The organism is Streptomyces sp. AM 2-1-1 (genome assembly GCF_029167645.1).
In the GTDB taxonomy this organism is placed as follows: domain Bacteria; phylum Actinomycetota; class Actinomycetes; order Streptomycetales; family Streptomycetaceae; genus Streptomyces.
The window spans coordinates 1-56,123 of sequence record NZ_CP119148.1; the positions used below are offsets into that span (position 1 = coordinate 1).

General features: G+C 70.8%; 56 protein-coding genes and 2 pseudogenes (1 of these 58 running past the window's edge). 16 read left to right on the forward strand and 42 right to left on the reverse strand.

Annotation, left to right across the window (positions count from 1 at the left end):
* Positions 1–700: 700 nt before the first annotated feature.
* From PZB77_RS30760 to PZB77_RS30770, 3 genes are read left to right on the forward strand one after another with little or no spacing between them, the layout of a single operon-like run.
* Positions 701–3,226, forward strand: a complete 2,526-nt coding sequence (locus PZB77_RS30760; protein WP_275496300.1) for a DEAD/DEAH box helicase — start codon at positions 701–703, stop codon at positions 3,224–3,226.
* Positions 3,226–3,522 (forward strand): hypothetical protein, encoded by a 297-nt coding sequence (locus tag PZB77_RS30765; RefSeq protein ID WP_275496301.1) that lies wholly within the window; start codon positions 3,226–3,228, stop codon positions 3,520–3,522. The genes PZB77_RS30760 and PZB77_RS30765 overlap by 1 nt, the downstream gene beginning before the upstream one ends.
* On the forward strand, positions 3,519–4,325 hold the full coding sequence (locus tag PZB77_RS30770; protein WP_275496302.1) for a hypothetical protein: 807 nt from the start codon (positions 3,519–3,521) through the stop codon (positions 4,323–4,325). Before PZB77_RS30765 ends, PZB77_RS30770 begins: the two co-directional genes overlap by 4 nt.
* A gap of 145 nt (positions 4,326–4,470) precedes the next feature.
* Here PZB77_RS30770 and PZB77_RS30775 read toward each other — a convergent pair whose 3' ends face one another.
* The 3 genes from PZB77_RS30775 to PZB77_RS30785 all read right to left on the reverse strand — a co-directional run bounded on the left by PZB77_RS30775 (position 4,471) and on the right by PZB77_RS30785 (position 7,619).
* Positions 4,471–5,679, reverse strand: a complete 1,209-nt coding sequence (locus PZB77_RS30775; protein WP_275496303.1) for a hypothetical protein — start codon at positions 5,677–5,679, stop codon at positions 4,471–4,473.
* Between the two features lie 250 nt (positions 5,680–5,929).
* The gene (locus PZB77_RS30780) at positions 5,930–6,097 is read right to left on the reverse strand and encodes a hypothetical protein (protein ID WP_275496304.1); all 168 of its coding nucleotides are present in this window, start codon (positions 6,095–6,097) and stop codon (positions 5,930–5,932) included.
* 130 nt (positions 6,098–6,227) lie between these two features.
* The gene (locus PZB77_RS30785) at positions 6,228–7,619 is read right to left on the reverse strand and encodes a replication-relaxation family protein (protein ID WP_275496305.1); all 1,392 of its coding nucleotides are present in this window, start codon (positions 7,617–7,619) and stop codon (positions 6,228–6,230) included.
* A gap of 675 nt (positions 7,620–8,294) precedes the next feature.
* Between PZB77_RS30785 and PZB77_RS30790 the strand changes: the two genes are divergently transcribed.
* The gene (locus PZB77_RS30790) at positions 8,295–8,738 is read left to right on the forward strand and encodes a hypothetical protein (RefSeq protein WP_275496306.1); all 444 of its coding nucleotides are present in this window, start codon (positions 8,295–8,297) and stop codon (positions 8,736–8,738) included.
* 311 nt (positions 8,739–9,049) lie between these two features.
* On the opposite strand, the gene mobF is transcribed toward PZB77_RS30790, so the two are convergent.
* The 33 genes and pseudogenes from mobF to PZB77_RS30960 form a co-directional block, all read right to left on the reverse strand.
* Positions 9,050–11,002 (reverse strand): MobF family relaxase, encoded by a 1,953-nt coding sequence (gene mobF, locus PZB77_RS30795; protein ID WP_275496307.1) that lies wholly within the window; start codon positions 11,000–11,002, stop codon positions 9,050–9,052.
* A 1,191-nt stretch (positions 11,003–12,193) separates the two neighbouring features.
* Positions 12,194–13,099 (reverse strand): ParB/RepB/Spo0J family partition protein, encoded by a 906-nt coding sequence (locus PZB77_RS30805; protein WP_275496308.1) that lies wholly within the window; start codon positions 13,097–13,099, stop codon positions 12,194–12,196.
* Complete coding sequence (locus tag PZB77_RS30810; protein ID WP_275496309.1) at positions 13,096–14,346, reverse strand: ParA family protein; 1,251 nt, start codon at positions 14,344–14,346, stop codon at positions 13,096–13,098. The genes PZB77_RS30805 and PZB77_RS30810 overlap by 4 nt, the downstream gene beginning before the upstream one ends.
* Positions 14,347–14,577: 231 nt before the next feature.
* The gene (locus tag PZB77_RS30815) at positions 14,578–15,051 is read right to left on the reverse strand and encodes a hypothetical protein (RefSeq protein WP_275496310.1); all 474 of its coding nucleotides are present in this window, start codon (positions 15,049–15,051) and stop codon (positions 14,578–14,580) included.
* A gap of 4 nt (positions 15,052–15,055) precedes the next feature.
* Positions 15,056–15,532 (reverse strand): hypothetical protein, encoded by a 477-nt coding sequence (locus PZB77_RS30820; protein ID WP_275496311.1) that lies wholly within the window; start codon positions 15,530–15,532, stop codon positions 15,056–15,058.
* On the reverse strand, positions 15,529–16,017 hold the full coding sequence (locus tag PZB77_RS30825) for a hypothetical protein (protein ID WP_275496312.1): 489 nt from the start codon (positions 16,015–16,017) through the stop codon (positions 15,529–15,531). The genes PZB77_RS30820 and PZB77_RS30825 overlap by 4 nt, the downstream gene beginning before the upstream one ends.
* 5 nt (positions 16,018–16,022) lie before the next feature.
* Positions 16,023–16,514, reverse strand: a complete 492-nt coding sequence (locus PZB77_RS30830; RefSeq protein WP_275496313.1) for a hypothetical protein — start codon at positions 16,512–16,514, stop codon at positions 16,023–16,025.
* A gap of 3 nt (positions 16,515–16,517) precedes the next feature.
* The gene (locus PZB77_RS30835; protein ID WP_275496314.1) at positions 16,518–17,333 is read right to left on the reverse strand and encodes a histone-like nucleoid-structuring protein Lsr2; all 816 of its coding nucleotides are present in this window, start codon (positions 17,331–17,333) and stop codon (positions 16,518–16,520) included.
* Positions 17,333–17,890 (reverse strand): WhiB family transcriptional regulator, encoded by a 558-nt coding sequence (locus PZB77_RS30840; RefSeq protein ID WP_275496315.1) that lies wholly within the window; start codon positions 17,888–17,890, stop codon positions 17,333–17,335. Before PZB77_RS30840 ends, PZB77_RS30835 begins: the two co-directional genes overlap by 1 nt.
* Positions 17,887–18,348 carry a hypothetical protein gene (locus tag PZB77_RS30845; RefSeq protein WP_275496316.1) on the reverse strand — a complete coding sequence of 154 codons (462 nt, stop codon included), beginning with the start codon at positions 18,346–18,348 and terminating at the stop codon, positions 17,887–17,889. The genes PZB77_RS30840 and PZB77_RS30845 overlap by 4 nt, the downstream gene beginning before the upstream one ends.
* Positions 18,345–19,007 carry a GGDEF domain-containing protein gene (locus PZB77_RS30850; RefSeq protein ID WP_275496317.1) on the reverse strand — a complete coding sequence of 221 codons (663 nt, stop codon included), beginning with the start codon at positions 19,005–19,007 and terminating at the stop codon, positions 18,345–18,347. The genes PZB77_RS30845 and PZB77_RS30850 overlap by 4 nt, the downstream gene beginning before the upstream one ends.
* Before the next feature lie 394 nt (positions 19,008–19,401).
* Entirely contained in the window at positions 19,402–19,752 is a 351-nt protein-coding gene (locus PZB77_RS30855) for a hypothetical protein (RefSeq protein WP_275496318.1), read from the reverse strand.
* Positions 19,749–20,270, reverse strand: a complete 522-nt coding sequence (locus PZB77_RS30860) for a hypothetical protein (protein WP_275496319.1) — start codon at positions 20,268–20,270, stop codon at positions 19,749–19,751. Before PZB77_RS30860 ends, PZB77_RS30855 begins: the two co-directional genes overlap by 4 nt.
* Positions 20,271–20,575: 305 nt before the next feature.
* Positions 20,576–21,343: a hypothetical protein gene (locus PZB77_RS30865; RefSeq protein ID WP_275496320.1), complete on the reverse strand. Its 768-nt coding sequence runs from the start codon at positions 21,341–21,343 to the stop codon at positions 20,576–20,578.
* Positions 21,344–21,474: 131 nt separating this feature from the next.
* Positions 21,475–21,723, reverse strand: a pseudogene (locus tag PZB77_RS30870) (hypothetical protein); the annotation flags it as partial.
* Positions 21,720–22,208 carry an RRQRL motif-containing zinc-binding protein gene (locus PZB77_RS30875; protein ID WP_275496321.1) on the reverse strand — a complete coding sequence of 163 codons (489 nt, stop codon included), beginning with the start codon at positions 22,206–22,208 and terminating at the stop codon, positions 21,720–21,722. The pseudogene PZB77_RS30870 and the gene PZB77_RS30875, both read right to left, overlap by 4 nt.
* A gap of 269 nt (positions 22,209–22,477) precedes the next feature.
* Positions 22,478–22,891 (reverse strand): NUDIX hydrolase, encoded by a 414-nt coding sequence (locus tag PZB77_RS30880; RefSeq protein ID WP_275496322.1) that lies wholly within the window; start codon positions 22,889–22,891, stop codon positions 22,478–22,480.
* 105 nt (positions 22,892–22,996) lie between these two features.
* A complete protein-coding gene (locus PZB77_RS30885; RefSeq protein WP_275496323.1) occupies positions 22,997–23,680 on the reverse strand; it encodes a hypothetical protein in 684 nt (227 codons plus the stop codon).
* Between the two features lie 262 nt (positions 23,681–23,942).
* A complete protein-coding gene (locus tag PZB77_RS30890; protein ID WP_275496324.1) occupies positions 23,943–24,218 on the reverse strand; it encodes a hypothetical protein in 276 nt (91 codons plus the stop codon).
* Positions 24,219–24,353: 135 nt separating this feature from the next.
* On the reverse strand, positions 24,354–24,932 hold the full coding sequence (locus PZB77_RS30895) for a hypothetical protein (protein WP_275496325.1): 579 nt from the start codon (positions 24,930–24,932) through the stop codon (positions 24,354–24,356).
* Positions 24,933–25,025: 93 nt separating this feature from the next.
* Positions 25,026–27,137, reverse strand: a complete 2,112-nt coding sequence (locus PZB77_RS30900; protein ID WP_275496326.1) for a hypothetical protein — start codon at positions 27,135–27,137, stop codon at positions 25,026–25,028.
* A gap of 197 nt (positions 27,138–27,334) precedes the next feature.
* A complete protein-coding gene (locus tag PZB77_RS30905; protein ID WP_275496327.1) occupies positions 27,335–27,721 on the reverse strand; it encodes a hypothetical protein in 387 nt (128 codons plus the stop codon).
* A gap of 14 nt (positions 27,722–27,735) precedes the next feature.
* Positions 27,736–28,947 (reverse strand): hypothetical protein, encoded by a 1,212-nt coding sequence (locus tag PZB77_RS30910; RefSeq protein ID WP_275496328.1) that lies wholly within the window; start codon positions 28,945–28,947, stop codon positions 27,736–27,738.
* Positions 28,948–28,970: 23 nt separating this feature from the next.
* Positions 28,971–29,438, reverse strand: coding sequence for a hypothetical protein (locus tag PZB77_RS30915; protein WP_275496329.1), 468 nt, complete (start codon positions 29,436–29,438; stop codon positions 28,971–28,973).
* 184 nt (positions 29,439–29,622) lie between these two features.
* Positions 29,623–29,892, reverse strand: coding sequence for a hypothetical protein (locus PZB77_RS30920; RefSeq protein WP_275496330.1), 270 nt, complete (start codon positions 29,890–29,892; stop codon positions 29,623–29,625).
* Positions 29,893–30,185: 293 nt separating this feature from the next.
* Positions 30,186–32,180, reverse strand: a complete 1,995-nt coding sequence (locus PZB77_RS30925) for a DUF2637 domain-containing protein (RefSeq protein ID WP_275496331.1) — start codon at positions 32,178–32,180, stop codon at positions 30,186–30,188.
* 344 nt (positions 32,181–32,524) lie between these two features.
* Positions 32,525–32,911: a hypothetical protein gene (locus PZB77_RS30930; RefSeq protein WP_275496332.1), complete on the reverse strand. Its 387-nt coding sequence runs from the start codon at positions 32,909–32,911 to the stop codon at positions 32,525–32,527.
* Positions 32,912–33,030: 119 nt separating this feature from the next.
* Complete coding sequence (locus PZB77_RS30935) at positions 33,031–33,357, reverse strand: hypothetical protein (RefSeq protein ID WP_275496333.1); 327 nt, start codon at positions 33,355–33,357, stop codon at positions 33,031–33,033.
* Entirely contained in the window at positions 33,342–33,545 is a 204-nt protein-coding gene (locus PZB77_RS30940; RefSeq protein ID WP_275496334.1) for a hypothetical protein, read from the reverse strand. The genes PZB77_RS30935 and PZB77_RS30940 overlap by 16 nt, the downstream gene beginning before the upstream one ends.
* A 28-nt stretch (positions 33,546–33,573) precedes the next feature.
* Positions 33,574–33,732, reverse strand: coding sequence for a hypothetical protein (locus tag PZB77_RS30945; protein WP_275496335.1), 159 nt, complete (start codon positions 33,730–33,732; stop codon positions 33,574–33,576).
* A 2-nt stretch (positions 33,733–33,734) separates the two neighbouring features.
* Positions 33,735–34,211, reverse strand: coding sequence for a hypothetical protein (locus tag PZB77_RS30950; RefSeq protein WP_275496336.1), 477 nt, complete (start codon positions 34,209–34,211; stop codon positions 33,735–33,737).
* Positions 34,208–34,750: a WhiB family transcriptional regulator gene (locus PZB77_RS30955; protein WP_275496337.1), complete on the reverse strand. Its 543-nt coding sequence runs from the start codon at positions 34,748–34,750 to the stop codon at positions 34,208–34,210. Before PZB77_RS30955 ends, PZB77_RS30950 begins: the two co-directional genes overlap by 4 nt.
* 180 nt (positions 34,751–34,930) lie before the next feature.
* On the reverse strand, positions 34,931–35,662 hold the full coding sequence (locus tag PZB77_RS30960; protein WP_275496338.1) for a hypothetical protein: 732 nt from the start codon (positions 35,660–35,662) through the stop codon (positions 34,931–34,933).
* 392 nt (positions 35,663–36,054) lie between these two features.
* Here PZB77_RS30960 and PZB77_RS30965 point away from each other — a divergent pair, with 392 nt between their 5' ends.
* The 8 genes from PZB77_RS30965 to PZB77_RS31000 all read left to right on the forward strand — a co-directional run bounded on the left by PZB77_RS30965 (position 36,055) and on the right by PZB77_RS31000 (position 48,539).
* Positions 36,055–36,849: a GntR family transcriptional regulator gene (locus PZB77_RS30965; RefSeq protein WP_275496339.1), complete on the forward strand. Its 795-nt coding sequence runs from the start codon at positions 36,055–36,057 to the stop codon at positions 36,847–36,849.
* A complete protein-coding gene (locus PZB77_RS30970) occupies positions 36,846–37,613 on the forward strand; it encodes a glycosyltransferase (RefSeq protein ID WP_275496340.1) in 768 nt (255 codons plus the stop codon). Before PZB77_RS30965 ends, PZB77_RS30970 begins: the two co-directional genes overlap by 4 nt.
* A gap of 1,340 nt (positions 37,614–38,953) precedes the next feature.
* Complete coding sequence (locus PZB77_RS30975) at positions 38,954–41,404, forward strand: hypothetical protein (RefSeq protein ID WP_275496341.1); 2,451 nt, start codon at positions 38,954–38,956, stop codon at positions 41,402–41,404.
* The gene (locus tag PZB77_RS30980) at positions 41,401–42,234 is read left to right on the forward strand and encodes a DciA family protein (RefSeq protein ID WP_275496342.1); all 834 of its coding nucleotides are present in this window, start codon (positions 41,401–41,403) and stop codon (positions 42,232–42,234) included. The genes PZB77_RS30975 and PZB77_RS30980 overlap by 4 nt, the downstream gene beginning before the upstream one ends.
* Before the next feature lie 31 nt (positions 42,235–42,265).
* On the forward strand, positions 42,266–44,044 hold the full coding sequence (locus PZB77_RS30985) for a hypothetical protein (RefSeq protein ID WP_275496343.1): 1,779 nt from the start codon (positions 42,266–42,268) through the stop codon (positions 44,042–44,044).
* Positions 44,045–44,705: 661 nt separating this feature from the next.
* Complete coding sequence (locus PZB77_RS30990; RefSeq protein ID WP_275496344.1) at positions 44,706–45,917, forward strand: hypothetical protein; 1,212 nt, start codon at positions 44,706–44,708, stop codon at positions 45,915–45,917.
* Positions 45,914–46,747 carry a DciA family protein gene (locus tag PZB77_RS30995; protein ID WP_275496345.1) on the forward strand — a complete coding sequence of 278 codons (834 nt, stop codon included), beginning with the start codon at positions 45,914–45,916 and terminating at the stop codon, positions 46,745–46,747. The genes PZB77_RS30990 and PZB77_RS30995 overlap by 4 nt, the downstream gene beginning before the upstream one ends.
* A 94-nt stretch (positions 46,748–46,841) precedes the next feature.
* A complete protein-coding gene (locus PZB77_RS31000) occupies positions 46,842–48,539 on the forward strand; it encodes a hypothetical protein (protein WP_275496346.1) in 1,698 nt (565 codons plus the stop codon).
* A gap of 35 nt (positions 48,540–48,574) precedes the next feature.
* Here the strand turns inward: PZB77_RS31000 and PZB77_RS31005 are convergent, their stop codons facing one another.
* From PZB77_RS31005 to PZB77_RS31015, 3 genes are all read right to left on the reverse strand, one after another.
* Positions 48,575–49,408 carry a hypothetical protein gene (locus tag PZB77_RS31005; RefSeq protein ID WP_275496347.1) on the reverse strand — a complete coding sequence of 278 codons (834 nt, stop codon included), beginning with the start codon at positions 49,406–49,408 and terminating at the stop codon, positions 48,575–48,577.
* 230 nt (positions 49,409–49,638) lie between these two features.
* Positions 49,639–49,992 (reverse strand): STAS domain-containing protein, encoded by a 354-nt coding sequence (locus PZB77_RS31010; RefSeq protein WP_275496348.1) that lies wholly within the window; start codon positions 49,990–49,992, stop codon positions 49,639–49,641.
* A gap of 205 nt (positions 49,993–50,197) precedes the next feature.
* A complete protein-coding gene (locus tag PZB77_RS31015; RefSeq protein WP_275496349.1) occupies positions 50,198–51,157 on the reverse strand; it encodes a hypothetical protein in 960 nt (319 codons plus the stop codon).
* A gap of 232 nt (positions 51,158–51,389) precedes the next feature.
* Between PZB77_RS31015 and PZB77_RS31020 the strand changes: the two genes are divergently transcribed.
* On the forward strand, positions 51,390–51,902 hold the full coding sequence (locus PZB77_RS31020; protein ID WP_275496350.1) for a hypothetical protein: 513 nt from the start codon (positions 51,390–51,392) through the stop codon (positions 51,900–51,902).
* Between the two features lie 171 nt (positions 51,903–52,073).
* Here the strand turns inward: PZB77_RS31020 and PZB77_RS31025 are convergent, their stop codons facing one another.
* Positions 52,074–52,271, reverse strand: a complete 198-nt coding sequence (locus PZB77_RS31025) for a hypothetical protein (RefSeq protein WP_275496383.1) — start codon at positions 52,269–52,271, stop codon at positions 52,074–52,076.
* Positions 52,272–52,375: 104 nt separating this feature from the next.
* On the opposite strand from PZB77_RS31025, the gene PZB77_RS31030 reads away from it, so the two are divergent.
* Both PZB77_RS31030 and PZB77_RS31035 read left to right on the forward strand, forming a co-directional pair.
* Complete coding sequence (locus PZB77_RS31030) at positions 52,376–52,999, forward strand: hypothetical protein (RefSeq protein WP_275496351.1); 624 nt, start codon at positions 52,376–52,378, stop codon at positions 52,997–52,999.
* Positions 52,996–53,283 carry a hypothetical protein gene (locus PZB77_RS31035; RefSeq protein ID WP_275496352.1) on the forward strand — a complete coding sequence of 96 codons (288 nt, stop codon included), beginning with the start codon at positions 52,996–52,998 and terminating at the stop codon, positions 53,281–53,283. The genes PZB77_RS31030 and PZB77_RS31035 overlap by 4 nt, the downstream gene beginning before the upstream one ends.
* Before the next feature lie 65 nt (positions 53,284–53,348).
* Here PZB77_RS31035 and PZB77_RS31040 read toward each other — a convergent pair whose 3' ends face one another.
* Together PZB77_RS31040 and PZB77_RS31045 are read right to left on the reverse strand one after the other, a co-directional pair.
* A complete protein-coding gene (locus PZB77_RS31040; protein ID WP_275496353.1) occupies positions 53,349–53,789 on the reverse strand; it encodes a hypothetical protein in 441 nt (146 codons plus the stop codon).
* Between the two features lie 232 nt (positions 53,790–54,021).
* Positions 54,022–54,450: pseudogene (locus PZB77_RS31045) on the reverse strand (Imm21 family immunity protein); the annotation flags it as partial.
* Between the two features lie 337 nt (positions 54,451–54,787).
* Between PZB77_RS31045 and PZB77_RS31050 the strand changes: the two are divergent.
* Positions 54,788–56,123 carry the 5' portion of an alkyl sulfatase dimerization domain-containing protein gene (locus PZB77_RS31050; RefSeq protein ID WP_275496381.1) on the forward strand. The gene runs 551 nt beyond the window's last position, so only the first 1,336 of its 1,887 coding nucleotides appear in the window; it begins with the start codon at positions 54,788–54,790; its stop codon lies off the right edge, out of view.

Genomic DNA, 56,123 nt, shown 5'->3' on the forward strand with positions numbered 1-56,123 from the left:
CCCGCGGAGCGGGTCCCTCCGGGCTGCGCCCGTCACAGCGAGCCGGGTCGCTGCGCTCCCCGGCCGCTCCCGCTCCGCGTGAGCGGATGCGGCTCGCTCCGCTCACCACCAGGCGGCACGCGCTCCGCGCCCGCCACCCAACCGCAGGGCATCCGGCCCGCGTTGCGGGCCGGGGCCGGCCTCCGGCCGACCCGTGGCCTCCGCTGCGCTCCAGCCACACCGGGCGCACCCCCACTCCCCCGTGCGGGCCAGGCGTGCCACGCTCCGCGCGGCCCACCCACGGGCCTGCGGCCCGAGCAGCAGCAAGAGGAAGGGGAGGTGACAGGTGGTCGGGCGAGTGACGGGGCGCGGGGGCCGGCCCCTCTCGGAGAGGGGCCGGGACTGAGGGGCCATCAAGGCCCTGGATTCGCTTGCGATAAGGCAAGACTAGCAGCTTTCGGCCACGTTAGAGGGAATCTCGGGATTCTGTGTGCTTCATTTTGGGAGCCAAGATAAGCTATGGACTCAGAGCACACCAACCCGGACCCCTCCGGAGCGATATCGAGGTCCATCCCCCGGCCTTGCCTGTGCTCTGGCGAGGCAGAGAACCGAGCCGATCACATCCGTCCAACCGTAGCCCTCACGGTTCGTCTACGTGCAGGTTTCCCGTTTCCCGCCGCTCGAATCGAGTGGGCAGCACCCCAGGAGAAGGCAGGCGAATATGTCGAGCACAGACCACGTTGACCAGCGCGAGGCAGCCCAGCGAGAAGCCATTGACGCGGTCGTGCGCGCCCTCGAATTGCCTGCAAGATCACTTGTGCCCGAACGAGGGCTTCGAACGCAGGTGATCATGGCGACCGGGTCCGGGAAGACCCGGGTGGCGGTCCGCAGCGCGGAGGAGCTCCACGCGGGCCGTGTGCTGGTGCTCGTGCCCTCGCTGGACCTGCTCGCCCAGACCGAGTCCGCGTGGCGCGAGGGGGGCCGCAGGGGGCCGATGATCGGGGTGTCCTCGCTGCGGGGCGAGGAGGTGTCCTTCCCCAACACCACGGACGTGGACGAGCTGGTGGAGTGGACCCGGGGCCTGGACAAGGTCACCGTCTACGCCACGTACGCCAGTCTCGGACTCGGCACGCTGGAACGCGCGCACGCCGGGGGCCTCGCGGCCTGGGACCTGATCGTCGTGGACGAAGCCCACCGCGTTTCGGGCCGGATCGGGAAGCCGTGGGCGGTCGTGCACGACAACCAGAAGATCCCGTCCCTGCGCCGTCTGTACATGACGGCCACGCCCCGGCTGTGGCAGCTCGGAGACGAGAACGAGGCCGGCGCACCCGGCGAGCTGGTCGCGAGCATGGAAGACGACCCCGAAAGCCCCTTCGGCAGCCGCTGCTTCACCCTGACCCTCTCGGACGCCATCGACCGGGGAATCTGTGCCCCCTACCAGGTCGTATGCGTCGACGTCACCGACACCGCCCTCCAGGCCGCGCAGCTCCTGGGCGCCGAAAGCCGCTCGGCAGAGGTCCGCGGAGCCCGACTCGCCGCCCTGCAGACCGCCCTGGTGAAGGCGTCTGCGGAGGAGAACTTCCGGCGCACGCTCGTCTTCCACCACGTCGTGAAGGAGGCCGAAGCCTTCGCGGTCGGCCTTCCCGACGTCGCCGCGCAGCTGCACGCCAGCGACCCGGAGCTCTACCCGAAGACGATCTGGGCGGACTGGCTGTGCGGCGACCACAAGCCCCTCCACCGGCGCCGCCTGCTGGGCGAGTTCGCGGCCGGGATCGCCACGGACGGCACCGTCGTGGAGAAGTGCTTCCTGTGCTCGGTGAAGGTCCTGGGCGAGGGCGTCGACACCAAGAACTGCGACTCCGTGTACTGGGCGGACGTTCGCGGGTCGATGCCCGACCTCGTCCAAGCGGTGGGCCGGGCGCTGCGGATGCAGCCGGGCGAGGGCAAGGTGGCCTCGCTCGTGGTGCCGGTGCTGCTCGGGCCGGGCGAGACGGCGGACAACATGCTCACGAGCCGGGCGTTCGGCGGGCTGGCGAAGCTGCTGGAGGCGCTGCGGGCGCACGACGCGCGGATCGTTGAGAGCCTCGCGGAGCAGCAGGCCCCGAGCCGCTACAAGCCCGTCAGCAAGGACGACAGCGGCAAGAGCACCGACGGGAGCGGCGAGGGCGCCGGAGGCGTCAGCGGCCCCGCCAAGGCACTGCTGAAGTTCTCCACGCCCCGCGACCCGGCCGCCCTCGCCGCGTTCATCAACCTGCGGGTCCTCAACCCGGAGCACGAGCACTGGCGGCGCGGCGTGGAGGCCGCCGTCATCTACGCCCGCGAGCACGGCGACCTGCGCGTCCCGTTCACGTTCCGGGTGCCCGCCGCCGTCGACGGCCAGGAGGCCGAAGAGGCCGGGTGGCCGGCCTCGCTCGCCGGGTTCCCTCTTGGGCAGTGGACCGCCGACGCTCGCCGGTTCTACGCCCGCAGTGACATGGACGAGGACCGCGTCGCGCAGTTGGAGAAGCTCGGCATGATCTGGTCGCACTTCGACGTCGCGTGGGAGGAGGGCCTGTCTGCCGCGCGCGGGTGGGCGTCCGAACACGGGCACCTCCTGGCCCCGCTGGACGCCACCTTCCAGGGCGCGAAGGTGGGCATCTTCCTGAAGAACGCGCGGGCCGCCGCCCGCAAGGCGCAGGAGAACGAGCAGCGGCGTGCCGAGGGCCTGCCGGTGGAGTCGTCGGCCGGGGCGCTGTCGGACGAGCGGCGCGAGCAGCTGGAGGAGGTCGACGCCTCTTGGTGCCCGAGCTGGCCGGTGACGTGGCAGCGGTGCTTCCACCTGGTCCGGATGCACCTGGACGCCGGCGCGGCGCTGCCCACCGAGGCGGGCGACGTCGTGCGCCAGGGCGAGGATCTCGGGCGCTGGGTGCAGTCGGTGCGGCTCGGCTGGGACCAGCTCACGACCGTGCAGCAGTGGATGTGCGAGCAGGTCCTCGGGATCGAGCCCGCCAGCGAGGACGAGAAGCCGCCACCGCGCCGCACACAGGCCGACAAGTGGGCCATGAACTACGAAGCCGCCCGCCAGTTCTACGAGCGTGAGGGGCACCTCCAGGTCCCGAGGAAGCATGTCGAGCGGATCGGCGGCGAGGGCCAGGAGGAGCGGGAGTACAGGTTGGGCTCCTGGATCGGGAATCAGCGCAGCCGGGCGTCGACGCTGACGCCGGAGCGGATGGAGCAGCTGTCCGCGATCGGGATGCGGTGGTCCTGATGGCGGGCGTCGTCACCGCGGCCGCCGCGCTCGCGGCCGGCTATCTGCTCGGGCGGCTGCGCCCGTGGCAGCGGCTGGGCGACTGGGCGGCCGATCAGGTCCGCTTCACCGGGGCGTGGGTCCGGGGCGGCTTCGGTCGCCAGGCCGTCGTCGTCCTGGTCCACGCCGTCACCGCGCCGCGCACCAGCTGGCGCATCATGCGCGCCCCGGCCACCGACACCTCGGTGCCGGTGCCCATACGCGATCCGGACTGGGTCGCCAACCGCACCCGCCACGACAAGGGAGGCTCCGCGTGAGCACCGAGCAGCACGACGCCGACGCGTACGGCCAGGAGCTGGCCCGCATCAGCCACCACCAGCACGAGGCCACCGACGCGCGGTTCATGGTCTTCCAGGCCCTGGCCGCCGTCGGGCTCTCGAGCGAGCAGGCCGACGACGTCGTGGCGAAGCTGGAGGTTGGGGCGGTGGCCGGCGCACACACCTGGATCTCCGAGAGCAGCCCCCCGCACAAGTCCGAGCCGCGGTTCGAGGACGGCTGGTTCGCCGGTGTCCGCGACGTCGCCAGCTACCTGCTGCGCATCGCCGACACCACCGCCAACGCGGGACGTGGCCGCGCCGCCTCCAGCGCCATGCTCCTCGCCCACCTCCAGCAGCCGCACTCCCCCGCCCCGGCAGAGGCCCCGGCGGCGGTCCCGGCCGTGGAGCTGGACGCGAAGGACGTCCTGGCGGCCGCGGAGCGGTTCACGTGGGCTGTGGCCGCGCCCGGTGTCCGCCACTGGCCGGACGGCAGTGACTTCCTGGACGTCGCCCTGAGCGCGGTGAGCCCCGAGGAACGCGAGGGGTACATCGAGCACCTGGCGGTCTTCGTGGAGGGGCACCGAGACCGCCTGGAGGAGCTGCTGCGCGCGTACGGGCCGGGCAGCAGGCCCGCCTCGCACGGTCGGTACGCACTGATTGGACAACCCGAAACCCTGGTCATCGTCGAGCGCATGGAAGCCGTGCCGTTCCTCCTGCGCAGCCAGTGGGAGAAGGAGCTGGAGACCGTCTTCCTGAACGACCTCGAGTTCGCGTGGGGACCGCGCATCCGCCTGAACCGATGAAGCGAAACGTCGACGGGCCGCACGGAATCTTCCGTGCGGCCCGTCGACGTATGCGGGTCAGAGTGCATCGCCGTACCGGTTCCAGCGACGTCTGACGTACGCGCAGGGCGAGCGGCGCCACTGAGCCGAAGACGTCGGGCGCCCCCTACGCTTCGAGGTTGTCGGGGAGCTTGTCTCCCTTGATGCCGACCTGGCTGATTGAGAGGCCCAACAAGAGCGCTCCCTCCAGGCCGGCGAGCAGAGAGAACAGCTGGTCCTTCTCCTCCTGTGTTCCAGCGTCACCGTGCTTGAACCCCTGGAGACTTTTGCGGGTGGCCACGATCACGCGGGCCAGGACGTCGTGGATGAGGCTCGGTCCTTGGCCGTTGTCGTGCTCGTGTGCTTCACGCGCCGTGGGACCGCCGCGGTAGACGAAGCACAGGACCTCCGCCCGCTTGTTCGGCTGATCAACGCCGTTCTCATCCGGGTAGGTCAATCCGGGCTCGTCCGGCAGGTTGGCTTCGATCCAGGCCATGACTTGTTCCTTGGTGAACGCTTCCCGCAGGATCCGGTCAATCAGCTCGATCAGCGAGTTGGCCGCCTGAGAGATGCCGTCCTCGGAGTGAGCCAAGGCGTCCTTGGCTCCTCGGATCTTCCTGACGAGCTGGGAGTTTTCACGCTCGAGCCTCTTCACCGAGGAATCGGCCACCAAGTGCCGGATTGTGGAGACGATCTCTGTCATGTCGTCGGGCCGCCATCCGACGAGGTCGTCGGCGGTGGCGGTTGTGAGATCCATGGGGAGTGTGGAGATGAACTTGTTGCCGAACGCCTCGTCCGCCATGATGACGATCTGCACAAAATCGAGGCCGAGGATGTCGGCCTTCGAGACAGCCTTCCGCTGGTTCTCCGTCATGTTGCTGATGGCGTCGCTCCACGCCACGGCGAACGGCATCGACGCGCGGAGTCCACGTCGCACGGCCAGAGCTACGATCGCGCCGTCCTCTTTCACTGCGTCCACGAGCCGTTTGAAGTCACGGGCCCCGAGCAGGCGGAGCGCGAAGGCGTTGTAATTCACGCCCTTGAAAGAGTTCAGCCAGGATATCGCCACATCCTTGTTCTGAGTTTGCTCCAGAATGTAGTCGAGCCCCGTTTCCACGTCGGAAAGATCGAACTCCTCGAAAGTGGACTCCAACCGGTCATACCAAGGCTGGTCACTACCTGTGTCCAGGAGGGCCCTGCACATCGAGATCAGCAAGTCTGCACCAATGATCGCCGAGTCGTCGAAGTGCAGGGCCGTGCGGACATCGGGGTCGAGCTGCCGGAGAAAATCCGCAATCCGCGATCGGCGCGTACCAACAACCGCAGAGTCCTGCATGTTCGCCTCGCTTCACCACGTGCATTTGAATACCGATCAACTTACTCCGGTGAGTCGAAAACCTTCACCAATTTTCCTGCACCCCAATCCGTTGAACCACGGGCCACCGCTTCCGCAACAGGCGGCGCATCACGCGCGTCTGGCGAAGCCTCAGGATGACGTGTCATCGAACGGGGCCTTGAGGTTCCGTCGGCCGGGCCGCAGGTCTTACGAGGCACGGCCGCCGGCGTCAAACTGCCGAGCCCGGTCATCAGCGCGACACCGGTCTGGAACTCGTCCGCTGCCCCGCCGGTGATGTCGAGCCGCTGCACATCGAGCGGGCCGCCGACGAGCGCGGCGTAGCCGCGGCGTGGAGCGGGCCGCGGCGGTCGTCGTCGGTGTCGGTCCGGCCGCGCAGCGACTCTTCATCCCTGTCCATGGGATCAGCTTCCCAGCCACCACCGACAACCAGGGCCGGTACGTGCACCCAACGCCCAGCCACCGCCGACTGCACGGGCAGGCCCAGGGTCACCTTGGGCCTGCCCGCGCCCGTGGGTGGCGTGCCCGGCTCAGCGGCGCAGACGTGAGAACCAGCCGATGGCCTTCTGCTCCGGCACGGCCTGCTCCTGCTCCTGTTGGTCGGCATCGTGGGCTTCGGCGACGGCTGTGTGCTTGCAGCTGTCGCACAGGTCCGGATGGGAGTCCGTCGGGGTGCCCCAGTCCGTCGCCCGGGCCGCCTCCCACCGTGCGTCGGTGAACTTGGTCCCGCAGCCGGTACAGACGGGACGGTGCGCTTCCCGCTCGGCTGCCTTCTTCGCGGCCTGCTCCTGCGCCGCGCGCCGCACCTGGGCCTGGTACGCCGCCGTACGGGCCTTGGCTTCCTCTGCCTCGCGGGCGTCGGCGGCGTCACGGCGTGGGTTGCCGATCGCCTCGAGGAGCGGCTGCATGTGGTCGCGGCCGAAGCGGAGGAACACGGCGTCGGCCGGTCCGTACTTCTGGAGGTTGGGCAGCGTGACCGCCATGATCGGGATCTTCTGGTCGTAGAGGTGGTGACCTCCGCGTTGCCGCTCGCCCTGCCACAGGTGACGGGTCAGCTCTTGCAGGCGCGGGACGGTGCGGTCGGGGTTGCGCTCGCCGATGTGGTTGAACACGAGCAGCACGGGCGGGTGCGGTGTGTCGCCGTACCGGCCCTGGGGAACGGTCCAGCGGGTGCGCCACATCGGGCGCTCACGGCCGTCGGTGTCCTTCGCCTTCCGCCGGAAGAAGCGGGCGTACTTCTCCAACTTGGCGGCGAGCTCCTCCGGGGTCTCGTGGCAGTTGTCGACCTCGATGAACAGCAGCGGCACCTGATCCTGCGGTGCGGTGAGAACCAAGTCGGCCTGGGCGCCGCCCTTGCCGGGTGTGTTCCACGTCCCGGTGGCGGGCAGCGGGACCTCGGTCCAGAACGAGGCGATCGTGCCGATGCCGCCCGGTGAGTCGACGTCGGCCTGGGCGGCGGCCTGGACGTGCGGCGGGTCGTCGGCCAGCCGGGCCAGGTTCGGCTTCGGGCGCAGCAGCGCGATCACGGTCTCGTTGACGGCCATCGGGTGGGAGGCCCCGCTGGAGCCCGCGCCGCGCGCGGTGGAGCCCATCTCCGTCACCGGGCGCCGCAGCTCGTGGGAGGCGGCCTCCAGGCCCTTGAGGGTCAGGTTCCGCAGCGAGTCGCCGCCCCCGGTGGAGCCGCCGTTCTCGGACAGGCCGTGCTTGCGCATGTCGGAGAGCGCGCCGGTGTGCGAGGCGGTGCGGGCCTGCTTCCGCTTCGACGGCGGTTCCTTGTCGGCGTGCCGGAAGGTCAGGTGCGGGGCGCCGATCCGCTGGATCTGATCAGCCGTCGCCACCTTCAGCGCCCCGAGCACGCGCAGCACGTCGCCGCGGTAGCTGTTCGTCGACCCCGCCGGGTTGGTCTTCCGCTTCCCCGCCATCAGCTCTGCTCCCTCGTTGCTCGCGACCGGCCGCCGGCTCGCCGCCGACCGCGCCCGGCCGGGGAGGATGTCCGGGCCGCCCGCAACCCGGCAATCTCCTCCACTTCATACATATAGAGGAGATTAAAGGGTGTGACGGTTCGAAATCCGCCCCGATACCCGGCCTGACAAGGGGTTTTATCGCTCCCGTGGGTGCCGGGCACCAAAGGGGGTTCCCACGGGCCCTCCGCAGGGGCGCCCGCAGGGACCTGCCACGGCCTGCCCGCCGCAGGCAGACCTTCCGCCCCCGTCGGCCCGCGGGCTGCTCGCACCCAGTCCGTGAGTGGGTGATCGCCATCGTCCGTCTCCTTCACTGCCCCGGGTCCGGGGCCTTGATCCGAAGGAGCAGCGTGCAGGAGACCCCCTTGTCCGCGGTCTGACGGCCGCCGATAGCCGGGGTGGTCAAGGGAAAACGCGGCGCCCAGGGCAGTGCGGCCGACCTGGACAAGGGGTAGGCGGTCCGGCTCGCCACCGGGCTCGGCAGGTGGACAAGGGGGCCAGGTTCGCCCCTTGCCGCCCGATTCGCCCGACTCTGTGTGGCAGGGAGAAATCTCTGGTCTCTGTCCACAGGGCTGCCGCTGAATCCTGCTGGGGAGTCGTCGTGATCCACGCGGCGACCGCAGTTGAGGAGACGTCATGCCGTACCTGATCCCGCCCCGAACGCCGCTCACCGAGGACCAGGTGGAGCGCGCCTTCGACTACGTCATCGCGTTGCAGCTGGGCGGTGGGGGCCAAGTCGCCGGCCGCGCGGACGCCGACCCGGAGCTAGCCTTCCTGCTGCTGCGACTGGCCGAGGACATCGTCTTCCCCGCCACCACCGTCTCGGACGATGACGACCCGTGCGCGGACTCCTTCGCCCTCGACGAAGTCGGGTGCATCCTGCTGTCCGCGCTGCGGGACTGGGCGCGGGACTCCCCCTCCACCGGCGCGCTGGGCATCGCCCGCACCATCATCCGGTTCACGGTGGACGTCATCCCGGACCCCGATGACGAGGACACCGCCACCACTCTGGAGACGATGCGGGACGAGCACCGGGAACGTGCCCGCACGGTGCACCCCGCAGTCGGCGCACACCAGTAGCCGCGCCCTGGCCGCACCGAGTGGAGCCCACCCGATGCGGCCTGGGCAGGACTCGGTGGCGACCACTCTCGGTGGACTCCACTCGATGGAACCCACTGAGTGGAGCCCACTCGATGCGGTGTTCCAGGGGCGCCCGGTGGCGCGTTTCCCCTTGACACGGGCCCGTGTCAAGGGGAAACGCGACCGGGTGCGCGGGGGTGGATGCACGGCATCGTCACCACGATGCTGTGCACTACGGAGCGATGTCGTGCATCCATCCAGAGAGTGCACGGCATCGTCGGTGAGCATCGAGTGGACCACGCCGGGTCCACTCAGCGGCCGGCTTCTGGCCCGCGGTGTCGGTCCGGCTGCTGGGGGTGGTGCGCCCGCTGGTCGTCCTCCCGCACCGGGTGCGGTGCGGGAGCGTCCTGCGGGTCGGTGTACTTCTTCGTCCTGGCGGCGGCGGCGTCGCCGGCCTTCGTGATGACCTCCATCGCGCGGCGCAACTGCTCGGCGGTGAAGTCCAGAGCCTCCACGTCCGTACGCGACGCCTTCAGGGCCCGCAGCTCCTTGAAGTCGACCGCCTCCTCGACCCCAACCCCCGGCTCCTGGTCGTCGCGCTCGGGGTCGGCGGCCGCGAGCAGCTGCTCGGGCATCGCCGTCTGCTGGTGCCGGACGATGTCGTACCCCCGGCCCCGCACGACGGTGGTGTGCAGCTTCTCCCTCACGACCGCACCGGCGAGGACGGCCCGCTCGTACTGCAGCGGGATGCGGGGGATCTCCCACTCCCCCGCGTCCTGGCCCGAGGACCGGGGCGCGGCCGGCTCGCCGGGATCGGCCGGAGGTTGCCGGTCCGGATCAGGTACGGCGGATGGGCGGCGTCGGGCGGTGAGGTCGGACAGGGCCCACCGGGCTGTGTAGAGGCGGTAGCCGGCCTCCAGGCCGCGCACGGTCTTCGGCTCGCTGATGTCCAGGCAGTAGGTGGAGATGGCGGCGGCCACGATCTCCTCGTCCAGGCCCGGCTCGCGGCAGCGGCCCCGCAGGACCAGGGCGAGGTGGCGGCGGGCTTCGGCGAGCAGATGCCTCCGGTGGAACCGGCCGCCTTCGTTCATCACGAACACCGTCGCGGCGACGTCGACGGCCGCCAGGGCGACGTCGACCACGGCGACAACCCGGGCCCGGATCGCCACGGCCGCGGCGCGGGCGTACTCGAGGAGGGAGGTGATGACGTCGGCGGCGACACCGGAGGTGAGGATCGCGCTCGTCTTCCACCAGGCGCGCAGCTGCGCGAGTGGCAGCGTCTTCTGCTTGGGCGGGCGGGTCTTGCGGGCGGCTATGGCGTTCATCTTGGCGCGGGCCCGCTCGGAGACCACGGGCAGGAACTTCGGCTCGCCGTTGTCGTCGACGGCGGTGACGTACTCGTGCTCCAGCTCCTCGAGGCAGGCGGCGATCTGGTCGCTGCGCCGGGAGGTCCAGCGGATCAGCTCGTGCGGCACCCCCGCGATCTCCATCACCGGCCGGCGCCCCGGCGTGACGGTGCGCGGCTCGGTCGCCAGCCCGAGCTCCTCGCAGACCTCGGCGGCCACGAGCTCGTTGTAGAGCGCGGAGGCCGCGACGGTGTTCTCGTGCAGGGCCGTGGTGTGGATCGAGCCCCACTTCCCGTCCCGGCGCTGCCCCTTCACGGACAGCAGTACATGGTCATGGAGCAACGGGCGGCCGGAGCGCGCCTCGTAGTGGCGAAAGCGCGCGGCGACCAGACCGCCGGGCGGCCGCACCCGGTAGATGCCGTCCTTGCCGTACCGGATCACCGCGACCTCGTCCTCGATCCACTCCAGCACCCGTACGATCGCCCGCTCGTGCGCGGCCTCGATCACCCGACAGGTCTCCTCATCCCCCAGCGCCCACAGGAGGTAAATCGTCGGCTGCGGCCGGAACACGAAGTCGACCCCGGTCACCATCACCCGGCGGCCGAGGGCACCGGCCTTGAACGCCTTCGCCGGGGAGTCGCCCGCGGCGAGCCGCTCGGCCTCGATCCGGTCCGCGTACGGGTGCCAGCCCCGCTCTCCGAACAGGTTCCGCAGCTGCGCCTCGGTGACTTCCTTACCCGGCGCGAGTCCGAGCGCGGCAAGTCCGCGGCCCATCCAGCGCCCGGCCGGGACACCGGCTTGCTCCCGGGCGGCGCGCAGCGGCGTGCGGGCCGGGCGGCGGCCGTCGCCGACGACGGTCTGGCGCAGGTAGTAGCGGTACATCTGACCGGCTCGGATGACCTTGATATCCACTGTCATGGAGACCACGTCACACCGCTCTGACCTGCGAGAAAAGGCCGATCAGTCGTACGTCCCGTCAGGCGGGAGCAGCGGCCGAACTTTCTTCTCAAGTGCCCGCCAGGCGGGAAGCGGCCCCGGGCCGAACGCGAATGTCATCGCTCTCCGGCAGTCCTCACACCACGGCCCGGACAACACCGTCCAGCACCACTGAGCAGCATTCAGCGCCACGGAACGAGCACCGCCTACAGCAGCCCCTGGCAACCGGCGGGGGCTTCGTCGTGCTGCCCGGAGGAGACCCCCATCCCCACCTTCGAGGTCCTCCCCCGCTTCACCGCCGACCTCCAGCACCTCACTCCGCCCAGCGCCGGCGCTTCCGCCGCGTCGCCTAGGACGCCTTCGTGCCAGACCTGCGCACTGGCCGCCAATTCCGACCCGGCATACGAATCACGGGCGTGCGCCGCGCCCCCGGCGTCTACGAGCTCACCTGGGCACCGGACGGACGCGCGACGTGGTCATACGGCGGGGAGAAATTCGCTGGACTCCCCCACATCGTGTGGCACCCGATCGGGACGCATCCTGGGCCGGCCCCTGGCCGAAGGCTGTTCTGCGGGCGCGGGTCGCCAGTTGGTTGGCTGATCGTTCCGCGCATCAGGAAGGGGCACCGCGTGGCAGGCCTGGACGCGGGCGTTCATTCTCCGCCGCCGGTCGCTTCCTCGCCCTCGGTAGCGACTACCGCTTCGTTTTGGGTGCTGGCTCGGCGCGGGAGCTCAGGCAGCACAGGTCCGGTGGGGCACGGTACGGGCCGAAGCCCGTGCGGCCAGACGTACGTACGCGTCACGACGGCCCCGGGGGCGCCGGTCAGCGCTCCGGACACCGTGTACGTAATCTGCCCGTCCGGCCAATCGAAGCGGGCCTCCACCGAGCAGTGAACCCACGCGCTGCCGTCCCATACGTACATGCCTGGGCGCCGTCCGGCGGGGTAGGCCGTCACCCGAGGCCGCGGCCCTTGTGCCGGAGACCACGGCCGGCGCTCCTGCGGCTCCTGGCCCGGATGCCCAGGGAGGTTCCCCGGGACGGCGGCGGGCTCCTCGTTCTCCATGCTGCCGAGGGTAGACAGAAGCCCTCGTCCGAGAGGGACGAGGGCCCTGCGTGCCAGCGGACCGGTTAGGGGCCGCTTCGCGAACCTGGAAGACAGCTCGGGCCTGTTTTCTACTCGCCAAGCAGCTTGACCAGCATCCGGCGGTCTTCCTCGGTCAAGTGTTCCCGCAGGATCTTGTTGAGGGCTGCAGGGTCTTCCCAGGGCATGCGCGGCGCGGCGGCCCCGGGCGGCCTCGGTGTGGCGTGGGTGATAACTGAGTTATCACCCTTGGGGGCGGTACCCCGCCGTGAGGCAGTCCGCTGCCTCTTCTTGTCAACGTCAGCGCGTGCGCGGCGGTCTGCTTCGTCCTTCTGTTGTGCCGTGGGGATCTTTGCCATGTTCCGGAGATGTGCGACGTTCCGCCTGCCCGCCTCCAGATCTGCTTGGAGCTCAGGGGTGAGGGAGAGAAGGGAGATCTTCTGACTGATCAGGGGCTGGCTGATGCCGAGACGCTTCGCAGCTTTGTGCTGGGATCCGTAGAACTGGACGAGCTGCTGGAGTGCCTGAGCGTCCTCGAGTTCGCTGAAGTCCTTGCGCCGAGCGTTGGCGATATACGCGGCTTCCAACAGAGTTTCGTCTGTGCTGGCGAACTCGTCGCCAAGCATCACCTTGATGGCCGGCAGACCGGCTTCGCGTGCGGCTTTCAGACGGCGATGGCCGTCGATCACGACGTACGCGGCGCCAGCATCGAGTTCGTTTCGTCGTTCTGGCCGGTTGGCCAGGTACGCCTCTGTAGTGGCCACTGTGATGGCGGTGATCTGGCCGACCTCGGTCAAGGTCTCGACCAGATCGCTGACGTCCCCGATCTCCTCGCGGGGGTTGTCCGGGTTGAAACTGACGTCGGCGGGCGCCACGAGGGCGGGCTGGGGTACCACCGGCGTTCCCGTGGCAGCGGCGATGGCTCGTCCTCGGCTGCTCTGCGGGGCGCCGAACGCCGGGGCGCCTACGCGGCTTGCCGCATTCTGGCGGGTGGTCACACGATCTCCCTGACAATGCGGCGGATGACTTTTGCCTGTTGCGAGGCCGGAGCGTAGGACATGAGGGCCCGCTTGTTCCTGACGGCTTCGCGCTGGTCCTTGAGACGGCCGATGACGCCCACGACGCGGGGTTCCTTGAACTGCTTCCATGCCTCCAGCGAGGAGGTGATGACGTAGCCGTCCCGTGCGTCGTAGAGGTTGACGACGAGGCCAAGGTGGTCGACCTGGATTCCCCAGTCGGCTTGACCGGACTCGATCTGTTCCAGAAGGAGAGCGAAGGCATCGGCGGAGGAATCCTCGGCCTGTACCGGGATGAGTACACCCGAGTTGCTGGGCGCTTCATTGTCCCGTCGGCGGGCGTAGTAGATCGCCGCATCCATGCCGACGCCCAGGCTGGGCGGGCAGTCGACGACGATGACGTCGTAGTTGCCTTCTACCGGTTCCAGGGCGCGTTGGAGGGTGGCCTGCCGGTTGCGGTCGGTGGAGATCATGATGTCGAGGAGGAACGCGTCGGCGCAGGCGGGGAGGATGTCCAGTCGTCCTCCGAAGCGGTCGTCATCAATGGTGACGATGAGGTCTCTGACTGACCCTGTTCGTACGGTGCCGGCCATGTACTTGGCGAGGCTGGGGTCGTCGATACCGATGGCCTGCATGCCGAGCTGGGCGGTCAGGTGTCCCTGGGGGTCGTAGTCCACGAGAAGGACGCGCAGTCCGAGTCCAGGGTGCGCTTCGTCATTCTGGAGCAGTTCCTCGGCCTCGCCGGTAGCGGCTTCCTCGCTGGACTGGAGAGCTACTGCCTCTGTGGCTACCAAGACCTTGAGCTCGGGCCTTTCGGCGCAAGCTCCTGCAACTCCGGCGGCGACGGCGGTCTTACCGACGCCCCCTTTCTGGTTGCAGAGCACGATGCGCCGGGGGTACGGGGTGGGGGCAGGGGCAGAGCGTTCCTGGAGCCAGAGATCGACTGCTTGGGCGAGGCCTTGCACGATCGGCATCTCGCGTTGCGCGCAGGTGGCTTTGAGTTCTGACCACTGACCGGGGCGCAGCCAGCTAGACCATGCAACCCCGCCGGTGGTGTCGATGACGGGTAGATCGTCGGTGCGGGTCTGCCACATGTCGAGGGCTTCGGACACGGCGTCCTGGATGTCCACGCCGATCTGGGCAGCCCGGACTTTGAGGTCTCGTCGTAGCTGGGACGGCAGCTTGGAGACAACCTTTTCCCTGTCTCCGGTGGGGCTTGGGGTAACCATGAGGCGAGCTTACTAACCCCAACCTGAGGGCGAGTGACCCGACGTCATACAAAGTCGACCAATATGTCCGCCCTCCATCGGGTGATAACTGAGTTATCACCCCTGAGCCCGGCTGGTTCGGCACGTCTGGATGGGCTCGGGCCTCACCCCACCGAGTTTCTCGACCAGCCACGCAAAGCAAAAAGCGGCCCGCTGCTCCCCGGCGTTCGGGAGCAGCGGGCCGCGTTGTGGTCAGGGGGCCTGGGTGGCGAGGGTGTCGTCGATGAGGATCTCGGGGGCGGGGTCGGCGGTGGATCGTGCGGTGGTGGCCTTGTCGATGGCTGGGGTGAGTGCGTCGTAGACGCGGCCGGAGAGGGCTTCCTGGTCCGGGTAGTCAGCCCCGACCCAGCCGGGGTGGGCATCCCAGTCCAGCTCATCGAGGTAGGTGACGAGCTGGGCCCCGGTGAGCGTGATCCGGACCATGCCGCGCTGTCCGCGCTCTCCGCCGGCAGGGGCGGTGGTGACCTTCTTCAGTCCGTCCGGGCGGGTGCTCTCCCAGATGTCCTTGTTGCAGATGATGGTCAGGGAGCCGATTCCGGCGGCCTTCTTCATGCGGCTGTCGTGATGGGCGGGGGACTGGGGGGTCGTCGCGCCGCACGCCGTGAGTGCGAGCACTGTGATCAGGGTGGTTGCTGCCAGGGATGCGGTACGGCGGATCTGCTGCACGGGGTTATGCCTCCAGGTCGAGGTCGGGGGTGATGGTGCGTCCGGCGTGTGCGCGGGTGAGGAGTCGGTACGGCGTCCTCCAGGCGCCGTGGATCCGTGTCCTGGCGCAGTGGAGCGTGCCGGTGAGGGCGGTTTCGGTGTCGGGGTGGATGAGGACCAGGGCGACGGGGTCGGCGTCCGGCTGCTGCTCGGGAAGCGGGCGTCCGCGCTCCAGGCCGCGCTGGCCGATCCGTACGGCGACGTCGCCGCGGCCGGTCCAGGGGGTCGGCCGCTGGCGGGCGGTGAGCATGGCGGTGAACTCCGCGACCGCCTTCTGATCGCCGGGGTGCAGGGGGCCGGTGCCGTGTCCGCAGCGGCGGAAGCGGGCCGTCACGTGCGCACCGTCCGGCGGTACAGCCGCGTCCGGGTCGCGGGGCTTGCCGGAGGGCCGGGTGGCGTGGGTGCATTCGGTGCCGTCCGGGTGGAGCGGGGTGATCTTCACGGTGATGCGGCCATGGGCTTCGTCTCCTGGTCGGGTTCGGGGAAGGGCAGCTGGTGGAGCGCGGCCGCGCGGGCACGCCTGCGGGTGGGGCGTGGTGGGGTGGGCGGTTCGGTGCGGGTGAGTGCGGTGTCGGGGAGGAGTCCGAGCTGTCCGGCGGCGGCCGCGCGGGCGGCGAGGGTGAGGGAGCGGGTGACCCGGTGGTGTCCGTGGTCGATGCGCAGGTGGCAGAGCTGGCAGGCGGCGAGCAGGTTCTCGTCTCGCACGTCTTCGGGGGTGTGGTTGAGGTGGACGGTGGTGAGGTGGACCACGGACCCGGTGTCGGGGTGGGGCTCCTCGTGGACGGCGGGGCAGCGGCCGCCCGGGTGCGGCAGGCCGCAGTGGCCCGTGCACTCGCAGCGGCCGCCCGCCCGCTCGAACCGGATCCGCGCGCTGAGCTGGGGCCAGTCGCGCGGGTACCGGTGAAGGTTCTCGGGTCGGATGGGCACGGCCGTCACTCGCCCCCGGCGGCGTGGCGCTGCTCGAACTGCTCGATCAGTTCGCTCAGCGCGCTCGGGTCACCGGCGTGGCCCACCCAGACGCCGGCTTCGGTCCACACCGGTACTTCGCCGCTGTCCTCTGCGTCGAAGTAGCAGACGTAGGGTCCGTAGCGCTCGATGACGGCCGTGGAGACGGCGGCCGGGTCGGACAGCAAGGGCGCGGTCTCCAGCACGGCGAGCGTGGTGATGGCCAGCCACATCGGTTCGTCCGGCGTGCGGGGCAGCCGGAGGTAGCCGGTGACGCGGAGCTTGTCGCCGGGCACCAGGTCGTGGATGACCGCGTGCGCCAGCTCGGGGTCGGCGACGCTGCACGGCAGGATCATCTCGTCGGTGCGCTCGTCCGTGGGGGAGACGGTGAGGCGGAACCGGGCCGTGCTGTCGTGCACGTCGCCGGGCACGGTCTCCTCGTCCAGGAACCCGTCCAGGGCTATCGCTTCGGCGGCCATGGGTCAGCCGGCCTTCCGGGCCGGGGTCTGGTGGGCGGCGTCGTACGCCTCCCGGACCCGCTTGGGCACCATCCCGGCGTCAGCGACCTGGTGGCCGTTGGCGCGCGCCCACGTCCGGATGGCGGCGAGCTCCGCCCGGATGCGGCCGCTGCCCAGTCCTGCCCGCATCAAGGTGGGCACGGCGGCCGTGGTGGTGCGGGTGGCGGTCTTCACGGTGCGCAGCTCCTGCTGCGCCCGCTCGAGTTCGGCCTTGGCCCGGGCGACCTTCTCCTCCGCCTCGCGCTGTGCGGCCTCGCTGTCGCGGCGCTCGGACAGCTCGCAGAGGTCGGCGGTGATGCGGGCGGCTCGGCTGCGCATGCTGGCGGCCGGGTGGGTGGCGGCCCAGTCGAGCAGCTTCTGGACGGCGTCGGAGAGGGGCGGCGCGACGACCGGGACGTTGATGGCCGGGGCGGCGGCGGGGACTTGGCGGGTGATGAGGTCGGTGAGTTCGGTCGCGCTCAGGCCGGTGGCCTCGCGGATCGTGTGCTCGGCGTCGCCGTTGGTGTGCATGGAGAGCGCCATGGCCTCGAACGCGGTCAGGGCCGGGGCGGCGGGGGTGTTCGTCATGGGCGTGTCTCCGGTTTCCGGGAGGAGGGTGAGCAGGGCGGTGAGGGTGTCGGGGTCGGTGGGCAGCCCGAGGACGTCCAGGAGCAGCCCGAGGTCGTCCTTGTCGCGGGAGCTGCGGGCGGTGACCCGGGCTGCGGCGGCGAGCTGCTGGGCGGGGTTCGGGTCCAGAGGCAGCGATTCGGCTTCGAGGGCCTCGGACCAGTCGGTGAACATCAGGCCGCCCTGCCGCTGGCGGCCAGGGCCAGCACGTGGCGGTTGGACGCCGCCTGCTGGGGGGTGATCGGCTGTTTCCAGGGGTTGTACGGTGCGGGCCGGGTGGGGATGGACTCCAGCTCCAGTCGGGTCAGGGCCAGTTCGCGGACGGTCGGCGGGACGACGCGGGCAGTGCGGGCCCGTTCCCGTCGGCGCCGGTCCTGGTCGGCCACCACGCCGACCCAGTCCTCACCGAGCCGCGCGACGAGGTCCCTGCGCAGCTGTGTGCGGTCGCGTTTGGTGGTCGCCGCCCACACCCCGGTGTGGGTCAGGTCGGGGTTGGCGAGCGCCCACTTCAGGCAGCCCGTGACGATCGGGCAGCCGGAGCAGGCGTGCTTCGCCTTGGCGAGCGCCTTCTCACGGGCGTGGGGGTCCTGGTCGGTGCTGTGGATGTCCTCGAGCGCGAACAGGCCGGGTTCCGTGCGGCAGCGCAGGGCCTGGTCGGTGATGGGGAAGGGGATCCGGTCGTCGGCCGCGATGAACGTCGGCGGGTGCGGGATACCGGCTTTGCCGCTCATGAAGTGCCCTCCGGGGTGAGGTGGGGAAGCTGAAGGAGGACCTGGTCCACGAGGTCCTGCGGGGGGCGCCACGGTCCGAGCTGGCCGCGGGGCCACGGGATGGGGAGCGCGAGCTCCTGGACGTCGGCCAGGACGAGGTGGAACGCGTCGGGCTGCGCCCAGCGGGAGCACGGGGCGGTGCCGGCGGTGTCCTGGTGGCAGTCGGTGAGGCGGGCGACGCCGATGACGGCCCGGGTGTGCAGGGTGCGGCCGCGGATCGCGGGGGCGACCAGCGGGTCGCGCATCAGGGCCCGTTCGGTGGCCGCACCGGCGTGGAGCAGCAGCCAGCCGCGCCAGGACCAGGGGGCCGGGCGGTTCTCCACGTCCTTCCCGGCGAGGATGCAGGTCGTCCACGGCTGACGGATCGTGATGCCCCGGATCCAGGCGCCCGGGCCGGCGGTGACGGGTGTGTCGCTCATGCCGCCCGCCCCGGGGTGTGGGTGCCCGGCCGTCCGGCGCGGCGCCCGTTGACGGACGGCACGGCGGCGTGTGCGGCGGTCGCCAGGGTGACGGTGCCGGTGTGTTTGCCCTGGTACATCGCCGCGTCGGCGGCGCGCATCAGGGTCGGCAGGTCGTGGTGGGCGACGGCGTGCGGGGTGGCGGCGCCGAGCGACACGGCCAGCGGCAGCGTCCCGTCCGTGTACGGGACGGGACGGTGCATCAGCCGGACCAGGTGCTCCAGGCGCAGCGCCTGGTGGCGCGGCTCGATCCGGGTCAGGACCGCGAACTCGTCGCCGCCGAGACGCCCAGCGACGCCTCGGGGTCCGGCCCAGTCGGTGAGGCGGCGGCCGATCGCGGCGAGTGCGGTGTCACCGGCGGCGTGCCCGTGCGTGTCGTTCAGCTGTTTGAACCTGTCCGCGTCCGCGAGGACCAGGACCGTCTCGTCGGGGTGCCGCTCCAGGAGGCGCTGGGCGCGGGTGGTGAAGGTCTCGCGGCGCCAGCAGCCGGTCAGTGGATCGCGGTGGGCCTGGGTGAGGCGGCGGTGCAGGAGGGTGGTGTGGAGGGTCCATCCGGCGAGCGGGACGGCCAGTGCGGTGATGTGCAGGACCCGGGTCGGTAAGGCGGTGGCGGCGGGCATACTGGTGGCTTCCTTCTCATCTATGGCATGGGCGGGAAAGCCCGGGCCCGCCGGTGACACGGCGGCCCGGGCGCTTTTGTGTTCAGGGTGTTGCGACTGAGCAGGTGCGCCGTGGTGACGGGCTCGGCGGCCCGTCACCACGGCGCTGAGAAACGGTCAGCAGCCGCCGTCGCGTTTGGCCGCGTCGGCCATCGACTGGACGAGGCGGCGCTCGGCCTCCAGCAGCTCCTCGGCCGCCCGCTCCAGTTCCGCCATGCGTGCTTCTTCGTCGGTCATGGGATCTCCCTCCGGGCGAGCCGGCTGTTCCGGCTCCCCGCCCGTCCCCGTCTCCGATCCGGGCCGAGGCGCGGAGCGGGGACGGGGAGGGACAGGGAAACGTCCAGATGCTCTGCGGTCAGCGGGAGGGGTGGGCGCGGTCGCGGGCGGCCGCGAGAAGGGCCGCACGGTCGGGGTGCTCGTCCACGACGGCTCGCAGGGCGCGCCACCAGGTGCGGGCGTACCGGTCGCGGCGGATGAGGTCGCGGAGCTGTTGGCGGGCGCGGCGGTGGTGGGCGGTGAGGGTATCGCAGAGGCATTCGGCGTCGGGGTCCTGAATGCGGGCCATGCAGGACGGGGCGAGGCAGAGGGTGCCGTCGGGGTCGGTGAACCAGAAGCAGCCGCGCGGAACCGTGTCGGGCGTGATGGGGGTGGGGTTGGTGCGGGTTCCGCGCAGGGCGGCGGTGCGGGTCCGGGAGCGGCCGGTCACCGCGTGGTGGCCTTGGTGGTGGCCTTGGTGGTGGCGATCAGAGCGGCGACCGTTTCCCAGCCGTGGTGCCATGCGGAGTCGAGCTGGAAAGCACCATTCATTCCGTGCGAGGCCAATTGGTAGAAGCCGCCCTTTCCGGTCTTGGTGGCGATCTTCTCCAGCAAACCGTCCCCGGGGACGCGTCGGTCCGCCGCGTAGTGGGTGCCGAAGGAGAGGGCGAGCGCGGCCGCGGCGGCGGCCGGGTGGACCCGGATGCCGAGCACGCGGGCGCCGACCCCGGCCACGATCGCCTGCGTGGCCGTATAGGTCAGGCAGTGAGTCAGGCACGCCTTGCGGCCATCGGCTGTGCCGTGGGTCGTCTGCTCCTTCGTGGCCGGGTCCTCGTAGGTGACCGGGTGGTCATCCGAGGCACCCTTCACGCGGGCACAGAAATCGTCCTGGATCCAAAAATCTCCGATCGCGCTGGCGGCGCGGGTCAGTCCGAGCAGGGCGGCGAAGGTGGCGGGTCGATGCGTCATGCTGGAGTTCTCCTGATCTCGATTCGGGTGACGGGGAGCGGGACGACCGGCCTCTTTGCCGATGCTGCGGTCGCCCCCGTGCGCCTTCCGCCCCGTCCTGTGTGGCCGGGGCGGAGGTCGTTCAGAACGGCGGTTCGTCCGGCCAGGCCGGGCCTGGGACGGGCATGAGCCGGACGCGGAGCTCGCGCCGGGGCCGTCCAGCAGCCACACGCCTCCATCTCCGGGAACGGTCCCCCGGGCCACCAGCCGCCCGCGCCCCGGCAGTCGGGACGGGAGCGGCGGGCGTCAGGTGGATGCGGTGGGGGTCAGGCGCCGGCGGCGACGCTGTCCAGGCGGACCCCGCGCAGCGCGTCCAGCACGTACGCGTCGAGTCGGGCCTGGTGCTGGGCGGCGGCCGCCAGGTCGGCGGCGCGCTCGCGCGCGTAGGACGCGGCGTCCGGGCTGACGCCGGCTGCGGCCAGGGCCCGGTCGACGGCCTGGCCCGCGAGGTGTTCGGACCACCACTGGGCGGCGCACTCGCGGCGGGCGCGGGACGCCGCGCCCGCCACCGACTGCGCCCACGAGCCGCTGGCGGTGTTCCGGCTGCTGCACCGGCTCCAGGTCCGCCACCGGTCGCTCATGTGCTCGGGGTCGGTGTCCCAGTCGGCGGCCCACCGGGCGGCCCGCTCGGGGATCTCGCGGTGGATGACGTCCAGGACCTCCCGGCCGCCGGCACCCAGTGCGCGCCACGCGTCGGTCTCCTCCACCACACGGATCCGGTGGGCGAGCAGCCGGTAGGAGTAGTGGTGCTGGGACCAGTTGCCGGTCTCGCCCAGGGGCTCCACGACCCACAGGCGGACCGGCCAGGCGACGGGCCAGATGCCGGTGTCCTCCAGGACCTCACCGACGCGCTTGACCATGCGGAAGTACGAGAAGCGGCTCTCGTCGAACCACTTCTCCGTGCAGGGGCGCGGGTGGTCGATGACCTGGCCGACGTGGTCGGCGAGGCTGACCGGTGTGCCGGCCTGGCGGCTGAGCTCGATGATGCCGTCGGCCGGGGTGGCCATGTACCAGGTGACAGGCGTGCGTGCCATGCGGTCCTCCATCAAGGGGTGCTGACTACTGATCGGGTGTGCCGGTCGCCCGCGCCGGTGTGGATGGTGCGGTGGTAGCGGGATGGGGTGGTCAGAACCGGGGGTTCGTCCGGCCAGGGGTCGCGGTGCGAGAGGAGCCGGACGCGCAGCTCGGGCCGCTCGGCCCAGCAGCCACACGCCTCCATCTCCGGGTGGGCGCCGCCGACCCACCAGCCGCTGTCACCGTGGCAGCGCGGGCAGCGGGGCCGGGGTACGGCGGTGACGCGGATGCCGTGCCGGTCGGCGGACACCCGCCAGTGGCCGGCCTTGAGTACGGCGGCCGCCGCCGTCACCGCGGTGAGCGGGACGGCGGCGAGCCGCAGAGCTGCGCGTGCGCTCACGTATCCGCCCTCCAGGGCCCGGTGCGCTGCGGGGTGGCGGCGGCCAGCCGGTGTGCGGCGGGCTCGATGTAGGTGGTGGGGTCGGCGGGGGTTCCGTCGTGGCACTCCAGGCAGGAACCCAGGGTTTTGAGGGGGAGGCAGTGGCTGTAACGGCGGCCGCAGGTCGGGATGGGGCAGGTCTGCCGGGCCGCCATGGCGCGGTCGAGAGCGGCCTCCTGGGCGAGCGTCGGGGTGCGGCGTGGTAGGGCCAGGTCGATCCGGTAGAGCCATGCGAAGCGGCGCCCGCTGCGGCATTCGATCCGGGCGACCGGCGGTTGCCCTCCCGGCCGTAAGCCCATGTCGCGGAGCTGGCGGCGCGTCGCCATCTCGGCGCGTCCGGCCTGCGTCCAGCGGAAGACCGGGAGTGATCCGTCGCGGGGGTCGTTCGGGTCGACGTCGACCAGGTCCTCGCCCGCGCAGGGTCTCGTCCTGGCGAGCGTTGTCATCGCTGGTTCCAGGCGCAAGGGAGCGGTGCGGGCCGGTAGGGGTGGCGGGGGCCGGGGCGCTGCGGGTGGGGCCGGCCGGTACGACGGCGCGGGCGAGGCGTTCGGGGGGTGAGCACAGGTTCCTCCATCAGGTGCGGTGGCGGGCAGTGCTGCGCCCCGTCGACCGAAGGGCCGGCGGGGGGCGTGGTGGGACGGGTGGCCGGGCGGCCTGTCCGGTCCTCACCGCCCCGGGTGGTCCAGGAGCGGTGAGGGCCGGGCGGGCGGCCGGGTCAGCGGGTCATGGCCGCGAGGATGGTGGCGTGGTCGAACGCCAGGGGTGGAAGTGCGTTCAGGGGCCACCAGCGGGCGTCAGCCGCATCGTCCAGGGCCGTCGGGGCGGTGAGCTCGGGCAGGGTCGCGGTGTAGGCGACGGTGACGTACCGGCCTCGCGGGTCACGGCCGGGAGCGTCGAACACGCCCACCTGCACGAAGGCGTCGGCCGGGACGGTGATGCCGGTCTCCTCTTTCAGCTCGCGCACGGCAGCCTGGAGGGATGCCTCCCCGACGTCGACGTGCCCGCCGGGGAGTGCCCAGGAGCCGGCGTAGGGGTTCCAGCGGCGCTGGATGAGCAGGACATGGCCGGCGGCGAGGAGGACGACGTCCGCGGTGTAGCGGATCGTCTCGTCGCGGGTTTCAGGACTCATGAGGTGGTCCTTTCTCAGCGTGGGTCAGGCCGGTCGGCCTGCCCGGTTCTCGCCCGGCCCCCGGTGTGGTGGGGGTGGGGCGAGAACCAGGCGGAGCGACCGGTGTCAGTTGAGGGAGGGGGGCTGCTGAGGGTCGAACGGCTTGAGGACGGGCGGTGCGGGGGCCTGGTGGGGGACGTGGATGGTGGCGTGGATCTGCGGTGCGGGCGGGGCGGGCGGGGCCTGAACGTGGACGTTGATGAAAGCGGTCGGGGAGAGGCTGATGCCGCGCAGCGCGAGCAGACTCAGCGCGGCCCAGCCCAGAGCAGCGATTCCCGCGGCGATTTCCCGGCCGGGGGCGGGAGTGCCGGTGAAGACGATGGCGACGGTGAAGGCGCCCCACAGGAGCCAGAGGATCCGGCCGCCGCTGGACCGGAAGAAGCCGAGGACCAGGGCGAGTGCTCCGGTGGCCTGCCACAGGGCGTAGGCGGTGGTGGGGGTGACGGGCAGGTGGGCGGTGTGGGTGTTGAGGTAGCGCCGTACGGGCTGGTCGACCGTGGCGAGGAGCCCGGTGGGGTCGGCGACTTTCTGGGTCGGCCAGGGCAGGGCGTGGGCTGCCTGGAGGCCGAGGTGGCCGGTCCATCCGAGGAGGAGGGCGGCCGTGGCGAGGCCGCCGATGACCACGGCCGCTTTGAGCCACAGGGCGGTGTGTGACCAGCCGAGCGTGACCGCGCTGTTGATGTCGTCGGCGCGGTCCCGGAGCCAGCCGAGGACCTGGAGGCCGCAGTAGGCGAGGGTGGACGTCTTCATGGGCGGGTGCCTTCCGGGGTGGTGGGGCGGGTGTCGGGTGCGGTGTGGGCCGGGCTGGCCCGGTCCTGGCGGGCGGTGGTCTCGGTGGAGGCGTTGTGGTGGGCCGGGTGGAAGCCGGCGGCCGGGCTGGGCGACCGGAGCGCCTTGGGGCGGTGGGTGCCTGGCCGGGTGGGCGCGGTGGTGGCGGTCGGTTCGTCTGCGACGGGGTGTGTGGCTTTCCTTCGGGGTGGTGGCCGGACGGTGGGGTGAGGCTGTGCGGCGGTCAGGTGGTCGGCGGGGTGCCGGGGCGGGGGTAGCGGCTGGTGAGGGCATCCAGGCGGGCGCGGATCTGGTCGGTGTGGTTGTGGATCCAGTCGGGCACGAGGTCCTGCCGGTCGCGGGGCGTGTAGTGACTGGTGGTCTGGGCGGGGTCGGCGGCGAGGGCTTTGTCGAGGTGGGCCATCGCGGCGACGAGTTCGGTGATGGCGGGTGCCTCGATGCGGATGACGCGGGCGGCGTGCTCGCAGTACCGGATCTCGGCGGGGCTGCTGGAGGGCAAGAGGGTGGCTCCTTGGTGGCAGGCGGTGGTGGGGCCGGGCGGCCTGCCCGGTCTCCGCCCCGGCCCCGTGGTGCCGGGGTGAAGGGGGCGGGGGCCGGGCAGGGCGACGGGACCGGAGAGGCCGGTGCGCCTGGGTTACTGCTTGTTGCGGTTGCGGTCGCCGAACTGGATGTTGACGTCGCCGCTGCGGCCGAGGAGTCGGGTACCGCCGGTGTCGATCTGCGGGGCGAACACCATCGGCTGCTGTTCGGCGGCCGGGGTGGCGGTGTCCGTGCGGCGGGGTGCGGGGAGGAGGAACCGGCCGGTGAGGGAGAGGCCGAAGAGGATGACCGCGAGGGTCAGGGCGACCTTCCAGAGCATGTCCAGCAGGTCCACGAGTCCTCCGAGGGCGGGGGCGGCGATCCGCAGCGCGGTGGCGCTGCCCAGGGCCATGACGGTGAGGCTTCCAGCGATGAGAGAGACGGCCTTGGCCCAGCCCGGTGTCGCCTCGGTGGGGGCGGCCGGGGCGGGCACGGGGTCGAGGTGGTGGTCGACGGGGCGGCCCCAGGCGATACGGCCGTCGGGCAGCTGGACCTGGACGGCGCCGGGCACCGGCACCTGGTAGAGCGTCAGGGCCGGTGCTGGTGCGGCGGGCTGCCAGATCGCGGTGGGAATGGCGGGTGTGCGGGTGTGGTGGGCGGCCGCCTGGCCGACCGGGTACTGCTCGGTGTTCACGGAGGGCTCCAGGGTGGGTTGGGGGGTCACGGCGAAGGCCGGCCCCGTGTGCGGGGGCCGGCCTTCGCCGTGGTGCGGGTCGGGGCGGGTGGGTCAGGCGGCGGCCATGTAGTCGGCGGCGTGGTCCTGGTGGACCCACGCACCGTGGCCGACGTTGACGACCGGGATGGTCGGGTCGTCCTTCATCCGCTTGAGCGCGGTACGGACCTGTGGGCCGGGCATCCCCAAGCTCTTGGCGATGATCGCCGGGGAGACCGGCTTGCCGTGCTGCTGGAGGAACGCCACGACCTTCCGCCCGGTCGCCGACAGGCCCGGCTTGACCGGTTCGACGGCGGCGGGCACCAGCTCCGGCACCTGCTCGGCCGCCTGGGCGGGCAGCGTGGCCTTCTGGGTGCTCACCGGCGAGGCGGCGGGCGCCGACGGTACGAGAGGCGCGGCCGGGGTGTCGTCGAACCGGTCGGGGTCGTAGGTGTAGCGCTCCCCGGCGTTGCGCAGGCGGAGCATCAGGGCGTGCTCCTCGAGGATGTGGCGGACGAGGGGCAGGGCGTCGATCGAGGCCTGCTCGATGCCCGTGGTGAACCCTTCGTGGGCCAGGCCGTAGGGGTCCTCCACGTACGGGGCGCGCCACATCGCGGTGCGGCTGTCGGGTCCGGCGAGGTAGCCGAGGCCGCCGGTGGACGTGCCGTCTGAGAACTCCTTGGGGATGGCGCCGGGGTCGACGCCGTCCAGGGCGCTGCCGGCGGCCCGCTTCCCGGTTGCCGAGGAACCGGAGCGCAGGACGGCGTTGTTGCCGCCCTGGAGGATGTCGCGGATCAGGGTCTCCCCGCCGAGTTCGGAGGCGTTGGGGGACTGGTTGGCGAGGCGGAACTTGATGCCGACCTTCCGCGCTTCCTTGGCGAGGTCCCCGACGATCTTGACGGCTTCCTCGCCGTACTCGGGGTCGTTGAGGAGGTCGTGCGCCTCGTCCAGGGTGAGCGAGAGCAGCGGGTCGGGGTCGCCGGGGACGAAGAACGCCCGCCCGACGCGGGTTCGGCCCTTCTCGTCGGTCCACTTCATCCGGTTGTAGCGCTCGGACCGCTCGTGCATGATCGCGTGGACGGCGCGCAGCACGACGATCCCGAAGTCGTTGCCCGGGGCGAACACGGCGACGCCGTCGGGCCAGTCCGGCAGGGACAGGCCCTTTTGCGGGTCGATGACGATGGAGCACACCAGCGGGGAGCGGCGCTCGATGCCCAGCAGGGCGTCCAGGAGGCGGGACTTGCCGGAGCCGGAGGTGCCGGTGACGAAGGAGTGCACCGCCCCGGAGCCCGGCAGGAAGAACCGGTAGGAGGCGATCGCCCCGTCGTAGAAGATCCCGATCGGGGCGAGTCCCGTCTCCGGGTCCAGGACGTGCTGCTCGCCGAAGAGGTTTCCGTTCTTGAGCGGGTTCTCGGTGAACACGGTGATTTTGCCCTTGCGGGGGGCGAGCCGCTCCAGTGCGACCAGGTCCGGGTCGTCGATCCCGAGCGCGGACAGCACGTCGTCCATGGACTGGATCTTGAATCCCTTGCCCCGGGGCATGTGGATCTCCGCCGACCAGCCGCCCTTGGCGGTGGCGAGCGGGGAGACCAACTGGCTCTTGGGGTAGGGGCCGTCGGAGACGGCGGCGTACTGCATCCAGTCCAGCATCTGCTGGGCCAGCTCCGGCGCCCCCTTCGCTGCGGGGCGCCTGCCCCACCGCTGCCAGGCCCAGGTGCCGTATCCCGCTGACCACAGCAAGGAGAAACCCCACCAGGGGTTGTCTCCCCACTCGGGGCCGCCGACAGCGGCCATCGTGGTCAGCAGGCCGGCCCCGGTCACCGGCATCGACAGGCCGACGTACCGGTCGAAGCCGCCGGGCAGGGTACGGGCGGGGCGCCAGATGCCGTTCCACTTCACCAGGCCGGGCATCCAGCACCAGGTTCCGGCGGCCACCGCCCCGGCCGCGCCGAGCGTCAGCGCGGTCCGCCACCCGTCACCGGTGGCGGACAGCAGCTCCCCGGCCGGCCCCATGCTCGCGGCCGTCGCCGCGACGGTGAGCTTGCCGCGGTTGTCCAGCGCCCACCGCTTCAGCGTGCGCGAGGACGTCTTCCCGGCGGCGGCCTGGGCGGTGGCCGGGTTGGTCTGGGCGGCGACGAACGCCGCGAGGTCGGTGTACTGCGGGGTGGGGTTCTTCGGGGCGCGCACGGCGGAGATCCCTTCGGGTCAGGGGTGCTGGAGGACAGGGCGGGCACAGGCCCGGTGCTCCCCACCGCCCCCGGAGCACCCCGCTGGTGCGGGGCTCCGGGGGCGTCTGGGCAGCAACGGGCCGGGCCCCGGAGGTTCGCGGGGCCCGGCCATGGGTGGAGCAGCCGGCATGGGGCGGCCGGGGGTGCGGCAGCGTCCTATTCGGCGTTGTAGAAGGTGTTCTTCGCCATCGGGACGTTGGAGTCGTCGACGGCGTCCTGGATACGGCCGTGGTTGCGGTGCGCGGTGCGTGCCGCGCTGGCGGCCTGGGTGACGGAGGTGTCGGTGGCGTTCTTGTACGCGTCGGCGGCGCTCTTCTGGCCGGTGATCAGGTCACCGAGCATGAGCATGTTCCCGACGGTGTAGGTGTCCAGGGCGAGGGCCTTGAGCTCCTCGCCGATGCCGGCCATGCGCTCGGCCATCTCACCGGACCAGTCGGCCAGGGCGTCGACGTCCTCCTGGCGGGACTCGACCTCCGCCCGGATCGTGTTCAGTGCGGCCAGCAGGGCCCGGTGGTTGACGACGTCGTCGATCTTGGAGATCACGCGAGGCCTTCCTTTCAGCGTTCGTAGTAGCCGGCCTGGGCGGCCGACTCGATGGGCGAGGACTGGACGGCTTCGGCGATCCCGCCGTGCGCCTTGTAGGCGGCCTGGGCGGCGGCGGAGGCGAAGTCGCCGGAGTCCTTGGCCCGGCCGCCGTACTGGGCGGCGGCCTGGGACTGGGTGCGGATCGATTCGCGCAGCAGGTCGACCTCACCGCGGGTCTTGTCGTCGACCTCCATGTCCGCCATCTCCGCCTCGATCTGGTCCAGGCGGTTGGACAGGGTCAGGTCGTCGGCGGCGATGGCGAGGGCCTCCTCGGCGCGCATCTCGCACATCGCCCTGACGAGGGTGAGGGCGTTCATCAGGCCGTCCAGGGTGCGGATCTCGGGGATGATCGCGTGCGGTGCGGACATGGAATCTCCGTTCTGTGCGGTATCGGGCACCACCGTCAGGTGGCGGGGCCCGGCAGGCGGTACAGGCCCCGAAGTCGGGTCAGGAACCGGCCCCGGGACGGGGGTGGTGGACGGGGGAGGCGGGGCCGGCACGGTGGTAGCGCCGCTGCCCGGCCCGCCCATGACGTCCGGCTTGCGCGGCTCGGGCACTGTCCCGGCCGGGGGCACCGGGGCGGGGGCGGGTACCGGGCTGACCGGACCGGCGGGGGGTTCGGCGACGGCGGGGGGTTCGGCGACGGCGGGGGGTTCGGCGACGGCGGCCGGCGGGGCGGGCATCGCCGGGGAGGGCGGGAACGGCGGAGGGGGCCCCGCCGCCGCCACGGCCTCCTCCGCCCTGCGCTTCTCCTCGGCCGCGGTCTTCTCCGCTTCGGCCGCTTCCGCCTCGGCCTGGGCGGCTTCCTTCTCGGCCTTGCGCTTGGCGGCACGCTCGGCCATCTTCTGCCGGCGTTCCTCGCGGATCTGGGGCCACCGCTCGCGGTAGCCCTCGCCGATGGCCTTCCACATCACCGTGCTGGTCTCGGTGAGGACCGCGAGCGGCACCGCCGCTTTCCCGCCGATCGTCGCGCTGCGGGGGGCGGCGGCGCTGAACGTGCCGCCCGGCTCGGTGGGGCCGGGCTTGACGGTGCTCTTGCCGCCCTTGGTGCTGCTGGCGGCGACGGTCTTCACCGTCTTCTCAGCGGCTGTGGAGTCCAGGCGCCGGTCGCCGGTGCTGGTGATGGACTCGACACCGCGCGCTCCGGCGTAGGCGATGGCGATGAGGACCAGGAGCTCGATCACGAGACGACTCCTCCTTCTTCTTCTTAGGCGATGCCGAAGGCGCCGGCGACGAGGGTGCCGATCTTCGTGATGACCCAGGCCAGCACTCCCTGGACGCCCTCACCGATCGGCCCGGGGATCGTGGACACCAGCACCGGCAGGACCGCTCCCAGGACGAGCGTGCGGTGCTCGACCTTCCGGGTCACCAGGTCGTTGGCGAACATGAAGGTCACGCCCAGCGCCGGGAAACCGGTGATGATCAGCCCGGTCCACTCGCCGACCGACGACGTCGCCCACTCGTTGAGCGCGTTGACGTGTCCGTTCCACCACTCCCCGGCCGGGGTCGCGACCATCGCCGCCGACGCCGTCGCGATCAGCAGCGCCTGGGCGCGGTCGGTGTGGAGCTTGTTGGTGACTTTGGCCAGTCCGGGGAGCTTCTCCGCGTAGTAGAGGAGCGCGGCCGAACCGGCGCAGGCACCTCCGGCGGCAGCGGTCACAGCGGTTTCGATCATGGTCTTTTTCGTCCTTCCGGGACAGGATCAGGGGTTTGACAGGGCGTCACAGAGCGTCGTATCCTCGCGCGCGCCCGCACGCGCTCGTGCGCGCAGGTACGCGTGGGCGTACGGGTGGAGGTTTTTTCGGCGGTCACAGGGCTTGTCACAGCTCCGGTCACAGCGGCTGTCACAGCCGGGCCGGTTACTGTGCGTGCCGCTCGCGGATCTGGTCCAGCGTGCTGACCACGTCCTCGAAGGCCCGCTCACGGGCACCCGCGGGGAGCGCGTCGAGGGCCTTGCGGAGCCGGTCGAACGCGACTGCGGCGACCATGTCCGGGCCCTGCGCGCGGGCCTCTTCCAGGCGCCGGCCCCAGTGCTCGGCGCGGCGGGCCAGCTTCTCGGCGCGCTTGCGGCGCAGTGGTTTCGACCGTTCCGGCGGGTTGTTCCACGGTGCGGCCGGGTGATCGTTCACGTGTTTTCACCTCCTCTCGGCGGCCTGGGCTCTGCTCTACTTGGAGGGCTGTCGACTGCTTCCGGCAGTCGCAGCGAGGGCCAGCCCGGTTGCTGCGGGCTGGCCCTCACTGGTGTGTGCCGGACGGGGCGGGCGGGGTGGTCAGCGCTGGTCGCGGCGCCGACGGGGCAGGTGCGGGTGGCACCACCAGCAGGCGGTGCCGTGGTCGTGCGGTGCGCGGGAGTGGATCAGCACGTGCAAGGGCTCCTCTGGGCCCGTTTCAGCGGGGTTGGTGGCGGTTTGTGCGGGTGGGCTCAGGGGCGGTAGCCGTCGGCGACGAGCGCGGCGGCTTCGGCGCGGTACTTGGAGGCGGTGTCGGTGGAGGACACGTCGACCGCGTGCTGGACGTCGGCGATCGTGACGCGGGCGCACAGCTCGCGGGTGATGTCCTCCAGGCCCAGGCCGTCCGGGGCGAGGTCGGCGGCGAAGGCGAGGCGGGCGACCTTGCGGACCGCGCGCTCGCGCGGCTTGAGCTTCGCCTCGTCCTCGATTTCGATGGCGCGCCGGTCGATTTCGGCAGCGGCCAGCCGGGCTTCGGCAGCGGCCACCTTCGCTCGCTCGGCGTCGGCGAGGAGGGCCTCGCGGGCCTTGATCTCCTGCGCCTTCAGACGCTCGGCTTCGGCAGTGGCACGGCGCGCTTCGGCAGCATCCGCCTTCGCTTCGTCAGTGGCCTTCTCCGCTTCGGCAGTAGCCCGGGCGGCTTCGGCGATGGCCTGGGTCTCGACCGCTCGGGTCTCCGCGGCGGCGACCTTGTCGGCCTCCTCCATGTCCCTCCGCTTCCGCGCCGCCAGCGCCTCGATGCCGGCGGCCTCGGCGTCGGCCTTGGCCGCCGCCAGGCGCGCTTCGGCGATGGTCTGCGTCTCGATCGCCTGCGCCTCGGCGTCGGCGATCCGGTCGTACTCCGCGGCCTCCGCACGGGCCTTGGCGGCCTGGCGCTTGATCTCGGCGGCTTCGTTGTCGGCCTTGGCCGCGGCCAGGCGGGCCTCGGCGATGGTCTGCGTCTCGATCGCTTCCTTCTCGGCGGTAGCGATCCGGTCGTGCTCCGCCGCCTCCTCACGGGCCTTGGCGGCCTGGCGCTCGATCCCGGCGCGGCGCAGGTCCGCTTCCGCCGCCTTCTCCTGGGACTCGGCGGTCTGGCGGTCGGCCTCCTTCGTGCGGGCACGGGCCTCGGCGATGGCCGCCGTCTCCAGCGCCGCTGTCTCCAGTGCGGCGACCTTCTCGGCGGCGGAGACCTTGGCGTCGGCCTGCGCCTTGGCTTGGCCGGTCTTGCCCGCCACCGCGGCCCGGGTCTCCTCGACCTTTCCCTCCGCGAGGAGCTCGGTGGACTTGGCGTCGGCGTCGGCGACCTTGCGGCGGGTCTCCGCGTTCCGGCGCCGGGACGCGGCCTCTTCCTTGCGCTGCTCGGCGGCCTGGTCCTGCGCGTCGGGCATGGCCAGGGCCTCGGCGACGGTGTAGCCGTAGGGGGCCATCTTCATCGGCAGCAGCTCGTCCTCCGACGCCTTGCCCAGGTCGCCCTTGTGCTTGCGCTTGAGCCACTGCTCGTAGGCGATGAGGTCCTGGTCCCGGCGGATCATCTCCGGGTAGGAGGTGACGCCCCACAGCCGCATCCGCCGGTAGATCCGGGGGGTCGCGAACGGTGCGAGAACCCAGCGGATGAGAGGGATCGAGTCGCGTTCGGCGTGGTCCGGGCGCATGGCCCGGTCGATGGCCGTGCGGCCGAGCTCGACCACCGTGATGAACAGGATCGGGACGACGCCATGGGCGCCGGCCGCGATGTAGTCCATGAACTTCCACGCCTGGTCCTTGGGGGCGCCGGAGGCGGCGTTCAGGACGACGGTCGCGCCGGTCAGGAACCAGACCGGGTAGCGGATCCAGCCGATGGGGCGCTTGAGCCAGGCCATCAGGAGGTCGACGGCGATCATCACCATGATGCCGACGTCGACACCGACCGCGAACAGCCGGCCCTCGGTCAGAGAGCCGAAACGCAGATCGTCATGGGCGAAGGACGCGACGTGCTCGAAGGACAGGTACAGGCCGATGCCCGCGAGGGTGATCGCGGCGATCACGATCACGCCGATCACCCGCTTCTGCGTGCCCGTGATGGACGGCTTGATCGTCTTCCGTTTCGGTGTCCCCGAAACGATGTCGGCCGTAGGCGAAACGATGCCCGGTGTCTCCGAAACGGTGGGGCGCGGGAGCGAAACGGGGGTGTCGGTGGCCGCCGTCTGCGGCCACTCGGTCATGGTCATCAAGACCTCCAGGAGAGGGTGGACGGGCGTGAACGAAACGAATCCGGCTGCCCCCGAAACGACGGCCGGTGGAGACGAAACGACGACCGGTGGAGACGAAACAGGAGCCGGTCTACCCGCCCCGGACACCCCGTCGGGCGGGCCTCCCACCACAGGGGAGACCCGCCCGACGAAGCCCCACGGGGCGGACACGAAACGGGATACGGCTCCCGTCGGGCGGGCCCGAAACGCGACCGGGCGGATGCGAAGGACGACCGGGCGGACCCGAAACTCAGCCGGCCGTGTCCCCGGCGAGCGCCGCGACCTCGCGCAGCCGGCGGATCAGCGGCCGTGTTGGCTGTGTGTCAGCGGACCCAGCGGCCGTCCTTGATGACCTGGCGGCCGTCCTTGAGGGTCAGGCCGGTGAGGAAGGGCGAGAGGGTGGTGCCGTCCAGGGCGCGCCGGGTGTAGTCGGTGGCCCAGACGTCCTCGCCGTCCCGGGACCCGAGGATGTAGACCTTGGTCTCGTAGGCGGGCTCGAGGGCGGCCGCGGCGTTCTCCGCGCGGGACTCGGTGGGCAGCACGACGGTGCCGCAGGAGTCGTTGAAGCCGATCAGGAACAGATCGTGCAGCTCGAAGCCGCGCACGTCCAGGATGGTCAGGACGGGCTCGGCCGCCCCGTGGACGTACACGCGGTTGGGCTGGCTCTTCACCCACCGGCTGTCGGCGAACTTGCTCATGTCGTAGGGCATCAGGGCCTCCTGGATCAATCGGTCCGGGCTGTCCGGCTCCCCCTCACCGCCGCTGCCCGCCCCGCGCACACGGTGTGCGGGGCGGGCAGCAGCCGATCAGGCAACCGTCAGACCAGCTGTCACCAGTCGTTGGTCCAGGCCTCGTAGTACGGGTAGCCGTGGCGGGCAGCCTCGGCGAGCTCGCGCTGCTCGTCGGCTCCGCGCGACCAGATCCCCGCCGCGATGTCGTGGCCCTCGGAGGCGAGCTGGTCGGCCATCGCCTGGTGGGCGTCGGCCGAGCGGGCGTGACAGGCGGCCAGCTTCTGCATCTCGGCGTAGGAGTAGAGCGGCGGGGTGGGCGGGGCGATGTCGCCGATGACGACGTAGGAGTCGATGTCGGCGGCCGTCCAGCGGTCCGGGTCGCCGTGCTGGTCACGGAACCCGTCGAGGCTCAGGGTCTGCTGCATGGGGTGTTCTCCGTCCGGTCAGGGTTCGCGGAGGTGGTGCGGGGGTGGAGGTCGGCGACGGTGTGCCCGCGGTCCCACGCCCTAGCGGCCGCCGTGCTGGCGGCCACCAGGAGCGCGACGGTGACCGGGTGGGCCAGGCCGTGCACGGTGATGGCCCGGACCGCACGGTGCTGCGCGGTCCGGGCCATCCGTATGAGGGGCGGCGGCGTGCTCAGCTCAGTCGTCCTCGCTGGTGGTGACCTGGCCGGAGCCGGAGCACGTCCCGCAGGTCTCCATGACGACGCCCTGGTAGGGGGTGCCGTCGGCACCGACCCGGCTGACCGTCACCATCCGCTGGCCGCTGCCGCAGCAGGAGCCGCACGAGGCGGTAGCCATGGCTACCGCCCGCCCGTCGCACCGGCCGTGACCGGGCTGAGGGCGACGCCGCTGTTCGGCGGGCAGTCAGACCCCTTGCACGACCACCGGCCGCACACCGGGCACGAATCCTCCGCACCCCGCATCGGCAGGAAGCGGGTCAGGCGGAGAACCGGCTGGCGTTCGTACCCGGGGGCCATCGCGGCGAGGGTGCGGCGCGCCCGGCGGCCGGCGGACCGGGCCCGGGTGTCACCGTCGTCGACGAGCTGGCGGACGAGCTGGTGGAAACCGGTGTCGGTCTCGTCGCGCTCGTACCCGCTGCCGTCGTGACCGCTCTGGTCGTCCTCGCGCCTGATGTCGTCGATCCCCGCACGCGGGGCGAGGAATGACAGCAGCTGCGCGGTGCCGGTGCAGGTGCACGTCTCGAAGGATCCGTCGCAGTCCGGGCAGGAGCCCGTCAGCCCCGGGGCCGGGACGGTGAGGGTGAAGGTGGTGGTCATGCGGCGACTCCCCATCCGGTGCGGGTGCGGCGGGCGGTGCGGATCTGGCGGATCTGTGCGGCGAGGGTGCGCAGGCGGTCGGTCTGGGCGGCGGTCCGCAGCGCGGTGCTGCGGACCGTTCCGTACCGGGCGCTGTCCGGGCTGGTGATCGCCTCGGCCCTCAGCTCGGCCACCAGGCGGTCGAGCTCCTGGCCCTCGGTGTCCCGGTCGGCGGCCGTCGCGGCGGCCAGGCGCACGGCCTGACGACCGCGCAGGGCGGCGAGCTCGGGGCCGGTGAGACCGGCGCGGACCATGTCGTCACGGGTCGGCTGGCCGTCACCGTCGCGCAGGGCCAGCTCGGTGCAGGCCGCCCGGGCCGGGCAGCCGACGCAGACCCTGACGGCCTCGGCGCGGCGGGCCTGCCACTCGATGTACGGCTCGCCGTCCTCACGGAAGAACAAGTCGGTGCCTACGGTGGCGCACTCGGCGCCGGCATCGACCGCCGCCTGGAGTACGGCCCGGCGCGTGTGCCGAGCCTGGGTGGATGTCATCCTGTGCATGCGCGTTTTCCCTTCGAGAGAGGGTGAACTGCGAAGACGAACCCTCGGGCCTGTCCGCCTGGGGGTTCGTCGTGTTCTGCGGCCGGATGGCCAGGACTGCTGTACGAGCAGGCCTCGGCCCCGGCCATCCCGAGATCGGGATGGCCGGAGCCGAGGTCGTTCGTCGTCGGAACTCGGGGATCAGACCGAGGTGCGCGCCCAGGCCGGAAAGCGTTTGGCGCATCGCCCGCAATGGGGTCGGCGGGTGATCCGGCACCATCCGGCAGCGACCGCGCTGGTCAGGCTGGACTCGGCGGCACCACAGCGCTCACACCTGAGCTGGCCCGCTTCCGGCTGCTCGGCAGCCTGGCGGGGGACCAAGTGGTCCAGGGGCACATCGGGGCCCTCGGCGGGCTGCGCGCCCTGAGGAACCGCGGCACGCCGCTGGTCGGCCTGCCGCACGCGGTAGAGAACACCGGCCCACTCAACGCGGCGCGTAACCGGCCCACGCTCGTCCCGCCCATGCAAAAGCCGTTCGGTCTGCGGGCTGGCCGGCTTCGGCAGAACCTTCTTGGCCCGGCGGGTGGCGACCGACGCGGACACTTCGGTCCGCTCGGCCAGCTGCTCCTGCCACGCCTCGACCTTGGTGTCGACGACGATGCGGCGGTTGCTGCTGGAGCAGCGGCGGGGGGTGGTGGTGCTGTTGTGGTACGGGGTGGTGTGGTGGGGGACCAGTACCGGCGTGCCGAGGACGCCGGTGATCGGCGTCCAGCACTTGCAGGCCGGGCAGATCACGTGCTCTTTACCTGGTGTCAGGTCGATCTGGCTGGCCGTGAGCTTCGAGGCGAGGATCGCCGGGAGGCTGCTGACGTTCTTCGTGCGGGTCTTCTGGCGGCGCTTGCGGGCCTTGGGCTCCACAGTGGTCGTGGCCATGCGGGACTCCTCCGGTAGAGGCGAGAGGGGCTGCGTCGCGGGTGGGCTCTCCGACCGGCAGGCATCCGACCGGGGTCGGCGTCCTGGCTGATCGGACAGCGCATCAGCGCTGCGACGTGCAACAGGCGACGTCCGGCCTGGTGACCGGTCCAGGGGATTTGGTGGAGCTATCAACCCTGGTCCTCCCCTTCGGGGAGGAGCTTCCTGCGATGGAGAGGCGCCGACCTGCGCTTTCACCAGATCAGCTAGGTTGCAACCAACTTGCGTTGGTGACTTCCTGCGATGACGATGACACGGCAGCACCGCCAACGTCAACAACCAAAGTGAGTTGGATTTTCAACCAGCTCAAGTTGGTTGTTGCGCATGGGATGACGCCATGACAAGCTGCACCCATGGCGAACACGGCGAAATATTTGGAGCTGGCTGAGGAGCTAGCTGCCCGCATCCAGAAGGGAGAGCTCGCTCCCGGAGATCGCGTCAGCACCGTCGCCGAGCTTGCTCATCAGTACGGAGTGGCTCACAACACGGCGAGCCGGGCTGTGCAGACACTCAAAGAGCGGGGCCTCCTGTCGGGTAAACCCGGAGGCACCACGTGGGTACGAGTCCCCCCCGCCCGCACCACTCGACGCAATACCCGCTATCAGGCGGAAAAGGACTTGGTCCTGCGCCCCCTTGAGGAACGTCAGGCTGTAGGCGTCGCCGAATTGGATTCCGGCGTCCCGCTGGCCGCGATGTACGAGGACCAGGTCGACCTTGACGTCGTGCGCGCGAGCCCCGAAGTCGCGGCTGCGCTCAAAATCGAGGCAGGCTCTCTCGTTCTGCGGCGCATCGGCCGCCGGCGCCACCGTCAGCGAGCTGGCATCAGCACATCGGTTTCGTACATGCCGCACGACCTGGCGAGCCGTAACCCTGAACTTTTCGACGCCGAGAATCAGCCGTGGCCCGGCGGAACTCAGCATCAACTCCACACTCTCGGTGTGGAGGTCGACAAAATCGTTGATTACGTGACTGCCGTCATGCCAACGGATGAGGAAGTCGCAGAGCAGGACATCCCTCCCGCCGTGCCAGTCATACAGATCAGAAAAGTGACCTACGCGACCACTGGGCAGATCGTCGAGGTCGCTGACATCCCTCTGCCCGCCGACCGCTCGGAACTCATCTACGAAACGAAGTTGGAGCGTTGGTGAATCGGACGATCAGCGTCATCACAGCCGTCTACTCAGGTGGTGAAAACTACCTCGCCGACGCGGCGCAGTCCGTACGGGAGCAGCGGGACTCCCTGCCCTTGGGGTGGGACGTGCAGTGGGTCGTCCAGGAGGACGGGACCACAGGTTCTCCGCTGCGCGATCTTCCCCCTGAGTCGTGGATCTCGCGCGGACAGGCACGGCGCGGTGGTGCAGCCGTGGCGCGCACGATGGCGCTGCCTCGTGCTACCGGAGAACTGGTCAGAACTCTGGACGCGGACGACCTGCTCGCGCCTGGCGCGCTCGCTCGCGACATTGCCGCACTGGAGGCCCATCCGCAGGTCGGTTGGTGCATCTCCTCGGGGCTTGACCTCCTCCCTGACGGCACTACTGTGCCCGGGCCGTATGACCCGCCCGAGGGACAACTGACCTACGAGGAACTCCTGTCCGCGTACGACGCGAACCTGTTCTCCGTACTCGGAACGCACCTGACGGTCCGAAAATCTTTGCTTCATGCACTGGGCGGCTGGCCTGCCCTGCCGGCGTGGGAAACGGTCTCGATCGTGCTGCGATGCGCTGCCGTCAGCCCTGGGTGGATGATCGCCGCACCTGGCGGCCTCTATCGCAAGCATGCCGAACAGACCACGGCGCGCTCGTCCTACACGCAGACCGCGGACTTTGCCGAACTGCGTTCACTCGTGAGGGCGCAGGCTGAATTCCTGCGCACGACCGGATGGCGTTGGTGCCCGAATCCCGTGGAAGAGTGACCTATGGCCGTCCCGCCTGACGGGCGAACCGTTTCCCGTTCACCGTCTGGCGGGCGCAGCATTCCGGGCACCTCGGACGCTTCTCGAATTCGTCCCGCAGTTCTGTCGGGTCGTGCGGTTAGGCTGTGCCCAGAAGTGATCCATAACGACGAGAACCCCAGCGACCGGGCCTGGTCTGCTGGGGCATCTCGAACGGGGCTAAGCCTCGTTGGGCGACACACCTTGATGGGAGGTGCTCGTGGGATGAAGGCTACCCGCCGACGCGGAACTACACGCGCCGCTTCGCCGTTTCTCCATCGCGCTCACGCCATCGGGTGCGCCCCTGCGCATGCTGACGCCAACCTCCGTGTTCAGGGGGTTGGGATGACCTAGCCAGCCATCAGCCGTACGCGCCAACAGAAGGTGGACTCGCAATCCCCTTCGGCCTCGCACGGCCCGTCTACCGCCTGGACTCGCAACCCAGAACGGTTCTCAGATCCCGGTTCGCAGCCGGTCCTGAGCTGCGGCTTATCAAGCCGCTCATTTCAAGTCGGCCCCTCATCAGGGCCACGCAGTACCCGCGGGCCCCGGCAAGGGGCTTCGCGGTCGCACCAAGTCCGTCGACAGAAAAGGATCCGCCTCTGGCCTTCGTACTCAGCCCACTCCTCACAGAGGGGGCTCCCGCGCATTCACACGAACCACCGAGTCGCGCTCCCGGCAGGGGGCTCGTCTGCGTTGATCCATATGAAGGCTGGTATCGCCATAGTGCACGAGCTTCGGTCGGCTTGTCAGGTCGGCCACGATCAGGTCAGTACCTCCGGGGTGGAGATTTCCGCAGGTTGCGGTATCTCCACCCCGGAGATCGTGACGTACATCACACCGCTTGCGTGTCACGCGAACGCTTCGCCGGAGGCGGGTTCGACCGCCCGAGTTTTCTCCGGCCGGACTGTCACACCGGCGCCTTCGGCGACACCTGTAGTAGATGTGACCACCTTTTTCGCCACCGCCGTCTCGACCACCTTCGCCGTCCGCGGTCTGTCTCGCGGGACGCGATCTGAGGTTGTTGCCCGCCGTGCGGGAGCGCGGGGGGTGATCCGGGCTGAGTGGGCTCTGTCCACAGGCCAGCCGGTAGAGGCTGCCGGGATGATCCGTTCCCACACCCCTGTCTCCGTGACCTGCGCTGTTCTGTCCGCCCCGGGTGTTCGAGGGGTGTTCCTGTGATGGCGAGTGCGGCGGCTGCCGTTCCCCGTCAGTTGCCGGGCCGTCCGGTGGGGGGTTCGCGTCGGCTGCGGTCGGTGCCGGCGCAGGCTGGTCCGGCGCCGGTGCGGAAAGCGGGGCCTGCATTGGCATTGGGCAGTGACATGAGGGCCCGGCTGGGTGGTGCGGTACGTGCGCTGCTGAGCGCGGACGGTCTCCAGGGTGCGCCGGATTCGGTGCGGCTGGCGGTGCTGGTGCTGGCCTCGCGGACACCCTGGGAGACGGGTGAGGTCGAGATCTACACGCGTGAGCTGGGCCGGTGGATCGGGCTGTCTAAGTCCCATACGGCGAACGCGGTCGTCCCGGCCCTGCGCAACTCCGGCGTCGTCGCGGCGGAGACGGCGGAGGGCGAGTTCACGCAGGACGACGGGCTGCTGTGCGAGGTCGAGCCCATGAAGGCGGCCCGGGGTGTGGTGGGGCACCCGTTGAACCTGGCGAAGAAGGAGCTGGCCACGTTTCTGGCGCTGATGGAGGCCGTGATGGCGCCGGGCTGGGCGCGCCGGGACAGGTCGGTCACTCCGGCCGGGTTGCTGGGGGAACGGACGGGCCGGGGTGCGGCGACGGAGCGTCTGGCGCTGTTGTTGTTGGTGCTGGAGGCGCGGGAGAACGGGTGGGTGCGGCTGCGCGGCGGCCGGGTGGATACACAGCGTGGCCGTCCGGTGGCGACTCTGGCCCGGCTGCTGGGCTGCACTGTGTGGGTGGCGGAAGGAGTGCTGGAGCGGCTGGAGGCTATGGAGCTGGTGGTACGGCCCCGGGTGAAGACGGGGTCCAAGCTGAACCACCGGGCGCGGCTGGTGGTGCCGGCGGTCGCCGCCGCGCACGGCCGCAGGGCCGCTCTTCGCGTCGTGGAGGAGCGTGCGGAGGCTCCGGATCCCGGTTTTTCAGACCCCGGCGCTACGGTAGGGCCTAGTGAGCCCTTGGGTGCCGAGGAAGAAGTGCAGGTCAGCAGCCCGGAAGAAGGCGGCTTCCCCGAGTTTTCAGACCCCGGCGTTACAGGAACCCTTCACACTGATCACACTCACCTGGTTCCTCCCGTCGGTTCTCTGCAGGTCTCTGGTGGCTTTTCCGGCGAAGGCCGTGGAGCGGAAGGTCCGCTGCCGGAGGACGCGTGCGAGCGCGAGGACCAGGCCGCCGATGGCGAAGACGCCGCGGCCGTCCCCGGCCCGAGGTCGGCTGAGGTCGGCCCGCTGCGCGGGGAACAGCCCAAGAAGTCCCCGGCCGATGATCGCGAAGAACAGCCAGCTGCCCGGCCTGGTGCCGGTGCCCGGCCGCAGGCCGTTCGTGGTGAAAAAGCGCAGCAGCAGAGGCGCGTGGACCTGCCGGAGGAGTCTGGCCTGCGGGTGGCACTGGGGCCGGTCTCGTGGCTGTGGCAGGGGCTGTCCAAGTTCCAGCAGGCCCGGGTCCAGCAGGCCGCCGAGGCGGAGCTCGGGCGGCTGGAAGGCTGGACGGGGCAGCAGGAGCTGGCGGCCCGCCGACTGGCGTCCCGCCTCGCCGCTCGACTGGACGAGACCGGCGGCGAGGCCCTGGTCGACCGCCCGTACGGGTGGCTGATCGGGCGGGGCCTGGTGCAGCGCCAGGCGTGCGCGGACCGGCGGTGCGACGACGGAACCCGCCTCGACACCGGTGCCGCCTGCGAGAGCTGCGCCAACGTGCTCCACATCCGCCGCGCCCACCGCGCCCGGATCGCGGCCGAGGTCGACCAAGAGCTGCCCGGCCTCGATGACGCCGCCCGCCGACAGGCCGTCGAGGAACGGCTGCGCGCCCTGACAGCCGTCGACGCCGAGCGGTTCGTACGGCGCCGCGAGGAGGCCCGCGTCCGGGAGGCCGAGCGTGAAGCGGCCCGTGCCGCCGCCCGGGAGCGGGCGGAGCTGGAGCGCCAGGCCGCGGCCGTCGCCGCCACGGTGCGCCAGGCGCTGGCGTGCGAGGACTGCGGGCAGACCGGGGCCGGTGGGCTCTGCGAGGCGTGCGGGTGCCGCCGCGAGACCGAGACGCTCACCGCCCGGGCCGTGCAGCTCGTCGCGGCGCGGACGCTCGACCCTGCGGCCAGTGCGGCTGACGTCGCGGCCCTTAATGTCAGGGTCCGTACGGCCATCGACCGCAAGGTCGCCGCCGAGTGGGCGCAGTTCCTGGAGATCACCGACCCGGCTGAGCTGGAGGACGACCAGGAGCGCGCCGGCCTCGCGGCCGCGCTCACCGCCCACAGCACCGTCCAGCAGATCACCGACCAGGCCGCGGCCAGCGCGCTGGCCGCGTTCGGCCGGACCGACGAAGCCGACACCGAAGCGGACCGGGCCTACCGGACCGAGCAGGGGCGCCGCTGGTTCCAGCACAACCCGACCGGTGAGGCCGCCGTCGCCGCCGCGACCAAGGCCTCCGCCACCGCCCGGAACCGGGTCGCCCAGCACCTGCTCGCGGTGCGCCTGGAGCAGCTGCGCGAGCAGGCCACCACGGTGCGCCCGACCGGACAGACCGGGGCCGGGTCGTGGACGGACCGGCTGCCGGAACTCGCCGCCCGTACCCTCGGCGGCGCCACCGCCGGGGTGGTGATCGCGTGACCACCGTCCAGCCGGAGCTGAGCGGGGTCGACCTCGCGCGCCAGGCCCTGACCGCCGCCCGGGAAGCGGCGAAGAAGAACGGCGCCACCGCCAAGAAGCCTAAGCGGCGCACCACCACCGTCGTACGGCGCGATGGGCGCGAGCCGCTCGGGCTGGGCAGTGCGATCAGCCGGATGCTGACGGAGCGCGGTATGACCGGCCCGGCCGCTGGCGGCAGTGTCCTCGCCCGGTTCGACGCGATCCTGACCGTGGTCGCGCCGGAACTCGTCGGCCGGGTCCGGGCCGTGGGATACGACGCGGACACCGGCCGTCTGGACGTCGTCCCCGACATCCCGGCGGTCGCCACGAAACTCCGCTGGACCGCCCCGAAGCTGGCCGCAGCCGCCAACGCGCAGGTTCCCGGAGCGAACGTCCGCACCGTGCACGTCCTGCCGCCCGCGCCCGCGACGGCCGGCCCCGCCGTGGCAGCCGAACCGGTACCGCCGACGGTGCCCGCCGGACCTGCCGTGCGCCTGCCCGCACCGGCCGGCTACCACGAGGCGCTCGCCGCCCACCGCGCCACCCGGCAGGAGAAGACGGTCACCGACTCGAAGGTCCAGGCCGCCGCCGAACGGCAGATCCGCGAGCAGGCCCGTGAACCGGAGGAACTCTTCGGTGACGGCCGCAAGGCCCTCGAGGAACTCGCCGCCAAGGCCGCCGCTCAGCAACGGGCCGCGACCTCCAGCGACGCGGCCCGGGCCCGAGCACTACAGCGCCTCGCCGCCGAACGAGCTGGTCTCACCACGATCCCACCGGCGGGCGTGCGTGAACCTCTGCACCGTACGGCCTGATCACACGGTGTGCGCCGGGTGGGAAATCAGGGTGATCGGCTGCGAAGCGAAGGAGGTGACTGTCACCCTGGCTGGAGAGGAAAGGGCGGGGAACGTGCGGCGTGACAAACGGCAGATCCAGACGGCGGTACTCGGCAGCGCGGATTCCGAGGAGCCGCTCGTTCTGCCGCTGGAGGCCATCGAACTGGACGCCTTCCGCACGGTCCACGAGCGCGACTCCTTCTGGTGCGGGCTTCTTCTCGGCGGCTGTGGTGGCCGGCTGACGACGAAGCTCTACACCGACCGGGTCTGCCACTTCGCGCACGTGCATCCCGGCCCCGACGGCCAGCCCCACATCTGCGGTCGCCGCGCCCGAGGCATCTCCAGCGCCGACCACTTGTATGTGAAGTCCGCTGCCGCCGCCTGGTTCCGGAACAGGGGCGAGGAGGCCGATATCGCCTTCGCCCAGCCGAGCGGGGCACCGGTCGGCTCGCTGGTGGACATCACCTCCCGTCACCGCCGGCTGCGCGTGCACCTGGACCAGGTGGTGGAGCCGGTGTGGGACGACGACGGCATCGAGCCGGTGCTGGGGATGTCGGTGCCGGTCGACCGGGACACCCTGATCCGCCGCTGGTACGTGCACCGGATCCGGCTGGACAGCAAAGGCACCGCCCGTCGGGTGCAGATCGGCACCGAGGCGTTCGCGCGGCCCGTCGAGTGGTTCGAGCTGAACACGTGCACGATGACCGAGCGCGGCCTGTCGACACCGGCGGTAGAGAAGATCATCCGCTCCCGTACCAGCCGGCCCGCCCCGGCCTGGACGGCTGGCAGGGCACGCAATGCCCCGGCCTGGACGGCTGATACGGCACACAAAGCCCCGGACGCCGAGCGGCCGCAGGTTCTGCTGTGCCAGCTCGCCGACGCCCGCAAGGTGGGGGCCGTCGTCGTCGTGTCCCGGCTGTGTGACCAGATCGCCGAGGTCACCGGGGCCGAGGAGGAAACGCAGGCACAGCTGGGGGCCGCCGTCGCGGATGCCAGGCGCTGGCTGGAGCAGCAGACCGAGGTCCGCCGCAGCCTCCTCGCCGATCTGGACGCCGCTGTTGCCGCAGGCCGTACCCAGCGTGTTCGGACGCTGCTCACTCACGTCAACATGACCGCCGGCCCCGATCGCACCGAGGAGGAGATCCGCGTGGTCGGCGCGGCCGCCGACCACGTCGCCTCGGTCGCCTCGGCGGCGGCCGAGCGCGTGCATGCCCTCCTGGAGGGCCTCCGCAGCCTCCCCCAGAACCGGGCCAAAGACCAGCTGCGCCCCCAGGTACAGCAGCTGATTCAGGCAGCGGCCCAAGTCGGCCGTCTTCTCGGGCAGCGCCAGCAGATCCAGATCGCTGCCTGGAAGGTGCGCGCGGGCCTCGACAAGCCGGCCCCGGCCCAGACAGCCGCGCCCCGCACGCCGGTGGGGTGGCCACAGCAGCGCCCGCAGCTGCACAAGCAGGTCGCTCGGCGGCACTGGATCAAGACCAGCTGTCCACGCTGCCGGGCGGGCAGCGGCCAGGAGTGCGTCATCGGCAACGGGAGCCGCACCCGTCAGGTGCGGCACGTGCCCCATGACGAGCGGCTCCAGCCGATCATCGACGAACGCAGGGAACGGCAGAGGAACCAGCCGAAGCCGCCGCCCCCGTGGCGGGTGTATGAGGTGACCTGTCCTGACTGCGGCCAGGGCGCTGACGCCCGGTGCACGACGACGGGCGGCCCGCACCGCTCACGCGTCGAACGGGCCAAGGAGTTCACCCGCCTTCGAAAGCCCCGGCCCGAGACCGGCACAGAGGCGTGACCTGACGAGGCCCCCCCTTTGCCCGAGAGGCTGGGTTCAGCGGAAGGAACATTCCACGACTCAGCTACATGTCCACCATTAGATCCGACTGAAATTACGACGAGGGAGTATTCGTGCTTGAGAGCCCTGAAGCTAAAATGTGGGGTTTCATTTTCATCGCGGCAGTTGTCGGGATATTTGGCATTGTCTGGGGTTCCAGTACAGGGAACGCTGTGGCGCTCGTAGCAGGGGCCGTCGCAACCGCAGGCGCCCTGAGCTTTGCGATCATGATGATCCGTCGTACAAAAGCTTGAAGGTAGCTTCTGCGGTCAATTGAAGGTGCAGGAGCAGGTCAACGGCGGCCCAGTCCCGCAGGAGCCGAAGAAGCCTGCCATCAGAGCCAGAGCGACGGCGTAGATCATTGCGAACCGTCCGTGCTTGCGGCCCAGCAGAAAAGGGCGGGTCTCGGTGCTGAGCCACCAGGAGACGCTGGGCAGCGTCGTGAAAGCGAACGCTGCGAGCGGGACGAAGATCTGCAGCCAGAAAGTGCAGGTTGTCCTCTGCGGGCAGCCGCTGGCCCCACCGGTGGCCCGCACGGTGCAGAAACGACCCGCGGGCTGTTCGTGGTGGAAAGACGCAGCAGCAGAAGCGGGTGGACCTGCCGGAGGTGTCTGGTCTGCGGGTGGCTCTGGGGCCGGTCTCGTGGCTGTGGCAGGGGCTGTCCAGGTGGCAGCAGGGCCGGGTCGTGGAGGCTGCGGAGGCGGAGCTCGGCCGGCTGGAAGGTTGGGTCGGTCAGCAGGAGGCGGCTGCACGTCGGCTCGCGGCCCGCCTCACTGCCCGCCTGGCGGAGACCGGCGGCGAGGCCCTGGTCCAGCGCCCGTACGGGTGGCTGATCGGGCGGGGCCTGGTGCAACGTCAGGCGTGCGCCGACCGGCGGTGCGACGACGGCACCCGCCTCGACACGGGTACCGACTGCGAGAACTGCGCCAACGTGCTCCACGTGCGTCGGGCCGCCCGGATCCGGGTCGCGGCCGAGGTCGGCCAGGAGCTGCCCGGCCTCGATGACGCCGCCCGCCGCCAAGTCGTCGAGGAGCGGCTGCAATCCCAGACGGCCGCCGACGCGAAGCGGTTCGTATGGCGCCGCGAGGAGGCCCGCGTCCGGGAGGCCGAGCGGGAAGCGGCCCGCGCCGCCGCCCAGGAGCGAGCCGATCTGAAGCGTCAGGCTGCGGCCGTCGCCGCCACGGTGCGCCAGGCGCTGGCGTGCGAGGACTGCGGGCAGACCGGGGCCGGTGGGCTCTGCGAGGCGTGCGGCTGCCGCCGCGAGACCGAGACGCTCACCGTACGGGCCGTGCAGCTCGTCGCGGCCAGGACCCTCGACCCGTCGGCCAGCGCGGTTGACGTCGCGGCCCTTGAGGTCAGGGTCCGTGTAGCGATCGACCGCAAGGTCGCCGCCGAGTGGGCGGAGTTCCTGGAGCTCTCCCCGGCTGAGCTGGAGGACGACCAGGAGCGCGCCGACCTCGCGGCCGCGCTCACCGCCCACAGCACCGTCCAGCAGATCACCGACCAGGCCGAGACCAGCGCGGTGGCCGCGTTCGGCCGGACCGACGAAGCCCAAGCCGAGGCGGATCGCGCCTACCGGACCGAGCAGGGGCGCCGCTGGTTTCAGCACAACCCGACCGGTGAGGCCGCCGTCGCCGCCGCGACCAAGGCCTCCACCACCGCCCGGGACCGCGTCGCCCAGCACCTGCTGACGGTACGCCTGGACCAGCTGCGCGAGCAGGCCACCACGGTGCGCCCGACCGGACAGACCGGGGCCGGGTCGTGGACGGACCGGCTGCCGGAACTCGCCGCCCGTACCCTCGGCGCCGACACCACCGGGGCGGTGATCGCGTGACCACCGTCCAGCCGGAGCTGAGCGGGGTCGACCTCGCGCGCCAGGCCCTGACCGCCGCCCGGGAAGCGGCGAAGAAGAACGGCGCCACCGCCAACAAGCCTAAGCGGCGCACCACCACCGTCGTACGGCGCGACGGCCGCGAACCGCTCGGGCTGGGCAGTGCGATCAGCCGGATGCTGACCGAACGCGGCATGACCGCCCCGGCCGCCGGCGGAACCGTCCTCGCGCAGTTCGACACGATCCTCGCCGCGGTCGCGCCCGAACTCGCCGAGCGGGTCCAGGCCGTGGCGTTCGACGCGGACACCGGACGCCTGGACATCGTCCCCGCCACCCCGGCAGCCGCCACGAAACTCCGCTGGACCGCCCCGAAGCTGAGCGCGGCCGCCAACGCGCAGGTCCCCGGAGCGAACGTCCGCACCGTGCACGTCCTGCCGCCCGCGCCCGCGACGGCCCGCCCCGCCGTGGCAGCCGAACCGGTACCGCCGACGGTGCCCGCCCGACCTGCCGTGCGCCTGCCCGCACCGGCCGGCTACCACGAGGCGCTCGCCGCCCACCGCGCCACCCGGCAGGAGAAGACGGCCACCGACTCGAAGGTCCGGGCCGCCGCCGAACGGCAGATCCGCGAACGGCTCCGGGAACCCGAAGACGACTTCGGCGACGGCCGCCAAGCCCTCGAGGAACTCGCCGCCAAGGAAGCCGCCCAGCAACGGACCGTGACCTCCAGCGACGCAGCCCGGGCCCGAGCGCTCCAGCGCCTCGCCGCCGAACGAGCTGGTCTCACCACGATCCCACCGGCGGCCGCGCGTGGACCTCTGCACCGTACGGCCTGATCACACGGTGTGCGCTGAGCGGGAAATCAGGGTGATCGGCTGCGGAGTGAACAGGGTTACTGCCACGCTGGGTTGAGAGGAAAGGCAGGGGCACGTGCGGCGTGACAAACGGCAGATCCAGACGGCGGTACTCGGCAGCGCGGATTCCGAGGAGCCGCTCGTTCTGCCGCTGGAGGCCATCGAACTGGACGCCTTCCGCAGCTTTCATGAACAGGACTCCTTCTGGTGCGGGCTTCTCCTCGGCGGCTGCGGTGGCCGGCTGACGACGAAGCTCTACACCGACCGGGTCTGCCACTTCGCGCACCATCCCGGCCCGGACGGCCAGCCCCATGACTGTGGCCGTCGGGCCCGCAGCGTGAACAGCGCGGACCACCTCTACGTGAAGTCCGCGGCCGCCGCCTGGCTTCGCAGCCGTGGCACGCGGGCCGACTTCGACTTCGCGCAGCCGGACGGCAGCCCCCTGGGCTCCGTCGTCGACATCCAGCTCGCGCACAAGAAGCTGCGGGTGCACCTGGACCAGAGCGTGGCCCCGCAGTGGGACAGTGAGGACGAGCCGGTCCTCGGCCTCTCGGTCCCGGTGGACCAGGACACCCTGATCAGACGCTGGTACGTGCACCGCATCCGCCTGGACAGCGAAGGCACCGGCCGGCACGTCCGTATCGGTACCGAGGCCTTCGCCCGGCCCACCGAGTGGTTTTCCCTGGACGAGTGCGAGGTCACCGACCGTGGACTCTCCACCCCGGCCATCGAACGGATCATTCAGGCACACAGCACACCCGGGCGGGCGCGATGGACTCCGGGCAAGAAGCAGGAGACGTTGCCGCAGGACGGGCGGGCGCAGGAGCTGATGCGTCGGCTGCTTTACGCCCGCCGGACCGAGTCGCCCGACCTTACGGCGGCGGTGTGCCGCGAGATCGCCGGCCTTTCCGGAGTCAGCGCCCAACTGCAGAAGCGGCTGGAGGCCGCACATCACAGTGCTCTGCTCTGGGCAGAGAAAGAAGCCGAGTCTCGCCGCACCGAGGTACACGAGCTCAACCAAGCCGTGGCCGCTGAGAAGCTCAGCCAGGTGAAGAGCTTGATCGCCCAGGTCAAAAAGGCCACCAAAGTCGACCGGACGATGGAAGAGGAAGCGGCGATCCGCGCGGCTGCGGAATACCTGACGGCGGCGATTCCAGCGGCACTCGCACACCTGAATAAACTTCTCGAAGAAGTAAGCCGCATTCCGGCCAACGGCGACCCGGATCTACTGGCCCTCAAGGTCCAGCAGATGACCCACGGAGCTGATGAACTCGCACGAGCCGGAAAGAAGGTGCGGCACCAGCGTGCCGAGATCTCTCTATGGAAGGAGCGGCTCGAGTCACTCCTCGCTCTCCCTCCACGCTCCCCGGTGCCGGGACCGTTGCACCAGTTGGTCGGCCGGGGGTACTGGACCACGAAAACATGCCCGCTGTGTGGAGCCGATCGCGGCCAGCAGTGCGTCACCCTGGGCGGTCCCCGCACAGGGCAATTGCGAGGCACTCCCCATGCCGACCGGCTGCGGCTCTTCCTCAGAGAGATCGGGGATCGAAAGACGGAAGAAACGGGAAGAGCGCCTACCATTTGGCAGGTGTACGACGTGACCTGCCCCGCCTGCCAGAAAGGTCCAGGGGCCTGGTGCCTGTCACCGGGCAGGCCGCACACACGGCGATACCAGCTTGCCGCAGACTTTACGCAGCAGAGAAAACCGAATACGGAAAATGAGAACAGCCAGCAAGACATCTACCAGGCCGCACCTGGCGTTCCGGAACTTTGAGATATTGGACCAGGGCCGCCGTGTCCTGGTGGGTGTCAGTGGCCGGGGATCAGCTCGGGCATGGAGGACGCTGCTGTGCTCGGCCAGGTGATGGCGTCAGGCACACGGCTGTGCCCGGCGTGGCCGCTCTCGGCCCGGTGCGCGGTACGGACCCGGTCCAGGAGGGCTGTCAGTGCGGGAGGCTCGAACGTGGCGCGGGGGCCTTGGGTGAGTTCGTGGATCAGGGCGCTGAGCCCGGCACAGTTGAAGGTGCGGTGGGCATAGTCGGTCGCGGCCAGGAGCAGCCCCTGGACGGCGGTCATGTTGGCGGCCGCCACCCTGTTCAGCTCCTGTCGGGTGAGGTCGTGGTGGTCCAGGGTCAGCCGGCCGCAGTCACAGAACCCCATCCTCTCGGCCAGGGCGATGGACTCGTCTTCGGCAAGGACGTCTCCGACAGCGTCGACGCCGATGAGCCCGAAGTCGACAGCGATCTGGAAGGCGGGGTGGCATACGGCCGGGTCCGCCGCGTACTCACCGGTCAGCGGGGCGTGGGGGCGGTCGACGACGGGCGGCCGCGAGGACCGGCGACGGGGGCGCGAAGTGGGCATACCGCGCTCAACAGGCCAGGGGCGGGATTGGTCACCGCCGCCGCCCGGCCGTGTTGACGTCTCGTGCGTGCGGCGGTGCTCGATGCGGGCTGCCGCCAGCTGCGGTTCGCGCTGTGCGTGCGCTGCGTGCAGGCGGTCGAAGCCGACGTATCCGCCCCTCCCGTCCCGCCCCAGGACGCCTTCCTCGAAGAAACGGCGGAAGGAGTCGGTCAGCGCGTCGGTGGTCAGCGGCGGTTCTTCGTTCGGGCTGAGGGACGCCAGCAGCCCCGGATGGTCCTCCATGTAGGTCAGGGTCAGGGCGGTCAGGATGTCTGCGCACGGCCGTGTGTTCACCGCGGGTTCGCGGATGACGCTCTTCGCGGGGCGGGTGAAGCTCCCGGGCGGGCGGCGTGACGGCGCGGAAACCCGGGAATTCCCCCTCGCGGTGCTTCATTGGGTGGCAGCACCGGTGGCCGAAGTCTTCACCGGGCCCGATCACCCCGTGGGGGCCGCTCGCCGTTCTGCGCACCCGTTCAGTCGCGCGGCGGTGCGAGAAGTCCTCGGGCCGACTCGGCGGCGGTGAGGGCATCTTCGACGGTGGGGTGGAGCTGGAGGAAGGTGTCGGCGCCGACGATGTGCAGGAGCCGGTGCACGGGGGGCGAGGGCGCGGCGATCCTGAGGTCGGCCTGGTCATGGACGGTCAGGACGAGCCGGAGGAAGGCGGAGTCGGCGAACGTGATGCTGCTGGCGTCCAGGACGACGGCGCCGTGTCCGGACGTTGCGGCTTCGATCTGGGCGGTCAGGGGCCCGAGGGAGTCCAGGTCCAGGTCTCCCCGGGGGGTGAGCACCGGTACCGGGCCGGGGTCGGGGACGTCAGGGTTCGTCATGGGGAAAGTATCTCCAAGGCGTTGCAGGACGGCGGTGCCGGGGAGGCAGCCGACCGGGGGTCGCCTGAGCCACGGCACCGGCCTGACCCTCGCCGGACTGCTCGTCTGCTGGATACAGCACCTGCTGGAACGCGGAAACCCGGCTGCCTGGCATTCCGCCCGGCCGCCCAGGGTCAGCTGGGCGGCCGGCGGTGCGTCAGGTAGGTCAGTCGTCGGTTCCGGGAGGCAGGCCGTCGTCCAGGATGATGTGGATGGTGTCTCCCTGCCCATGTACGCCTGCGAGTTTCGCCGCGATGCGGTGGTAGGCGGTCGTGGCCAGTGCCCAGTCACTCTGGAAAGGGGGGGCACTGGAGCGGGTGTTCCACAGCTCGATCAGCAGGGCGATGAGGGAGCGTCCGGACAGGACGGTCTGGATGCGTCCGTCCTTGATGTCGTCGACCGAGGGCGGGGTGCGGAAGTGGCTGTGGTTGACGGCCAGGGCGGAGAGCCATTCCCAGGTGTCACGGTGGGCGGTCAGGTCCGCGGAGGCCACCCCGGCCGCCTTGAGCAGCAGCACTCCGTGGGCGACCAGGGGGTCGTGTTTCACGGCGGGCGCCTGCGAGGCGGGCGCGGCGGGCTCGGCCGCAGGGACAGCGGTGCCCTGGTAGGCGGCCTCGATCGCGCGCTTCAGTTCGAGGTCCTGGTCCTGCTTGTGTTCGGGCTCGCGCTCGCTGTTTTCCACGGTTCCCCCCTGGGACTCGGTGGCGGTGTTGGTTGAGGTGGGCGGCTGCACCGTCGTGGTGGCCGCAGAGTCATCGGTTTGCGCTCCGGGCACTGCGGGCGCTGTCCCGGCGTCCGTCAGCCGGCTGTCGCCGGGTTCCCCTCCCGTCTCTGCGGGGCGCACGAGAGGGCCCAGGGCATCGACGAGGTCCAGCAGCTGCCGGAGCTCGCCCCGGGTCTCGTTCAGATCGCTGATCATCCGGTCCTGGCGGCGGCGTACCTCCCGGTTCTCCTCGCGCAGACCCGTGACGCCTCCCTGGACGACCTCCAGGATCTTCAGGCGGCTCTGGGTGAGTTCGCCGTGCAGAGCGGTCAGCCCGACCGTTGGGTCATCGAGGCGCCCCAGCTGGCTGCGTATCGCCTCCAGTTCCTTCATCGCGTCGGCGAACGCGTCTTTCCACTTCACCGGGGCCCCCACCTCACTTTGAGTAAACGTACTGTCACAGCGGTACTTTGCTCCGAGCGCGGCGGCTGTCCTGCCAGCTCACGAGGATTTGGCTTGATCCGGAAGGCGGGGGCCGAATCGCACGGTGTCGCCTCGTGTTGTGCTGTGGCGCCGCCCCCACCCGCTGTCACACATTCCGGTGATCTACGACGGAAAGCCCACCTGCGGGGGGCTGCTCACACAGGATCGGCCGGTGATCACTTCGATTTCCTTCCGGCCCCGTCGGGCCGCCCACGTTCTGCTGCTCGTCCCGCTGCTCACCTTCACCGCTGTCGGCTGCGGGGACGCACCGCCCGCCGGGCATGCCGACCGCATCGAGAAGGCGGCAGGCGTCGCGTCGTTCAGAATCACCTGCACCCGGGACATGTGGGCCCGCACCAGTCACCCCGAATACGGTCGTGAGTCGTTCGACCAGGCCAAACCGCACAAGCTCGCGGGCGAGCGCGCGCAGCGCGGTCTGGTTGAAGTCACGCTCACGGGAACGCAGCTCGTCGACTACCTCAAGCAGTTGGAGAGGGACATCGGCGGCGGCTGGAATGCGAACTCCGACGACGAGCCGATGGCACGGCGCATGTATGCCGCGATCGCGCCGGTGGTCGACCGTATCCAGGCGGGCGTCCAGCCGACCGAGCTGCCCGAGGCTGTCGTAGACGATGCGGCTGTGCCCGCCGGGCCCGCTCGCCCCTCCGGAGCCCCGCACCGCTGAGGCGGCATCCGCAAAAGGGCGTGACCGTGGCACTGCCCGTTCCAGTCTGGGCCGGCCCGTAGCCGAGGCGCATGGAGGACTGGGGCGCCTCCGTGCTCGGTGCGGGCCCGCCCTTTGGCATGCCGGTCCACCCGCACCTCGAAGTCCGGCGGGCGCGCGCGGGGGCGGGTGTCACTTCGCTCCGCGCGAGCCCTTCGCCGCGGCGGACTGTGCGCGGGCAGGAAAACCGGTCTGCGCGGTCCGGCTGCCCGGGTTCTTCGCGCCGGCGGACTGCACCCGCGAGGCCGCCTGCGGTGTCATGGGCCCGCGCTGGCCTCCGGAGCCTTTGCCACTGTTCTTCCCCATGCCGATCACCTCGTTTTCCAGCATGGGCAAAGCTGGCCCCGGCCGCCACCGGGTCCTCCCGGGGGCGGCCTCGTTGATCAGCGCGGACAGCGCCGTGAACAGGTGCTGACGAGAGCAGGGAGTGGGAGATGACGGTAGCGGTCGCCCCGGAGGCCCGGGCCGCGCAGCGGCGGATCATCGGCACGATCAACACGTCTGGGAGGCTGAACGCGGACGGGCTGGCCCTGTGGCGGGAGGTTAACTGCGGTGAGTGGAAGGCGACCGCCGCCGACCTCAGCAGCGATCTGGACCTGCTCCAGGTCCCGCATACCGTCGTGACGGCTTTCCGCTTCCCGCTCGCCAGCTCCTACAGCAAGGCCATGCGTGAAGGCGAGGAGGTCCGCATTCTGCGCGAGAACCTGGGCCACCTGCTGCCGTGGATGCCGTCGCTGGAGCAGGTGATTGCCGACATCCCCGAGGACGCCCCGCACTGGGACTTCACGGTGTTCCAGCCCCGGGCCGACGGCATGGCCGTCGCCATCCTGCGGCTGTCGGCGGAGTGGCCCACCTGGTCGAAGAAGCAGGCCCGCGCCGCCCGGCTGGTCTGTGCGGAGTGTGACTACGACCTGCGCGACCAGGCCGAGGACCGGGCTCCGTTCGATGTCCGGCTGCCCGAGCAGCCGGGGCGTCGGCGGCTGGTGTGCGGGAAGTGCTGCAACGGCGGCGTGGACGAGATGGAGCGCCTGGCCGCGCTTGCCGGAAAGCCGTCGTGACGATCGCCGGGCCGGGCACGGACCGGCTGCTGGTCGCGGACCTGGTGGGCCTGCTGGGCGACGCCGAGCACTACAGCGGCCCCGGTTCTACGCCCGGCAGCCGGCTGGACTATCTGGAGCGGCGGGCCGCGCTGCTGCACCGGCTCGTAGACGTCGTCGGGGACGAGTCCTCCCGCTACTTCGCCCAGGACGCCGAGGACCGCGCCGCGGGCGTACGCGCCGGTGCCGAGGCCCTGGCGCGGGAGTGCGGCGACCCGCCGCCCGCACCGCGCCGCCCGCGGTGAACGCTCAGGCTCCGAGGAAGAGCTGAGATAGAGCGGCCGCCATCTCCAGAGCCGCCGGCGTAGATTCAGGCGGTGGCCGGCTGCGGGGGGACGGGGTGGCTGTGCTGCTCCTCCCACTCCTTGATCACCGTGCGCAGCATGGCGGCGATCTCGGGGTTGGTCCCCTTGCGGGCGGCCAGGGAGCGCAGGTACGGCTCCGCTCCCTGGAGCATGCCGGAGCGGGGGTGGAGCGTCACCAGGGCGCGGTGGGTGCCGCGGTTGAGGTGGTGGCACCAGGCGTCGATGTCGATTCGCCCCTCGGGTGCGGCGATATGCCCGTCGACGAAGCCACCTGCGGGCTGGGTGCAGCTGTTCCAGCCGTAGTCGCCGATGCACCGCTCGCAGGCGAGGGTGCCGTGCATGTCCGGGTAGCGGCGCTGCCACTCGCCATCGAGGGCGATGACGTCTCCGGCGAGCGGGATGTTCTTGGCGCACAGGCAGCACCTGATGCGGAATGCGACGGACATGGCGGATCTCCACTCACCCTGCGGGCCGGACGGATGTGCTCAGCCTGGCAGCCGGCCCGGGTTCTGCAGCGTCGCCATGCCGTCCGTCGCCGCCGCCCGCGCGGTGTGCGAAACACGCAGTGAAACACCAGGGGTGAAACGCACTCCCGTCTCACCCCTGACCTGCATGAATGTCCTGTGTCACCGAACTTTGAGCGATTGTCACCGAAGCCTGAGCGGTAGGGGCCGAGCGTCAGGAGCGACCGTTGTCGACGACGAGTTGCACCAAGCCGACCCATGGAAAGTCGCCGCTTCTATGGACCGCGCGCACTTTCCACTGACCTGCCGGGAGCTGCACGGGGGCCTGATCCGAGTGGCCCCCGTGGGGATAGTTCACTCCCAGATCGGCACCCGCTTCGGCCGAGTCCATCAACACTGCCGGGCCGTCAGTGACCCACAGTCCGCTGTCCTCCCAAGCGGTGTCCGGATCGGCCAGAACCGCCGCGGCTGCCGTGAACACCTCGGCCTCGGAGTCCGCGGCCAGCCACCGCACGAACAGCAGTGTCTCCGGCAGGAAGCACGTCTTGGCAGGTTCATCGGCCAGGACAAGAGCAGTAGCGGTGCCCGTTCCCACGGGGATCACACCGGCCAAGTCCTCCACCTCACAGGCGCGGTCGTAGTCATCACGGCCATCGGCGTCACCAAGGACAGAACCGTCTTCCTGTCGTCTGCCACGCGAACGTCAGCCGTCCTGCCGCGTGAAGTGTCAGTGGCTCGTGCGGCGGCAGGGTGACGTCTCCCGGGCTTGGGACTGGTAAAGAAGCAATCATCAGCGCTAAGCGCCTGATCGTGGATGGCGAAGGTTCAGCGTGGTGATCGCTGGGCCTTCGTCGCGTGGTGGATCAGTGGCGTTGGCTGGAGAGGCCGGCGATGAGGTTCAGGCGGTGGCGTGGCGGGCCGGTACGCGGCCGTTCGACGTGCAGAGAGGGGCCGCTATGACCAGTATGGGTGCTATGTCTATGACGCCTAAGCCCGTCTCCCAGACCGTCGCCGGCCAGAACGAGGCTCTGCTGAACAGCTTGCCGTTCTCCGACTCCCAGGACTTCGAGGACGCGAATCGCGGCTTCCTCGGGAAGCGGTCCCCGAACGCCATCACCGACTCCGAGGGCGCGGTGGTCTGGGACAACGACACGTACGACTTCCTCCGGGGCGACGCGCCGGACACCGCGAATCCGAGCCTGTGGCGCCAGTCGACGCTCAATGCGATCCAGGGCCTGTTCGAGGTCGTGCCGGGTATCTATCAGGTGCGCGGCTTCGACCTGTCGAACGTGACGTTCATCGAGGGCGACACCGGGGTCCTGGTGCTGGACCCGCTGGTGACCGAGGAGACGGCCGCGGCCGCGCTCGCGCTGTACCGCGAGCACCGCGGTGAGCGGCCCGTCACCGGCGTGCTGTACACCCACCCGCACGTGGACCACTTCGGCGGTGTCCGCGGGATCACGACGCAGGAGGATGTCGACGCCGGCCGCGTGCCGGTGATCGCTCCGGCGGAGTTCACGGAGCACGCGGTGTCGGAGAACGTCTATGCCGGAACCGCGATGTCCCGGCGCTCGGCGTACATGTTCGGTGCGGCACTGGCCCGCAGCCCGCAGGGCGCGCTCGGCACCGGTCTGGCGCAGACCGTGGCGACGGGCAACATCACGCTCATCGCCCCGACGCTGGACATCACCGAGACGGGGCAGACCGAGACGGTCGACGGTGTGCGGATGGTCTTCCAGATGGCCCCCGGCACCGAGGCGCCGGCCGAGTTCCTCGTGTACTTCCCCGACCACAAGGCGCTGTGCGCCGCGGAAGACGCCACCCACACGCTGCACAACCTCCTCACGCTGCGCGGCGCCCTGGTCCGCGACCCGCACGCCTGGTCGAACTACCTCACCGAGACCATCGACCTCTTCGGTGGCGAGGCGGAAGTGGTCTTTGCGTCCCACCACTGGCCGACCTGGGGCAACGAGCGCGTCGTGAGGTTCCTCTCCGAGCAGCGCGACCTGTACGCCTATCTGCACGACCAGTGTCTGCGGCTGATCAACAAGGGTTGGACCGGCATCGAGATCGCGGAGGAGCTCAAGCTCCCGCCCGTGCTCGAACAGGCGTGGCATGCCCGCGGCTACTACGGTTCGGTGAGCCATAACCTCAAGGCGGTCTACCAGCGCTACATGGGCTGGTACGACGGCAACCCGGCACATCTGTGGCAGCACCCGCCCGTCGAGCAGGGCAAGCGGTACGTCGAACTCGGCGGCGGCGCGGACGCGGTCGTCGCCAAGGCCCGTGCCGCGTTCGAGGAGGGCGACTTCCGCT

Bases quoted from the DNA above. Each gene is read 5' to 3' on its own strand.
- PZB77_RS30775 (WP_275496303.1), bottom strand. From the start codon at position 5,679: ATGCAGGACTCTGCGGTTGTTGGTACGCGCCGATCGCGGATTGCGGAT.
- PZB77_RS30850 (WP_275496317.1), bottom strand. From the start codon at position 19,007: ATGCCCGCCGCCACCGCCTTACCGACCCGGGTCCTGCACATCACCGCA.
- PZB77_RS30930 (WP_275496332.1), bottom strand. From the start codon at position 32,911: ATGCCCTACGACATGAGCAAGTTCGCCGACAGCCGGTGGGTGAAGAGC.
- PZB77_RS30940 (WP_275496334.1), bottom strand. From the start codon at position 33,545: ATGGCCCGGACCGCGCAGCACCGTGCGGTCCGGGCCATCACCGTGCAC.
- PZB77_RS30880 (WP_275496322.1), bottom strand. From the start codon at position 22,891: ATGAGTCCTGAAACCCGCGACGAGACGATCCGCTACACCGCGGACGTC.
- PZB77_RS31040 (WP_275496353.1), bottom strand. From the start codon at position 53,789: ATGTCCGTCGCATTCCGCATCAGGTGCTGCCTGTGCGCCAAGAACATC.
- PZB77_RS30835 (WP_275496314.1), bottom strand. From the start codon at position 17,333: ATGTTCACCGACTGGTCCGAGGCCCTCGAAGCCGAATCGCTGCCTCTG.
- PZB77_RS30840 (WP_275496315.1), bottom strand. From the start codon at position 17,890: ATGAGCGGCAAAGCCGGTATCCCGCACCCGCCGACGTTCATCGCGGCC.
- PZB77_RS30950 (WP_275496336.1), bottom strand. From the start codon at position 34,211: ATGACCACCACCTTCACCCTCACCGTCCCGGCCCCGGGGCTGACGGGC.
- PZB77_RS30760 (WP_275496300.1), top strand. From the start codon at position 701: ATGTCGAGCACAGACCACGTTGACCAGCGCGAGGCAGCCCAGCGAGAA.
- PZB77_RS30915 (WP_275496329.1), bottom strand. From the start codon at position 29,438: ATGATCGAAACCGCTGTGACCGCTGCCGCCGGAGGTGCCTGCGCCGGT.
- PZB77_RS30945 (WP_275496335.1), bottom strand. From the start codon at position 33,732: ATGGCTACCGCCTCGTGCGGCTCCTGCTGCGGCAGCGGCCAGCGGATG.
- PZB77_RS30965 (WP_275496339.1), top strand. From the start codon at position 36,055: ATGGCGAACACGGCGAAATATTTGGAGCTGGCTGAGGAGCTAGCTGCC.
- PZB77_RS30830 (WP_275496313.1), bottom strand. From the start codon at position 16,514: ATGGCCGCCGAAGCGATAGCCCTGGACGGGTTCCTGGACGAGGAGACC.
- PZB77_RS30785 (WP_275496305.1), bottom strand. From the start codon at position 7,619: ATGGCGGGGAAGCGGAAGACCAACCCGGCGGGGTCGACGAACAGCTAC.
- PZB77_RS31025 (WP_275496383.1), bottom strand. From the start codon at position 52,271: ATGCTGGAAAACGAGGTGATCGGCATGGGGAAGAACAGTGGCAAAGGC.
- mobF (WP_275496307.1), bottom strand. From the start codon at position 11,002: ATGACAGTGGATATCAAGGTCATCCGAGCCGGTCAGATGTACCGCTAC.
- PZB77_RS30865 (WP_275496320.1), bottom strand. From the start codon at position 21,343: ATGGCACGCACGCCTGTCACCTGGTACATGGCCACCCCGGCCGACGGC.
- PZB77_RS30925 (WP_275496331.1), bottom strand. From the start codon at position 32,180: ATGACCATGACCGAGTGGCCGCAGACGGCGGCCACCGACACCCCCGTT.
- PZB77_RS31030 (WP_275496351.1), top strand. From the start codon at position 52,376: ATGACGGTAGCGGTCGCCCCGGAGGCCCGGGCCGCGCAGCGGCGGATC.
- PZB77_RS30975 (WP_275496341.1), top strand. From the start codon at position 38,954: ATGAGGGCCCGGCTGGGTGGTGCGGTACGTGCGCTGCTGAGCGCGGAC.
- PZB77_RS30955 (WP_275496337.1), bottom strand. From the start codon at position 34,750: ATGCACAGGATGACATCCACCCAGGCTCGGCACACGCGCCGGGCCGTA.
- PZB77_RS30810 (WP_275496309.1), bottom strand. From the start codon at position 14,346: ATGGTTACCCCAAGCCCCACCGGAGACAGGGAAAAGGTTGTCTCCAAG.
- PZB77_RS30860 (WP_275496319.1), bottom strand. From the start codon at position 20,270: ATGACGCATCGACCCGCCACCTTCGCCGCCCTGCTCGGACTGACCCGC.
- PZB77_RS30885 (WP_275496323.1), bottom strand. From the start codon at position 23,680: ATGAAGACGTCCACCCTCGCCTACTGCGGCCTCCAGGTCCTCGGCTGG.
- PZB77_RS30790 (WP_275496306.1), top strand. From the start codon at position 8,295: ATGCCGTACCTGATCCCGCCCCGAACGCCGCTCACCGAGGACCAGGTG.
- PZB77_RS30765 (WP_275496301.1), top strand. From the start codon at position 3,226: ATGGCGGGCGTCGTCACCGCGGCCGCCGCGCTCGCGGCCGGCTATCTG.
- PZB77_RS31005 (WP_275496347.1), bottom strand. From the start codon at position 49,408: ATGGAGGACCATCCGGGGCTGCTGGCGTCCCTCAGCCCGAACGAAGAA.
- PZB77_RS30875 (WP_275496321.1), bottom strand. From the start codon at position 22,208: ATGACAACGCTCGCCAGGACGAGACCCTGCGCGGGCGAGGACCTGGTC.
- PZB77_RS30935 (WP_275496333.1), bottom strand. From the start codon at position 33,357: ATGCAGCAGACCCTGAGCCTCGACGGGTTCCGTGACCAGCACGGCGAC.
- PZB77_RS30960 (WP_275496338.1), bottom strand. From the start codon at position 35,662: ATGGCCACGACCACTGTGGAGCCCAAGGCCCGCAAGCGCCGCCAGAAG.
- PZB77_RS31010 (WP_275496348.1), bottom strand. From the start codon at position 49,992: ATGACGAACCCTGACGTCCCCGACCCCGGCCCGGTACCGGTGCTCACC.
- PZB77_RS30845 (WP_275496316.1), bottom strand. From the start codon at position 18,348: ATGAGCGACACACCCGTCACCGCCGGCCCGGGCGCCTGGATCCGGGGC.
- PZB77_RS30780 (WP_275496304.1), bottom strand. From the start codon at position 6,097: ATGGACAGGGATGAAGAGTCGCTGCGCGGCCGGACCGACACCGACGAC.